Raw genomic sequence first — 57,671 nt, forward strand, 5'->3', positions numbered from 1 at the left:
GGTATCAACGTATTTTAATGTATCCACTTGCACTTATTTTAGGAGTGGCTGCATATCATAGTGATGTAAAGATCAAAAAATACGCCCTGCCTCTGTCCATCATTGGAGTGGGTACTTCGCTCTATCATTATTCTTTGCAAAAGTTTCCATCCCTTGCGACTGCTTCTCCATGTTCGGAGGGTGTACCTTGTAACATGCAATATATCAACTGGTTTGGATTTGTAACCATCCCATTTCTAGCTTTGGTGGCCTTTAGTTTTATTTCTGTTTTTCTTATGTTGGCGAGAAAAGGAGAGTAACCAATCTCGCCTTCTCCCCTAAACTTGACTTAAGGGGTAGCGTCCATTACTATTAACTGTAAATTCATATTGAATTCTATGACGAGAAAGAGTAGTTATGGTGATCTTATCTACAGAGAGTTGACGAACCGGTGCAAGTCAACGATAAGAGCGTAACGAAAATCCTCTCCGAGAAGCAAAGCTGAACTGCATTTAAGCTTTGACGGTTTTCTGCCGATACCCAGGACGCGTATGATAGTACGTAGTGAATGAACAAACATAAAACCACTACTAGGTTTTTTTATTTTGTTTATAAGGGCTTATATGCTTATATATATGAACTCGATCCTGCGTCTATGGGGTCGAGTTTTTTTATTATAAAAGAAGAGGTGAGGTATTTGAAGGAAACAGTAGCAGAAAGAGAAGCGAGAATTCGTGATTATTGGAATCAAGAAAATACGTTCCAACAATCCATTGATAATCGAGAAGGAAAAGAAACCTTTGTTTTCTATGAAGGACCGCCTACAGCAAACGGAATGCCACATGCAGGGCATGCATTGGGTAGAACGATGAAGGATTTTGTGGCCAGATACAAAACGATGTCAGGCTATCAAGTATTTAGAAAAGCAGGCTGGGATACGCACGGGTTGCCTGTAGAGTTAGAGGTCGAGAAGCAGCTAAATATTAGAGGCAAAGATCAAATTGAAGAGTACGGGATCGAGAATTTCATCCAAAAGTGTAAGGAGAGTGTGTTTGCTTACGAAAAAGAGTGGAAGCAATTTACGTATGCATTAGGTTACTGGGTAGATATGGACCAACCATATGTAACACTTAAAAATGATTACATTGAATCGGTCTGGAACATTCTCTCGAGTATTCATGATAAAGGATACTTATATAAAGGACATCGTGTGGTACCTTACTGTCCACATTGTGAGACGTCACTTAGTTCTCATGAAGTAGCTCAAGGATATAAGGACGTTACGGATCTTTCAGCTACTGCTAAATTCCGAGTAAAAGGTAGAGAGAATGAATTCTTATTAGGTTGGACTACAACTCCTTGGACTCTTCCTGGTAACGTTGCGATTGCTGTAAATCCGGAACTTAGCTATGTACGGGTGAGTCAAAATAATGAAGTATATATTCTAGCAGAATCACTTGTTTCAACTGTGATAAAAGGTGAATATGACATTTTAGACACGGTAAAAGGACATGATCTTGTCGGTCTAAAATATGAAGCACCATTCCATTATGTCTCTTTAACGAAAGGTCATGAGGTGCTAGCAGCTGATTTTGTTACAGATACAAGTGGAACAGGCCTTGTTCATATCAACCCAGCACATGGAGAGGATGACTACGCATTAATTAACGAGTCCCAATTAGATTATGTGAATCTTGTTGATTCGAAGGGCCGTTATAAAGAAGAAGTGACACCACTTGCGGGTAGATTTGTGAAGGAATGTGATGTTGAGATCGTGAAGATGCTGTCGAAGCAGAATCTCTTATTCGATAAGCAAAAATATGAGCATAGCTATCCTCATTGCTGGAGATGTGACAGTCCGCTTTTATATTACGCGATGGAAGGATGGTTCATTCGGACAACGGCTGTGAAGGAAAAAATGCAGGCGAATAATCAACAGGTGGAGTGGTTCCCTTCTCATATGAAAGAGGGAAGGTTCGGTAACTTTTTGGAAGGCATGGTTGATTGGAATATTGGACGTAATCGATATTGGGGTACCCCTCTAAATGTCTGGATTTGCAGAGAGTGTGAAGCAGAAAAGTCGCCTCGTTCGATTGAAGAATTAAGAGATCTATCGGTTGAGGATCTTCAGGATAACATTGAACTTCATAAGCCATACGTGGATCATATCCATCTTAATTGTTCTTGCGGAGGCACCATGGATCGTACGAGTGAGGTTATCGATGTATGGTTCGACAGTGGGGCGATGCCATTTGCACAATATCATCATCCATTTGAAAATGAAGAGATGTTTAAGAAACAATTCCCTGCCGATGTTGTGATTGAAGGAGTAGATCAGACAAGAGGTTGGTTTTATAGCTTGTTAGCTGTATCAACTCTATATACAGGTGAAGCACCATACAAACGTGTTCTATCATTAGGACATATTCTAGATGAAAATGGTCAGAAGATGTCTAAAAGTAAAGGGAATGCGCTGAATCCAGTTGAACTCATTCATGAATTTGGTGCCGACTCTCTTAGATGGGCGCTACTAGCCGACAGTGCACCATGGAATAATAAGCGATTCTCTAAGAAAACGGTTAGTCACGCAAAATCAAAGGTGATAGACACACTTGTAAATGTTCATTCCTTTTACACGATGTATGCGAGTATTGATCAATTTGATCCGACAAAGCATGCTGGGGGTGTCCAAACAACACTTGATAAATGGATTTTATCGAGGTTACATTCAGTGGTAAAAGAAGTGACCCAGAGCTTAGACGCATACGATATGACGAAAGGTGCAAGAACGATTGCTGTATTCTTAGATGAGCTTAGTAATTGGTATGTAAGACGCTCTAGACAGCGTTTCTGGAGTAGCGGGATGACCGATGATAAAAAAGCAGCCTTTCACACATTGTTTGAAGTATTAAAGAAGGTGTCACAGCTCATCGCACCGTTTGCGCCATTTATCTCTGAAGATATCTACCTTACATTAACGAATGAAAGTGTACATGTATCAGACTATCCTCAAGCAGATGAATCACTAATTAATTTGTCACTAGAACGGGATATGGATGCCGTTGTACAAATTGTAGAGCAAACACGATCCATCCGGAATGCAACAAGTATCAAAACGAAGCAGCCATTAGCTAGGTTAATGGTATCACCAATAGAAGCAATGGATCTCTCGTATTTACAGACGTATGTCTCCATCATCAAAGAAGAGACAAATGTAAAAGAAATTGAGTTCAAGCGAGATTCAGAGGATTCACTAGAAGTCGAGCTCAAATTAAACTTCTCAGTAGCTGGACCTAAATTAGGAAAAGCCGTAGGAGAAGTGAAAACAATCGTCTCAGCTTTAGATGAGACCCAAAAGAATAAACTATTAAAGGAAAATGAACTGCAAGTCACACTTCAGTCGGGAGAAGAGGTACGCCTAACAAAAGAAGACTTCTTAATGGAGAAGAAGCCAGCCAAAGGGTTTGAACTATCCGAAGGGCAAACGTTTCTAACGATGCTCGATACACGAGTCACTACCGAGCTAAAAGAAGAAGGGCTAGTCAGAGAAGTGATTCGAGCTGTGCAAACCTATAGAAAAGAATTAAATCTACCAGTGGACTTGAGGATTGATTTATACATCAAGGTTGATGCAGAATTTCAAGAAGTATTAATCAAATTTGATCACCTGCTGCAAAAAAATCTGATCTTACAATCTATCCAATTTGAAAGTCAGCCGGACATGAAAGCTGTTGATGTTGAAGGAATCGGCGTCTTATTATCTATTGAATTCGACCAATGATAACGATGTAATGAATATTGATGTGACCCCAAAAGATAACGTGAAAACGTAGCTTTTGGGGTTTTTTTGGAACGATTTTAGGCATCGTCTTAATCCATGCTTTCATTTATTGGCGTGTCGCCAGGGCGGCTCTTGGTGAATCCCAGTTCGTCTTGATTTGGTTTCGTTTCCTCTTGAATAGGTTCCAAACGATCAATAAGGTTGATAGGATCGGATGTTTTTTTCCTTATAATTCTATTGAAGTGGATCAAATTTGCTTGGTGTTCTTGCTAAAGCCAGTGGACCTCTAGATGATATCAGAGTAGCACTTGATAAACCTCTTCGGCTCTGGGTAAAACTCTTTACGTCTTGAATTCATGAGCATCGGTCTTGATAACGTCCCCTGGCGCTTGGTGAATCCTGGATCGTCTTGATTTCAAGCGTATCCCTCTTGGCAATGCTCTTGGCCTCTGGATAAAATCTAGTTCCATCTTTACTTAACAATCATTCTACTTGGTAAATGTTCTGGCCCAATTTTTTCGAGAAAAACGTTCATTTTATTACTTAGATTCATTATAAACGAGCTTGAACAGCAGCTGAGTTTTGTTAATGGCTTCACCTCTGAGTACATGACATGTCGATCCGGCTTGGTAAGTCGTTAGAAGAAGGGGAGTAAGAACATGAAAAAAGCCGGAGAAAAATTATATGATTTTTACCCGGCCTTTCTTCTATTATCCCCAAAGCTCCTTAGAAATCTCCACGATATACTTCAGTTTCTCCCACTGCTCTTCCTCTGTAAGGATATTTCCGTGGTGTGTGGAAGCAAAGCCACATTGAGGGCTAAGGCAAAGCTGCTCGGCAGGCACATATTGCGTGGCCTCATCGAAGCGGGCTTTGATCGTTTCTTTATCTTCCAGCTCACCATGTTTAGATGTGAAAAGACCGAGTACCACTTGCGGTCCGCCATTTGGAATGTGCTGTAATGGTTCGAAATCGCCTGAGCGATCATCATCATATTCTAAGAAAAACCCATCTACTTTTTCCTTTGCGAATAAAGTAGGAGCTATTTTTGCGTAGCTTCCTTCAAATGCCCATTTTGAGCGGTAGTTTCCTCGGCAAAGGTGAGTAGTGATAACTAAATCTTCTGGTTTATCTTCTAATACGCCATTTATTACACGTAAGGCTAATTCTATTAACTCCTCACGCGAATGCCCACTATCGTTAAATGGAATCTCGGGTGCATTGAGTCCAGCAATATAGACATCGTCTAATTGAAGGTAGCGGCAGCCTGCATCATAAAAGGCTTGAATGGTTTCGCGATAGATTTGAATGACATCTTTCGTAAATTCCTCAATGTCTGGATAGACCTCAAGATTACGGATACCTGCATTAAACAATTGATTGGGGCTTGGGATCGTTTGTTTAGCCACTGCTCGATCTCCCACAATCTCATTGAACTGGATAAACTCTTTTATTTGAGGGTGATCTGAATTAAATGAAATCTTTCCAGTCACTCGGACATCATACGCTTCAGTATCTTCACCTTTAAATTTAAAACCATGCTCAGGAATATAGCCTTCCACACCTGTTAGATGCTCAAGGAAATCAGTATGCCAGAACCTGCGGCGGAATTCACCATCTGTCACTGCTTGAAGACCTACTTCAATTTGCTTATCGACTACTCTAGTTATTTCAGTTGTTTCAATGTCGTATAACTCTTGTGCGGTAATCGTTCCCTCTTTAAAGTCTTTTCTCGCCTTATGAATGCTCTCTGGGCGTAATAGACTTCCTACGTGGTCTGCTCTAAATGGTGCTTTTCCTTTTGCGATTGTCATGATGTTCTCTCCTCTTTTTTTCAATTCTCCTATCAAAAAACCCCTCTTCCATAAGAAGAGGGGTTGATAATCTGCACGATAACCTGCTCTTCTTATCTTTGTAGTATCACAACTACAGGAATTGGCACAGTTCTTAAAAAGTCTGTTGCCGAGGTTTCAAAGGGCCAGTCCCTCCACCTCTCTGGATAAGAAAAAAGAATCTATTTAGTTAATAGATTCACTATAATGTTTTATATCGGAACTTGTCAATGATATCATTTTTTCTTTTATTTTTTCCCCAATGAAAATCCATCAAATAAAAATCCTCCGAGCGGCTTGTAAATATCAGTCACAAAGGCGATGAACGGTTCTTTATTTTGATGTTGATAGTATCCTCGTAAAGCATGGAAAAATGTTTGAGCTAACTCATGATCAAAAGCATATAATGCTCTGGATAATCCTTTTCCTCTGCCTGACCATTGATTATTTAGCCTCAAAATAAAATCAGGTAGTTGTAAAGACAGTTGGTTTAACGTGATAACTGCTTCATCATGATGTTTGGAATCAATAAAATCATCTAATAAATCTCCGATAAAGTATCTCGAAGCTTTAATATAGTCTTCTGTTAAGGGGGCGGGACCCTCTTGTACATGCTTAACGGCCCTTTCGGCTATGGCTTTATATGAAGCATGGTCTTTGAGAAGTAGCCCTTCTATCAACATATTTCCTAAAATTGGTCTACCAATCTCTTTCTCTTCCTCAAACTCTTTTCTGTACGAGATTGAATGATGAACAAATGCCTCGATTTTCCACCCTTCATAAACAAAACTTTCTCTATAGTGATCAGAATGCTCGTCAAAAATGACAATATCCAAATCAGAGGTTGGCGTTTCTTCACCACGAGCTGTACTCCCCGCAAGGACGGCAAAGCTACAGTTTGGAAAGTGATGAGTGATAAATTCGCTGGCTACCTCAAAGGCTGGTTTAGTCATTGGATGTCTCCTATCATTTGGAATGTTATTTCCTCTTTTTGTATATCGTAACAGAAATCTTACGTCGTTAAAGTGTATCTAATAGAAAATATCGTTTTATTGGGTATATCGCATTCAATCTACCTGTTTCAATGGGTACATGAGACCCTTACTAAGAGTCATTGTTCGTTCACCAAGCTGGATAGATATTTACCCAGAGATAGAGGTCGTTTTCAAGAACGACTAATGTAATATCAAGAAAGATCCTAATTTACTAAGAGGAGGAGGGGATTACTAAGAGGGACTAATGCTTTACCAATACGGATAATTTTTTATCAAGAGCTGTAAAGCGTAACCAACAAAAATGCTTACTTTAGCAAGCCACCCAAATCTGACTTCTAGCACCCAATGAATCAAAAAAACGGATCAGGGATTACCCCCATTCCGTCTTAACTACTGTGTTAGTAACGTCTTACTTCCCATACTCTCCACCTGTCGTAATACTATCTGTTTCAAAGTCATCTACCTGAAAGGTTTTTTCGTTAAAGTATATAGTATGGTTCAAGATACTTTCTTTTGAATAGAAGCGATCACCAGATTTGAGAGGTAAAGATACGGTTTTCTTTTCACTTGCTGATTTATAGATGGCAGTGATAAGCTCCAATGTTTGTCTTCCTTGTTTGCCATCAACAAGAACGGTTGTGCCGTCTTTGATAGCGTGTAGAACATTATGAATCTGACCCACATGTGCTTCGTATTCTTGAGGAGGCAGGCTATGATAGTAGCTCTCGATGGTTTGTTCTGTCTTTGTATCCTTGTTGGGAAATCCATTAGCTGAAGAGGTTGAAGCATGGATTTTCCATGGTACGGAGATACGTGCTTTTTCACCCTGAAATATTAACTGTTGTTCCTCTCCATGATGCACAACCGAGCTTGTAACTTGAGCGATGGAGCCATCCTCATATTTTAGAATAGCTACAGAGAGGTCCTCAACCTCAGCGTTAGGGTGAGCTGTATTACTCATAATAGCTGTTACTTCTGTAGGCATTCCATTCATCCATTGCAGGATATCAATGTGATGAACAGCATGGTTCAAGGTACAACCTCCACCTTCTTTTTCCCATGTTCCCCGCCACCAAAGATCATAATAACAATTCCCTCTCCACCAAAACGAGTCGACTTGACTATGCAGGACATGGCCAATTAGCTTTTGATCGAGTACTTTTTTTACTTTCATCATAGGTGTGAAAAAACGATTTTGGGCAATGACGGAGACGATTTTGTTATGTTCTTCGGCTGTTTTATTGATAAGGTCACATTCTTCTAGAGAGGCAGCCATTGGTTTTTCAATGATGACGTGTTTTCCAGATTTCAAAAGTTCTACTGCAATATGGGCGTGAGTGGATGGGGGCGTGCAAATGGATACAAGTTCTATGGTGGGGTCACTACATACCTCTTCAAACTGTTTAAAAATAGGCACCTTTTTTAACCCATAACTTTGAGCTTTTTCTCGTGCTTTGGTTAAATCTATGTCACAAAGTGTAGTGACTTCACAAAGATCATCAAAGACTTTGTAAGCTTCAATATGTGCAGGACTTATGGCTCCGATTCCAATAATGGCAACATTGATCATAGTAGCTCCCCCCTTTTTTTAAAAGCGTTTTCATTAATGAGATGATACGCCGCAAAGAAAATGAAGTCAACGGAAATACAGCCTCTGTCAGCACAAAGCCAGTGACGTATAAATAAAGATGTAATCAAGACAATGACAGTACATTGAAGTGAATGATAAAAATTTGACTACACTATATTCAGTTCTCGCTTTAGAAAAACGTCGGAACGTTCTATAATGGCTATATATCCTATTTCATTTGTAGCTTTGGAAAGACATTTTCTGAGATGTGAGGTGAATGCATGAAAGTATTGTACAGTGCATTAATTTTAGTTGGTCTCACTATGACGGTTTATTTTGGTTATCAGTGGGTGAGTGGTACACAGGCAGCTGAGGATATAAGCCAAGATGAATTGCAAGCATTCGCATCGAACATACCAGAAGAAAAAGATGAAGAAGAGGTTTCCATGGATGAGGACGTAGTAGACGCTGACCCCGAAGGTATGTCTCAGCCTGTTATGAGTGATGAGCTGGATTTATTTACGGTAGGTGCGGAAATGTCGAGGCTCATTATCCCAGAAATCGAAAAAACATATAAAACATATTGGGGAACAGACGATGCCACTTTAAAGCAAGGTGTTGGTATGTATGTTAGTAAATGGACAACCACACCTGATGAAAATCGTCACACGGTATTAAGTGGACATCGTGATACAGTTTTTTCTGAATTAGATGCTGTAGAGCGCGGTGATTTGCTTTATTTGGAATATGAAGGAAATCGGTATCAATACGAGGTAGATGATATCTGGATTACGGACGCGGAGGATCGGACGGTTATTGTTGATAAAGATGAGGCGACGTTAACCTTAACTACGTGCTATCCATTTGATTTTTTTGGTAGTGCTCCAGACCGCTATATTATTCAGTCCAAGCTCGTTGACGTTACCACATTGTAAACGGAATCCTAAGGGATTTCGTTTTTTTTGATTAATTTCCCAATAACAAGATTAGAAAAAGCAGGAAAGGGTATCTAATACTTTGTAAATAAAGTAAATAAATGATGCGTCGTGAAAACGCAAAAAAAGGAGAGACTGATATGAAAAAGTTTTTGGTAGGGTTTTTGGCAGTGAGCTTTTTAGTGGCTTGCAGCAGTGAAGATACCGGCGGTAATGAAGCAGAAGGAGAAGAACCAGCTGAAGAAGAACAAGAACCTGAAGAGGTTACAGCAGAATCTGTTCTTCAAAATGCGGAAGAAGCTCACAATGAGTTAACTACGGTAGAAGTGGCCGTTAAGGAAAGCAATCGTTTTGGAACAAATATAGAGGGTACTGTAGCTTATAATTTTACTGATAACATTACTTATTTTCAAAGTGAACGTGGAGATGAACAGTATTATAAAGATGCTGAAGATGTAATGTTAATTCGCGATTATTCACCATACACAACTAATGAGGAACAATTTCAAGAGAGATATATAGAGAATAAAACAAATGAACACAAAAATCCGTTTGCTTTCTACAAAGAATTTGATGAGGACTTTTTCGATAAGTTTGAACTAAGTGAACGAGAAGATATTTATGTGCTTACTTATATAGGTGATCAAGAAGGTCAAGATTTAATTGCCATGGGTTATGGCGACCCCTTTATTTCTTACGATGTTCGTTCGGGTGGGAACGAACTGGAAGACGTGGACACAGCTGATGTAACGGTAGAATCTTTACGGTTACATTTTGATATTGATAAAGAGACGTACCTTGTAAAAGGGTATGAGCTTAGATCTAACTTTGATGTCATGGTTAATAATTATAATCAGTCTTATGAAGCGGATAACTCCTACATCTACACAGGTGCAAATGAAGAATTTACAGCAGAAAAGCCCGACAATGATGAAATGGCAATTGGAAATTTAACGTACGATGAACAGCAACAATATGAGAAAGAGGCCTTTGATTATGTAGATGCTGTGATTCAAGCAAATATCTATCAAAATGTTGATGAGTATGTAGACCGAGCTCCAATTGGTTCTGAAGAAGAAAAAAGAGAAGAGGGAGAAAAAGAGCAGGAATCTTTCCTCATGGACTTTGCAATGGGTATGGGTATTGGTTTGGGAGCAGATGAGCTAGGGATCAGTGAAGATAAAATTATTGAAATTTCAGAAGCGATGATGAATGGTTATGCTCAATCAGAGTATATGATTGTAGATTCAAGTGCAATTGCTGAGGATACGTTTAATGTAACAATCAGTGTTCAAGGAATTAATCAGGCAGAAATCGAACGAGAGTTGGATTTGTTACTGACAGAGAAATTAGTGAATGGTGATATAACGGAAGAATCTTCAGGCGATGACATTGCAGATTTAGTCATTGATTCGTTGGACACATTGTTTAGCGAAAGTACAAATCTAAACGAAGCAAGAGATGTCACCGTTGAAGTGAACCGTGCAGGTGGTGGGTATATCATCCTAGATGAACTGCAATATTTAAATGGTTTCGTTAGTCCATATTAAATAAAAAAGGAAGAAAACAGCTTGCATGGCAGGCTGTTTTTTTATGATATTGCACTTCACATTAATTTCCAGTAAGATGGAGTGAATGAGAGGTTGAAACCTTTTTTTACCTTTAACGTACTTTGATAAAGGAGGTCATGAACATGAAGAAACTATTTATTTTTATGGGTAGCTTTTTGGTCCTGTATATTCTAGTTGAATGGGTTTCAGGATTTGTTTTGACGGCAATGTATACTCCATCTATTATCCAAGGTGTGCAAACTGGAGGGTCGACTGTCACTCAATTTGGTATGAGCAATGGGTCTATTATCTTGCCCCTACTCTCGGCTGTAGGCGCTTATGCTATAGCAAACAAATTAGGTAACAATATTCGTTTTTCTAAAGTCGCTTCTTAATGAATTTGAACTGGAGGAATGAATTAGTATGGAGTACATGAATATCATGATTTTGTTAGGGTCTGGTCTTGCTATTCTTGCTCTGGTATCTGCCATTATTGGTTTTGTACTATTTAAAAATAAATAAGCTGAAAACTGCCTGGCGATCGTGCTTGGCAGTTTTTATTTCATTAAATATTAAATGAACGATAACTCCCTTGAAAATAACTTGACTACTTGCATACAGGGCTGAAATTAGGGTACTGAGTTAGTAAGATTGTAGGTGTGGAGCATGAAACAGAAGTCTATCTATATTGAATTGCCGATCTATGCACCTCTAGAAGATGTCTGGAGAGCTACTCAAGATCCAAAGCTGCATCAGGCATGGGATCTAAGGTTTTCATCTATTACTTATCTACCTAGAATTGAAGGGCACCCACAATCTTTTTTGTACAAAACAAATATAGGTTTTGGGCTTAGTATCGCTGGATGGGGTGAAAGTATTGGATCTTTTCATTCAGAAGATGGCTCTAAGACTTCTTCCTTACGTTTTGGTACCGACCAAAAACGATCACTCATTCGAGAAGGTAGGGGCTACTGGAAGTATGACCAACAGGGAGAGGGCACTGTATTTTTGACGCAGTATGATTACGATGTTCGGTATGGTTCTGTTGGACGAGCAATAGATCGGGTATTCTTTCGTCCGATGATAGGTTGGGCTACAGCATTAAGCTTTGATGTATTGAAGAGGTCACTTGAAAAGGGTGAAGCACCGAAATCACAGTATTTTCGTTTTTTTAGTAGTGCGCTTATGTCTTTATTTTTTTGTTTTGTTTGGTTTTATCATGGCCTTATTCCAAAGTTAATTTTCCAGCATCCAGAAGAAGTATTTATGATAAAACGTGCTTTAGGTCTAAATGAAGAGTTAGCACGTAATGTTGTTCAACTAATTGGAGTAGGCGAATTATGTATTGCGGCAATCTGGTTGTTTTATCGAAAGAGAAGACATTTATATCTGATTCAATTAATTATGTTTCCGTTATTAACACTTTCATCGATTGTACTCATTCCAGAATTAATTTCTGCGCCGTTTAATCCAATAACTTTCAATGGGGCGCTTTTTATATTATCAATCATTGGGTACTATTGTTCAAAAGACCTTCCTACAGCTAGAAGCTGTAAGCGTCAAAGGAGTTGAATGATGTCATTATCATTATATAAGCAAATGCTCGGGGTGGATTTTGAGAAGTTACATCCTAAGCTTCAGGATCGCTATTCTTTTTCAGATAACAATGAATTTCTTGCTGATGGAGTCATGAGTGAGATTCAAAGCGGGAAAAAATGGCTGTATCCTCTCTTGTTATTAGGGACAAGACGGAAGTTTCTATTTCCCGAGAGTGGAAAGAACGTCCCTTTTGAAATAGTGAATCGATCTATTATTCGATCAGACGGTAAGGAAGAAGTGCAGTGGGAGCGATTATTTCACTTTCCAAATGCTACAAGACGTTTCCACGCACGAATGACAGCTGATATCGAACGAGGTGTAGTAAAAGACTATTTAGGTGAGCCTAGCTTATTTTATTCTGACCTCATTTTTAATGTAACAGAACAAGGTAGTTTAACCATCCGTTCGGCCGCTCAACGCATTGTTGTAGGAGCGAAGGAAATCCCACTACCAGGATTTTTGCAGGGTATGGTTTTTGTAGAAGAAGCGTTCGATGATTTTAATGAGGAATTTACAATCAATGTTATGATTCGTAACCCTGTGGTTGGGCGCTTGATGTACTATGATGGAGTATTTAAAAAGAATTAAAACGAAGGAGTGTGCGGATGTCTACTCAATCAGAAATCAAATTAACAATGAACCGTCATTTTAAGGCATCGCCAGAGAGTGTTTTTCAAACCTGGCTTAACTCTGATCTCTTCAAAAATTGGTTATTCACTTTAGCTGAAACAAACAAAGTTGCTGTGAATGAACCCATTGAAGGGGGAACTTGGGAGATTGTTGACCATAGGGATGGAGTAGATTATAGGGCAATTGGTAAGTATCTAGAGGTCAGTCCTCCCACGCGTCTAGTCTTCACATTTAAAATGCCTCAATTCAGTGAAGCAGAGGATGTCATTTCTGTAGAATTTGAATCTGAGAATGAAGGGTGCAAGATGACATTTATCCAAATGATTACGGTTCCTCATGAAGATGATTGGAATCATGAAGATATTGAGAAGGCAGTGAAAGAACATTATGATGGATCTGAGCATGGGTGGAATTTAATGTTTAAAGGATTACAACAAATAGTTGAGAAATAAGCCAGAGTTTTCGGTGCGTGAGACGTATCGAAAATTTTTTTGTTCAAAATCTCAATAATGAGAATAAAGTAACCGTTATAAAAGAAGAATGAATAAGAGTAAACAAATTATTTGATTTCATTTGGGTATTTAGTCATAATAAATATGAATCATAAAAAGAAAGAAGATGAAGAAAAATGAGTTCACGTTATGAAGGTAAGGTTGTTATTATTACAGGTGCAGGTTCTGGGTTAGGTCAATCTGCTGCACTAAAAATGGCTAAAGAAGGTGCAAAGCTTTCGTTAGTTGATTTGAATAGCGACTCTCTTGAAGCGACTAAAGCCTTAATTCTTGAAGTGACTCCACAAGCTGATGTTCTTTTAGTAACAGCTGATGTGTCAGATGAAGAGGCAGTAAAGAATTATGTTGATGGCACGGTAAAAACATTTGGTCGTATTGATGCGTTCTACAATAATGCTGGGATTGAAGGAAAGCAAGCTCCTTTAGCTGAGTATGATAGCAAAGTCTTTAATAAAGTAACAGATATAAATATTAACGGTGTATTCTATGGTATGAAGTATGTATTACCGATTATGAAAGAACAAGGCTCTGGTTCAGTATTGAATGTAGCCTCTGTTGGTGGAATTCGTGCCATTATAAATCAAGCAGCCTATGTTGCAAGTAAGCATGCAGTAACTGGTTTAACTAAATCAGCAGCTGTAGATTATGGACAATATGGCATTAGTGTCAATGCTATTGCGCCAGGTGTTATTCTAACGGCGATGGTAGAAGGCTCGTTCAAACAAATCGGTGGGGACAACTGGGAGCAAGCAATGGCTGACTTTGTCAGTGTGAACCCTAAGAAACGTTTTGGTAAGCCAGAAGAAGTAGCAAATGTCGTTGCCTTCCTACTTTCAGGAGAAGCAGAATTTGTGAATGGACAAGTCATTGCTATTGATGGCGGACAGTCTTCTAATTACTAAGTAAAAAAGTGATACCACGTAAAAACAATCCACCTCAATATTGAGGTGGATTGTTTTTTGTTTTAGACTCAAGCGGATATAAAATTGTTAGGAAATGTTATTCGTTAGAATGGGATTAACACATCTTGATTACGTTTTAGGATCAAGAAGTAAAGTGGACAACCATCTTATTTTATTTTAAAGCTCAAGAAACCATCATCAACAGGAATAGTCTGCCCATTCACGGCACTCGCTTCATCACTAAATAAAAAGGTTACGACACTGGCTACTTTTTCTGGCTTGATAAGTTCACCACGCATATGCTGTTCGGCAAGTGCGGCTTTCACCTCAGGTGCATCTCCAAGAATGGGGGTGTCAATAAATCCTGGTGCCACTCCCACGACTCGAATCCCATGTTCAGCTAGTTCAAGAGCAGCTGACTTTGACATCATCACAACGGCAGCTTTAGCGGCATTGTAATTAAAACTACCTGTTGCTGCAATGGATCCATAGATAGAAGCTGTATTCACGATTGTACCTTGGACACCCAGTTCAACCATTTTCTTGGCTCCATAATAAATGCCATAATAGACACTATGTTGATCGACATCAATTACTTTATGATAGGACTCAGGGTCCATTTCAAGCAGTGGCTTGACCAAGCCAATACCGGCATTGTTAAACAGGCCATTAAATGTTCCGAATGTATCAGCAGTCCAATCAATGAGGGTCTTCACATCATCTCCGTTGGATACGTCAATTTTGTAAGCTGCGGCTTTTCCAGAAATGCTTTCAACTTCTTCAAGCACGTGTTTCGCTGCTTCTTCGTTAAAGTCGGCAATAATTACAGTGGCACCTTTTCCTGATAATTGAAGAACCGTTTCTTTTCCAATCCCACTTGCTCCACCTTTCACAATAATGACCTTACCAGTTAAATCGGACATAACTCATCTCCTAAATATACGTATTTCTTCCCATCTAGGTATGTCCTATAATAAAAAATATATGCTTAACTTACTTTGAAAAGGATGGATAACCATGCTTATTAGGGAGCTTAAACAAAACGAGGAGATTCCATGGACATTGCTTTTGGCTGCAGATCCGTCGAGAGAATTGGTCAAAAAATACGTAGCTCAAGGAGACAGCTTTGTCGCTGAACGAGATGGAGAGATAGTAGGAGTGATTGTCTTACTTCCCATCACTCCAATGAAGCAAGAAATAATGAACATCGCTGTGGCGGAAGACGTTCAAGGTCAAGGGATAGGAAAACGACTCATTGAATATGTGTTAAAAGCAGCAGTGAAAAAGAATCTTCAAGTGGTTGAAGTAGGCACAGGTAATTCAAGCATGGCAGCCCTCAGTTTCTATCAAAAATGCGGCTTTCGTATGGATCGGATCGATCATAATTATTTTGTGCGAAACTATGATGAGAAAATTGAAGAGAATGGAATTTGGTGTAGGGATATGGTCAGGTTAGTGTATGAGGTGTAGGGTTTAAAACATCTTATCTTTTTTTTCCGAACTTCATAATTAACACAGAGAGAAGTCCAAAGAAAAGCCCTAGAGTGACGGACCGTTCTATAACCTGATCGAATTCTGTCATAAGTGGGTACTTATTCAGGACATTTCTTATGAATTTGACCGTGAAATTAGCGATAAATGAAAGAAGTAGACAACCAACAAAGAGAGTAACATATTTCAATGAAATCACTCCTTTAGATAAATAATAGGATGGTAACATTAATTTTCACATGTCTAACGGAAGCGAACAAGTCCAAATTCGCCTACAAGAGACTGAAACAACTCGTGTAAGATGAAATAACGAATAAATAAAGGTGAAGATGAACAATATGGCTGAATTATAATCGTCTGCCTAACACTAAACAAGCGGACGAAAATGGATGGCCGACACCTGCGGGATAAAAAGGTATATTGAACGAACCGGGCATGCCCGGTTCCTGGTTCGTTCAATGCCTGCCCGCGGTAAGCGTGCCCCATTTTCGGGAGCGATAACGGAGAACCCATATTCGGCTATTCTCTGAACCCTTTTTGTTTAGAATCTCTGTTAACTATATTTATATAAAAAGGCCTAACAATGCTGTGTCTAACGACGTCATTGTTAGGCCTTTATTCTGGTTATAAGTCGTCTGTCTCAGACACTTTTCTAATTACTTCTTATGTTGCTTATCCTCATACTCTGTTTCTGGCATCCCGTAATCCCCGTTCATTTCTTGTTCATCTTGATCAAGACCTATGGAGTCCGTTCTATCTGAACGTTGGTCGTATTTCTCTTGTTCTTCATTGCGTTCCTTTTTGTACTCTTTCATATTTATCACCACCTGAGTATAGGATAAACAGAGTAGAGCTTGATTATGTAATAAAGTAAGGTTTAATTTGAGAAAGGAGGGTATATATGGGATAGATATGGAGCGCTAAAATGGAAGAGTTACTGAGTTTTTGGCTGTATATATTTTAACGTGGAAGACTTTGTTATTATTTGTTATACTTGAAGTTATTGTCATTGGTCCGATATGGATTATGATAAATTGATTTTATCACACGGTTTTTTATTTAGAAGGAGGAGAAATGTATGGAGAATGAGCAACATAATCAAGAAAAGTTAAATCCCTGGCTACATATCTGGTTTAAGCCGCGGGCGGTTATTAGACAAGAACTGGATAAACCTAATCGAGAAAAGAATTTTATACTTATTGCAATTATTATTGGGATCCTATCAATTTTTACTGGATATACAACAGAAGGTACTGAAGTTAATATTGGTTTTATAGCTCTTATTGCTATATTAGTAGGACCTCCATTTGGTCTGATCATTCTGTACTTTAGTTCTTGGTTAACATCTGTAGTAGGTAGGTGGCTTGGTGGAACAGGTAAAGCGGCTGATCTTAGAGTTTCAACCGTTCGAGGGTCTTTAGTGACCTCGATTGCTACTATACTGCTAAGCTTTGTTGATATGTTAATGCGGGGTGAAGATTATTTCAAAGCTATATCATTGCAAGGTGAACCTGGGGAAATAAATGCCTCTGAAATTGCAGCTTCATCTACTAATCCTATTCTGACCTTATTAATGATTATTGTTATTATTTGGACGATGATTATTAGTCTAAAATCAATTGGAGAGGCACATGGATTTTCTGCATGGAAGGCTCTGCTAACTGGGCTGATAATAGCGGCAATGATTATCATTCCGATAGTTCTGCTTGTTTTCTTGTTTATAGGAATTGCAATGCTAATCTGATATGAAAATAAGACCCTCTACCTAATTCATAGGTAGAGGGTCTTACATTATTCACCAAGCATTTCTCTAGATATGTTCGCAGCTCGTTCTAGTGCTTCTTGAGCTGAAAGATCCCCTAAAAACATCAGTTCATAGATATCGCTTAGTTCTGTTGCAAGTCCTGGAGCTGTATTTTCATACTTAGCCACTCGGCCTACCTCTCTGGCATCAACAAGGTATTGAATATGTTCGGGTTCTTGTTGATCAAGGACTACGTCATCTATGCCTTCAACGGATGGTATAGCATTACCTTGAGCTGTCAGCCTAATTTCCTGTCCTTCTTTAGATGTGTAATAGGATTGGAATAACTTAGCTTCTTCGGGATGATCACTATTTGCATTTACCGCTAAGTAACCCATACCAACACCTGCTGTTTCTATCGGGTTCTCCGTGTTACTTGGCCATGGAATGTAGTCAAAGTCTAGGTCTGTATCTAAAAACATAGGAGTGAGCCATCTGCCTGCTCCAACCAATCCTACTTGATTAGACATAAACATGGCTTCCGTTCCTTGCCCTTCAGGTAAAGTCCCTGCAAAAACAAAATTATCGTCACGGACCATCCGTGTAATGAACTCATACGCCTCAAGAGTTTTTGGATCATTATCCGCTACGATCGAATCATCGTCAGCAAATAAACCGCCATTAGTCCATATCCAATTAAGAATGGATTCATGGGAATTCTCTTGGACAAATCCGTATTTACCGGCGTCGCGTAATAGATCTGTGATTTCTTCAACAGCATCCCAATTCCATTCGCCTCGATCGAAGTATTCTTGAGGAGATGTTGCCCCAACTTCATCCAACAACGTTTTATTGTAATAGAAGAGGTATGGGTTAGTATCCACGGGCAATGCATAGACTACATCATCTTGAATAGCGGGGCCCCAAATGTCACCGGTAGTGAATTCCTCTAGTTTTACATAGGATTCGTCAGACTCTAGAAAGTCTGAAATAGGTGCAATCGTTTCGTTCTGGATTAATGTAGACACATCACCTGCGGATAAATAGAATAAGTCGGGTGCCTGACCGCCCTGTAATCTAGTTGAAAGTGTTTGAAAATAATCGCCGCCTATTCCATTGAACTCAACATGAATGTCATCATGCTGTTCATTAAATGAATCAACAGCCCTTTCGTATACCTTCATTTCCTCTGGATTTCCCCATGCTGAAAAAGTCAGCTGTACGGCTTTGTCGTCTCCTGAACTGGATGAGCTACAAGCCCCCAAAGCTGATAGTAAACTAATAGCCAATACGAAACGAATTCCTTTTCTCATAAAGAAGTTCCCCCTAATTAACTATTTTAAAGCGCTTTCATTTAGATCCTGAGCAGTCGTTACTCATTTAAGTATAAAGAGTTTCTAGGCGACTACTCTTCTATTTTTATAACTATCTTCTGAGCAAGCATTCTAAAATCGTCACCGAAATCATGATGTTGTCTTTCTAGATATGATCGGTTTAAGCTGCACATAAGCGACGGCTATCGCGATACATAGTATGCCAATCACTTGTAAAGGACTTAGGTTGCGTCCAAGTAGAAGGACATCTAAAAAGGCGATTTCTACTAGCATGAGGTTATTGATCAGGCTACTTTCAAAAGCTTTAAGATGTTTCTGAGTCCAAGTCCATAGATAAAACGCAAGACCGCCATTGATCACTCCTAGCCAAAGTAAAATGAAGAGCAGTTTCATGTTAAAAGGTGGTATTCCTTCTACAGATAAACCGATGATGAGAAGACTCAATGCACCAATGAACATCGGCCGTATAACCAAATCCTCCGTACGAACGTGTTTTTGATGAATGAAGTGGCGGTTTATCGTTAGGTTTAGCGCATAGCCAATTGAAGAAAGGAGAACGAGTCCAATTCCAATTACATTAGTCTCACCGAAATCCCACGGGAAAAAGTAAAGAAGCACACCAGTCGCTAATCCGATAAAAGCGAGCAGGGACGTTTTGTTTTGACTTTCTCTCATCCAAATGAAGTCAACGAGCAAAACCATACATGTGTTACCTATACTTAATAGTAAAGAGGTTTGCGTAGGGTTCATAAAGAATTGTCCTGAATATTGCAATCCTTGTGCCATCGTAAATCCTGTGAGCCCGATAAGAATGAGAGTTCCCCAGGGAAGACGAGAGTGACGGGGAGATTCACTGGCTTTAAACATTCTCATGCCTTTGATAAAGACTGCGAGGAACGTAGCTGCGATCATGTAACGCATCCCTGCGAGTGTAAGGGGCTTGATCTCTTGATCAAAAGCCCATTCATTTAAAATGTAGGAGCTCGACCAAAGTAAAGTTACGATAATGCCAGCTAAAAAAGCGATCCATCTATTCATGATCCATCCACCTCTCTTTACATTTAGTATAGATTGTAAAAGGTGAATAAAAAGAGTAGTCTAACGATATATAAATTTCACCTTTTATACATGGAGGGTATACATGAACCACTGGGATCATTACAAGGTACTTAGTGAGCAGTTTGAGCACATCAATGATGGAGAACGAATTCCGGTATCGGTGAAAGAATTAGAAGAAATCTTATTTTGTACAAGAAGAAATGTCATTCTAATCTTAAAAAAGTTGAGTAGTCTTGAATGGATTGAATGGCAACCGGGTATTGGACGATCAAAGCAGTCTTATCTTATTATGCATAAAGACATGCAGGAGCTTTTGTTAGAGAGAATACAATGGCTTCTTGAACAAGGAAAAATAAAAGAAGCCCTCACTATACTTGAAGAGTTGGATTTGACGAGTGAATGGAGGAATAAGGTCTTAGGTTGGCTGCAGGAAAAACAAGGGTATCGACAGGAACTAAATAACGGAAGGAAGCAGGACGTCCTGCAATTTCCGTACTTTAGAAGAATGACTAGCTTTGACCCTATAAAAGCCATCCGGCAGACAGAACTTCACATGATCGAGCAAATATATGATGGTCTGTTGAAAAGAGATTGTGACAGTGGAGAAGCGGTTCCGCATATTGCTCATCATTGGCAGGTCAATCAAGGTATGACAGAATGGACCTTTTATTTGCGTAAGCATGTCCTATTTCACAATGGTCAGGAATTAACTTCTGATGACGTAAGGTTCACCTTGGAAAGATTAAAGAAAGCAGATAATTGGATGTATCGAGGGTTACGATCTGTAAACTGTATTGATGAATATACGATCGTTCTTACTTTCCATACACCATGTCCTCTTTTGCCACGTTATTTGGCCTATCCAAGTTCAGTAATCTTGCCAGCTTCTACGGAGGATCTTGTACGTCATCCTATTGGTACGGGGCCATATCGCCTTGTTTGCGATAGCCAAGACCTTGTGGAACTTCGTGCATTTGATTCTTATTTTAATGGGAGGCCATTGCTCGATATCATTCGGATGTGGATTTTGCCTACCTATTATGCAGGTGAGATGCAGCGGAGAGCAGATATTCAATTTTTCCCGTTTCTTCTAGATGAGAATAGGGAAGTGAGTGAATGGAACGAAATTTCCAAAGTGGATCTAGAACGCAAGGTATTAGTGTGTAATAGCAAGAAAGAGGGGGTTTTGCGAGATAGTCCTGTTAGAAAGGCGATTGCTCAGTTTATTGATTCAGAGAAGCTCATCCAGGAGTTGGGCCAGAATCGATACCAACCCTGCACAACTCTTTATGCAAAATCTAGACACAAGGTGGAGCTTAGTCGGTCGTCAACAGTGGAAGGTGAAACAACTCTTACGCTTTATACGAATGAAGAGTCGTTGAATGTACGTGATGCAGAGTGGCTTGCAGAATATCTTCGATTAGATGTACATGTTGAAGTAGTTACTGTCCCTATTCATAAGTTGATACAAGAGCATGTTCGGGAGAAAGCAGATCTTATTCTTTTCTCCATGGTGAACACAAGTGATCGTGAGCTTTCATTTCTTCACTTTTTACTAGGTAATGGTGGTGTAGTGGTGAACCTGCTTAAAGAGGAGCTCTCTACTAAAATAAATCAAATGGTGGAAAAAGCTACTACACAGCGTGAACCACGTGACGTACTAGAGCAAATAGAGAAGATGTTAACTGAAACATACTCCGTCATACCCTTATATAAAACCGTGCAGCATGCCTATATTCATCCAATGGCACAGGGCGCAAATCTTGATGATTTTGGATTCCTACAGTATAGAAAATTATGGTTTAAGTCTCCAAGTAAGTCTTATAAAATTGACCCGAATAGATAACCGTTCTTTTTCATATATATGATAAGAATTCTACTTGGACTCTTTGACAAGAGGTGGTGTGATATGACAAATCAAGCGTTATTAACAAAGGTTGAAATGAATGATGCATCGATTGTTCCAGATTGGCTTACTCAAGAATATCGTACCTTTCATGAGATTGTTACAGACAAAACCTTTCCATGTTATTTTGGTATGAAAGCAGAGAATAAAGGGGAACTGAGATATGCGTATCTCTTGCAGGAGGATTGGTCTAATCTTCCGAAAGCGGTAGACCAATTTTTAAAGTTGTTTACAAGCCCTCCCTTTATCCGGCATGGGCTGTTTGTGTTTGTTGAACCTGAAAAGGAAGAGAAAACATTAGAGTATTACCGTGATTACTTTTGGCGTATCCTTCAGTATCTACATGAGAACGATACAGTCCCATGGCCTGAGGAGAGTCCAAAGGATCCGGAGCACTATTTGTGGGATTTCCACTTTGGTGGGGAACCAATCTTTGCGTTTGGCAATGCACCTGCTTATAAGCAGAGAAAAACACGGGATCTGGGCAATAGCCTAATTCTTGGCTTTCAACCGCGTAAAATCTTTCAAGGATTAGAAGGGACAGAAAAAGGAGGAATTATGTCTCGTGAAAAGGTACGAGAGCGTGTAGAGGTTTGGGATCAGCTCCCTACACATCCGGACATTAGTCACTTTGGTGACCCAGATCATAATGAATGGAAGCAATTTTTTATTGGCGATGATAGTAAACCTATTAAAGGGAAGTGTCCTTTTTTTCATAAGTAATGGTCTTGAGTGATTGGCTCAAGATCTTTTTTCTGTATAGAAAGTGTAAATAAATTGTAAGTGAATACTTATCCTAGCTTTGCTACTGTACAATGTGAGGAGGAGGTGTATTCTGTGAGACGATTCAGTAAAGCAGAAAACGGTTGGATGTTATATGATTGGGCCAATTCAGCGTATTCCGTTATTATATCTACAGCAATTTTTCCTCTGTTTTTCAAAGCGGGTGCCGATGCAGCAGGTATTTCAAGTGTGAATTCGACCGCCTATCTAGGATATACCATTGCAATCGCTACCTTCATTCTGGCGATGCTCAGTCCGATCCTTGGAACGATTGCTGATTATGAGGGCTTAAAGAAAAAATTCTTCGCCTTCTTTTTTGTGATTGGTGTGGTTTCAACTGCGATGTTGGCTGTTGTTCCATATGATAGTTGGCTTGCATTATTGATATTATATACGATTACATCTATTGGTTTTGCGGGAGCAAATGTCTTTTATGATGCATTTTTGGTTGATGTAACAACGGAAGAGAAAATGGATGATTTGTCAGCCCGGGGATATGGCTGGGGTTATATCGGGAGTGCAATCCCTTTTCTTGTTTGTATTGTCATCATCGTTTTGTCACAGCTCGAAATCCTGCCATTATCTATGACTGGAGCAAGTCAACTTTCATTTATTATTACGGCTATTTGGTGGGCTGTGTTCACGATTCCGATGCTTCGGCATGTAACCCAAATTCATTTCATTAAGCGTGAGGCAAAACCAATTGTGAAAAGTTTTAAACGCTTAGGTAGAACAATCAAGGACATCCGTCATTACAAACCCCTTGTGCTGTTTTTGCTGGCATACTTTTTTTACATTGACGGTGTGGGCACTATTATTAAAATGTCTACAGCTTATGGAAGTGACCTTGGAATTTCGGCTACTAGTCTATTATTAATCTTATTTTTAACACAGGTGGTTGCAGCTCCTTTCGCTATTCTGTATGGTAGGTTAGCTATACGGTTTACCGGAAAAAAGATGTTATATGTAGGAATTGGTGTGTATATTATCGTTTGTATTTATGCTTATTTCCTAAAAACAGCCGTTGATTTTTGGATCCTGGCGATGCTTGTTGCCACTTCACAGGGGGGAATTCAAGCTCTCAGCCGATCTTACTTTGCTAAGTTGATTCCAAAGGATCGAGCAAATGAGTTCTTTGGCTTCTACAATATATTTGGGAAATTCGCTGCCGTCATGGGGCCATTGCTTTTAGCGGTCACTGCACAAATAACAGGTAGTACAAATATCGGAGTCTTCAGCCTTGTTCTCTTGTTTATCATTGGAGGCGTAATTCTTGCTTTTGTGCCTGAATCGAAGGAAGAGGCAGGGTTGCAAGGATAAAAAAAGGGACCGACCCCAGAATGAAAAATTCTACTCAAACATCTAGAGGGCGGTCCCGACTTTTCGATTATGTTACGTGATCTCGCTAGTTTCTTAGTAAAATAGATTGTATTCTTGATGATTAGAGCTTCCCTCTTGATAAGGTGGTTTGGCTCTTAATGAATGTTCGCCTGTCTTGATGAACTATTATTCGGTCTTGGCATTAGAGCTCGGAGATTGGTTATTCCTCATTCATCTTGATATTCTGTCATAGGATCTTGGTAATGGCTGCTCACACTTGATGTATCCCAGCCAGTCTTGATTAAACGGCAATCCTTCTTAACAACATCCTTATTAATGCAATGTTTTAAGCAATGTGTACAATTTTTCTTTGGCTTCAAATCCTACTCCTGGGATATCGGGTAGGCCAACGTGTCCGTTTTCTACTTTGTAGTTGTCAGCAAATCCACCAAATGGTTGGAAGATGCCTGGGTAGGATTCGTTTCCTCCTAATCCAAGTCCGGCAGCGATGTTGAGAGACATCTGATGACCGCCATGCGGGATGCAGTTTCTTGGCGACCAACCATATTCTTTAAGCATATCTAAGATTCTCATATACTCTGTGAGTCCATAGCTTAAGGCACAGTCAAACTGTAGAAAATCTGTTTCAGGGTTCATGCCACCGTGTCTAATTAAGTTGGTTGCATCTTGAAGGGAGAAGAGATTCTCCCCAGTAGCCATCGCATGAGGGTACACCTCAGATAATTTGGCTTGTAGTTCGTAATCAAGTGGGTCTCCAGCTTCTTCGTACCAATAAAGCTTATAATCCTTCACTGCATCACCAAAGGCTATGGCTTCTTGTAAGTTGAAGCGTCCATTTGCATCTACTAAAAGGTTATCTCCGGAACCAACGACTTTAAGAACCGCTTCGATTCTTTTAATATCTTCTGCGATGGAGTCCCCACCAACCTTCATTTTCACTTTAGTGTAGCCAGAATCAAGATACCCCTTCATCTCATCCTGTAATTCTGTCAGTCCTTTGTCAGGCATGTAGTAGCCCCCAGCTGCGTACACAAATACTTTATCGTCAATGTTCCCATCTCCGTACTGCTCAGCCAGTAGTCTGTACAACGGGACACCCTCGATTTTTGCAACAGCATCCCAAACAGCCATATCAAGTGTTCCGATGGCTACGGTTCGTTCTCCATGTCCGCCTGGTTTTTCGTTTGTCATTAAGACCTTAAAAATCTTCTCTGGATCTAGATTTGTTCCTTCTGCATTAGTGATGTCTGTTGGACTGGCTTCAAGCAATCGAGGAATAAAACGCTCGCGCAATAGACCAGATGGTGCATAACGTCCGTTCGAATTAAATCCATATCCAATGACAGGTTTCCCGTCCCTTATGACATCTGTCTGAATGGCGACAATGGAGGCCGTCATTTTGCTGAAATCAATGAATGAATTACGAATACTGCTACTAATAGGTACGGCTTTCTCTTGAATACTGACAATTTTCATGGTCATCACCTCATCATAAATTTCGTTCATTAATAGATATGCAAAAAGTGTGCCAACCTGATGAGGTGTAACAATAGGCTATTGTCAAAAAGAATCATTTCAAATATGAAACGCTTATTTCAAATTCGAAAGTTTTCTCCATAGAGTCGTAGGGCTAATTTGATAGTGGTCACAAAACTCTTGTTTTGAGCCCTGAAATTGTTGATATAGGCTCGTCCAAAGGGAATTCTCCATTTCTTTAAAGGAATCTGATATGGGAATCGTTACCGTATTGTCTGGTCTGCTATTGCTTTCGAGATATGAGGCGATTCCATCAGATGTTAACTCGTGATCTGGGTATGTAATAACAAGTCGTTGGATGATGTTCTGTAGCTCGCGCGCGTTCCCATACCAGCTTTTCGATGTAAAAGGTTCAAGTGTCTCGCTCCCGTTGCGTAGGCGCAAAAATCGATTTTCTCTTTTCATTTCTGTATCTAAAAAATGCATTGCTAAAGGAAGGATGTCTTCCTTTCGCTCCCTTAATGGGGGCAGGTCAATGGTCAAGGTTGAGATACGGTAGTACAAATCCTCTTTAAATTGTTGCTCTTGAATCAACCTGTCCATAGGCTGATTAGTGGCACAAATAATGCGGACATTGACAGGGATATAACGCATTCCTCCAACTCTGCGAACTTCTTTTTCTTGTAGAACACGGAGTAGTTTTGTCTGGAAGCTGCGTGACATTTCATTGATTTCGTCTAAGAAAAGAGTGCCTTCATGAGCAAGTTCGAATAACCCTGCTCGACCACCTTTCATGGCGCCAGTAAATGCTCCTTCTTCGTAGCCGAATAGCTCGCTTTCCAATAGGTTTTCATTTAATGATCCACAATTAATAGAGACAAATGGTTTAATTTGGCGATGACTAGCATGATGAATGCTTTGGGCAAATAATTCTTTACCTGTACCGGTTTCCCCATAAATGAGAACCGTACCCTCAGATCGGGCAAATGCGGCAGCGTCATTCACCAGCTTCTTCATGCCTAGATTCTCACATATAATATCTTCGAAGGTGTGCTTTGCTGTTAGTCCTTTTTGATAGACCTCTTTGCGTATTTTTAACTCAAGCTTCTGAATATCGGCTAAGCGTTCAAATATTTGGATGGCGCCTGTGTAGAGTCCATCAGAAAAAATGGGCGTTGTTGTCACAAGCATTTGCTGATCTCCGACGTTGGTTAATATATTACGTTTAGGTGTTTGTGCGTTGAGCTGGTCTTGTAATTGCTGACTGGTAAATACATCGGAGTACGGTAAAGTTTCAAATGAAGGAGCGAGCTTAGGGAACAGGACTCTTGCTTGTTCGTTACACATCTTAATTTCATTTTGTGCATTAAGATTTACTACAGCCTGCGGGACCACCTGCAAAATTGATTCTACTTCTTGTCTCTTAGCTTCTTGTTCTATTTGATGATTCAGAGTTTCAACTGCCTGTTCAATGGCAAAAACTAGCGCTTCCTCACCTGACTTAACGAGAAAAGAAGGGATGCCTACATCTCTAGCTGAGTCAGTGGCTAATCGATCACCAATGATTGCATCTACAGACTGTTGTTCGGCTAACAGCTTAATTTGTTTCTTTGCATAGTTTGGATCGTGATAGGTTTCCACTTCTATGTGTGAGGAACCGAATTCACTAATAATGGATTCTGTGTCATGAAAGATTCCTGCGTAGAACATGACTCTTATTTTTTGGAACCCTTGATTATTTACGTGAATAATTGACCGCAACAGATCAAAAGGGGTGATGGGAATCTGAATATAGGGAATGGAGCTTTTATTTCTAAGTAATTCTCCCAAGCCCCCTCTTGAAACAATAGCTCCCGTATTAGAGTGTATGGCCTCGAGGTTTTGGCTGTAAGGGGTTTGGGTTTCTGAGAATCGGACACGGTAGGGAAGATTGTTAAATGATTCTTCTAAGTTACGGATTTGGCTTTTCGTTAAGTCAAATGGAGCAATCACTAGGATATCTTTCATGATAAACCTCCTACATCTACTTTTCGGATAGATTAAACAAAGAATATGCTATGATGAGTTTCAAAAGGGGGCTGTTCTTATGGAGATGGGTTTATTTCAACAGCAGACCACCAGTTTAGTGATGACACATGAGTTAAAGCAGGCTATACAGCTACTTTCCTATTCAACGATTGACGTTAGAGATTTTATAAAAGAACAAGCACTTGAAAATCCATTAATCGAACTAAGTGAAACCTATATATCCAATCCATTATTTCATCAAACATCAAAAATCTCCAGTGATGCTAAACATCGAGCTCTTGAAAATCATAGTGCAAATAGAAGTCTACGTGATGTATTAATTGAGCAAGCTTCTTATATGGAGAATGAAGAAAAGGATCGGAGTCATCTCATCTATCTAATAGACTCAATAAATGAAGATGGGTATTTGACGATACCTATGGAGGAATTCTGTCGCGAGCGAGAACTTTCAATGAATCAAGGGCTCACATACTTGCAGATGCTTCAGGACATGGAGCCAGCGGGGGTGGGGGCACAGGATTCAAAAGAATGCCTGCTTCTTCAACTAAGAAGAGCAACGAATAGATGTGAGCTAACTGAGCAGATGGTGGCGAATCATATGGAGTGGTTAGCATCAAAGAATTGGAAAGCGCTAGCCACTCATTACGAAGTGGAAGCAAGTGAAATCCAGAGGGTCCATGATCTGATTTTGAGGCTTGATCCATACCCAGGAAGGATGTATTCTCAAGAACTCCCTCACTATGTTGTTCCCGATGTCTCCATTACGGTGAATGAAGAGGGTGAGCTGATTGTCCATGTAATCGATGAATTGCTTGGAGGCATAAAAGTGAATCAGGTATACAAACAACAGTTGCTGAAAAGCGGTGGAGATCATGCAACCTATGCCAAGCAAAAAATACAAGAAACTGAGTGGTTAATCCAGAGCCTTGCACAAAGACAACGAACGATTAAACAAGCGGCCGAGGTGATCGCGAATCACCAATATGCTTTTCTAGTGGAAAAACGAGGGATCTTGAATCCGCTTACGTTAAGAGAGGTTGCGCTTGTCATGGGAGTACATGAGTCTACAGTAAGTCGTGCGACCGCTTATAAATATGCGCAGACACCAAAAGGACTACTGGAACTTAAATCATTGTTTTCAGCAGGGCTTGCGACGAGTGGAAACGACTCTTCAGTCTCCAAGCAAACATTAAAGACATGGTTACAGGAATTCGTAGCATCAGAGGAGAAACTTCGCCCATTATCAGATCAAGAACTAGTTCAGTTATACAAAAACAAGGGAGTGGATTTATCAAGACGTGTCATTGCTAAATATCGCGGTGAGCTCGGAATCCATTCATCAATGAAAAGAAAAAGATATGAAAATTGAAGTCTCTGTTTACAAATAAGAATCATTCCGATATACTAACTTTTATACACAGATCGTAATTGTTACGAAAGAGGAGTCGAATGATGAAAAAGCAATTAGTAATGGCCGGAGCGGCGTTGCTCTTTTTAAACGCATGCTCGTCTGGATCAGGCGAACAAGTAGAAGAGAATGATACATTAGAAATCTATACGACCATTTTCCCTATTGAGGATTGGACAAAAAAAATTGGTGGAGAATATGTGGATGTAACAAACATGGTGCCGGTTGGTTCAGATGCTCATACATATGAACCTACTCCAACAGAAATGGTTAAAGTAGCGAGTGCCGATGCCTTTTTCTATAACGGGGCAGGAATAGAAGCCTTTGCCGATAAAGTCGTTAGCGCTGTAGATGGAGAAGATGTAGCGACACTTGAAGCAGTAACTGGAGTCGATTTGATTCCTGATAACCATGATCATGACCACGAACATGAAGAAGATGGACACGATGATCACAGTGCAGAAGATCATGAGCATGGTGAGGATGCACCGGAAACTGTTGAAGTTGAAGGTCTATCTGATCATTATCACTCTGGAGACCACGTTCATTTAACGGCTGTTGCTCCAAGTGAGGCAGATTCTGATCATTGGCATTGGTATACATTAGCTCCTGGCGCGGATGCTGAAGATGAGGAAGCCTGGGAAGTGGTTCCTGATAATGGAACAGCAGTATATGAAGGCGAAGCTGTAGATGGGCAACAGATCAAAGCCAAGCTTTTTGGAGATGATCACGATGTGCTTGCACAGTCATCCCCACTTGCTATCAATGTAGATGATCATGATGATGATCATGGACATTCACATGGTGAATTTGATCCGCATGTGTGGCTAGATCCGGTCTTATCTATTGAACTCGCTGAAAATATTAAGGACCAATTAATTGAGCTAAAACCAGAGCAAGAGGCTTATTTCACAGAGAACTTTGAAAACCTTGTTGAGCAATTCGAAGAGCTAGATGGTCAGTTCCAAGAGGTTGCGGAGAGTGCAGATATCAATACATTTATTGTGTCCCATGCAGGCTATGGTTACTGGGAGAACCGCTACGGTTTTGAACAGATTGGCATTGCGGGAATCTCACCAACAAATGAGCCTTCACAGAGTCAGCTTGTTCAAACGGTAGATTATGCTGAAGAGCTGGGACTTCAATACGTGTTATTCGAACCGAATATTACACCAGCTGTAGCGGAAGTTGTGCAAAAGGAAATCGGAGCAGAAGCCCTGACGATTTATCCGCTCGAAAGCTTAACAGATGAAGATGTAGCAAATGAAGAAGACTACTTCTCTCTTATGCGAAAAAATATCGACACACTCAAAACGGCATTATCAGCAGAATAATGGAAAAAAGCCCTCCGGCAATTTGGAGGGCTTTTTATGTTCATCCCTTTTTTAAAAATTTATTTCACCCATTTATTCAATCTATGATTATTTTCTAGTAACCTGTCAAAACTGTGAATGAGGAAATGAGAGTTTAGCAGGGGATGGAAGGGAGTTAGAATAATGGGTAAGAAAATCTATGTTTTGTTTTCACTTGTATTCATGTTGCTTTTCGTACTTGGCTTAAGCAAGGATACATTAGCAGCAGAAATGGGAGAGGTGGATACGCAGGTTTCACTAAACGTGAGAGCAGCACCGAATGAGCAGGCGACGATTATAGGCAGCCTTCCTCCAGGTGAACGAATTGAATTTATACATGTGGGGAATGGCTGGGGGCAGATGACGTATGAGGGACAGTTAGGTTTTGTGAGCACGTCTTATTTGATTAAGGCGCCAAGAACGCCAGATAAACAGGAAGACGAACCACACCAGCCTGAACCCGAGTCGGAACAAATGGATTTTTCGCGTATTGTTATTGATGCAGGCCATGGGGGAAAGGACCCTGGCGCAGTCGGCAATGATTTATATGAGAAAACGGTGGCATTGGCCATTTCGCATAAAGTGAAAAATAGATTAGAGGACGAAGGTTACGAAGTAGTTATGACTAGAGAGGTAGATACCTTTGTCTCGTTAGAAAATCGGGCATTGAAGTCGAATGAATGGCCAGCAGATTTGTTTGTCAGCATTCATGCAAATGGATATGCAGATGCCGCGGCTAATGGAATTGAAACGTTTTATTATCATGGAAGCGCACAAGGGAAACAGGTGGCCAGATCGATTCAGCATCAGCTTGTTGAGATGACCGGGAACAGAAGTCGAGGTGTTTTCGCTGCAGATTTCTATGTATTAAAGCATACGAATATGCCATCCGTACTAGTCGAAACAGGATTTGTCTCAAATGAAAAGGATGCGACCTTATTAAAAACAGAAGAGTACCAGGAGAAAGCGGCAATAGCCATTGTAAGTGGGATTACACAGTCTTAAAAAGTTGAATAATTTGTTCATCTACTAGCTCCTATCTATCATATACTTAGTATATTCAATAGATGAGAGGGTGGATACGTATGTTTCGAAAACGTACTTTTAGTCTGCTTCTACTTGTTGGCTTGATCATATTAGTTGAATTGAGTCATTCGAAGACTTCATTTGCATTAGATTGCGCAGAAACCTCAGCGGATGAATCGTATGAGCGTGCGAATGTGGTGTTTAGTGGAAACGTGACAAAAGTACAAGAATACACGTATACATTCGCAGTTGAAGATGTGTATAAAGGATCGGTAGAAGAGACTGTAGAGGTAATGGGATCTGAATGGGATGGTGATTTTTTTAAATCACAGGAGAAGATGCTTGTCTATACCGATCGAATGCCCTTTGGCCAATACACAATGGAACTTTGTAGTCGAACGGGTTTCTTCAACGACCTGCAAGAGGATGTCCAAGGAATACCTCCAACAGAACCTACTCCTAAGGGCTTCCTCTCTACACCTATATTGGTAGGAAGCATCACGGGGTTAGTAGGCCTTTCTATATTGGTCATTAGAAGATGTCGAAATCGATCATGACCCTTGTGAGCGAACGTATATTCTCATATAATAAAGAGAGTGAAATCATTCTGTCTTTAAAAGGAGAATCGTATGGAACCGTTAAAGAATATTTATAACGAAGCTTATGTCGATAGATTAACTTCTGATCTACAAACTACTTTTCCTGATTTTGTGGCTGAAGATTTTAGAACATTAATCCTGCAGCCGGATTGGTCGTCTCTTGAATTGATGGAGAGAAAGCGTCGGATTACTGAGGCTTTATGCAAGACGTTACCTGACCCTTACACAAAAGCCCTTGAGATTCTTGTTCAAGTTGCCCCTCCTTATAATGGGTTGGGGGGCATCGTTTTCCCTGATTTTGTTCAATGCTATGGGCTCGATTATTGGAACGAATCCATGGATGCTCTGGAAGTATTAACGCAGTATTCTACAGCTGAATTTGCGGTTCGTCCCTATTTTATAAAGGACACTGAAAGTATGATCAAGCAATGTCTAGTGTGGGCAGATAGCTCCAATGAGCATGTGAGAAGGCTAGCTAGTGAGGGGAGTCGTCCGCGGTTACCATGGGGAATCTCTGTACCGAGTTTTAAGCAGGATCCAACACCACTTTTGCCTATTCTAGAAAAGCTAAAGCAGGACGAGTCTCTCTATGTACGCAGAAGTGTTGCGAATAGTTTAAATGATATCACGAAGACTCATCCGGACTTGTTTATTCAAATAGCGATGGATTGGTATGGGGGGAACGAAGACACCAATTGGATTATCAAACATGCCAGTCGCAGCTTACTAAAAAAAGGAGACAAACAAATCCTTTCTCTTTTTGGTTATGAAAATAGTCAGAACTTACATATTAAAGAGTTCCAATTTGAAACAGCATCGATCAAAATCGGTGAGCGGGTTGATTTCTCATTTGATCTGTTCTCTGAAGTGGATACGAAGCTTCGAGTAGAATATGCCATTGATTATGTTAAGGCGAGAGGTCATCGGACGCGTAAAGTATTTAAGCTCTCAGAAACGTCAATTAAAGAAAAAGAAACAAAGCCCTACTCAAGAACCCATGCCTTTGAAGATCTATCGACACGTACACATCACCCTGGTTTGCATCAGTTAACGTTGATTGTAAATGGGGAAGAGAAGGTGTCGGTGGAGTTTGAGGTTGGGTAAATAGAAGAAAGATCGAACTGCCTTATCTCTCCTTAGATCTTTTCAACCTTTTAATCTAAATCCCTTTCAATAAGAGATACAGAAATGGTTAGTGCGTCTATACGCCTTTTAGCTAAGGTGATCTGGGATTTATATCTATGTGGATTTTCTTTAGATTCAAGAGTTTTTACTGTTTCTTTAAGCTTGTGTAAAATGGAATCAATTTGCCGTTTGGCTTCAACTAATTCAGATTGTTTATAGTCCATGTACATTCTTCCTCCTTATCAAATTAGAGCAATTAATCTTTCGGTCAATCAACCATTGTTATATACACAGAATTAAGGTATAGTATCTTAAAGTTAATTGAAGGAGGGTTGTTAAAAATGATGCTTTCAGGTAGATTACGCCAACAAACGTTGAACAATAAGTAATTTAATATGTTCAAAGGCTCTGTTTTAATAAAGCAGAGTAAACGGGAGTAGTCTGCACATTTTTAATAATCTTCAGCGGGAAAAGTATATACTTTTTATGTGAAGAAAGGCAGATAAATCTGTCTTTTTTTCGTATGTTCTTTTCATACAATGGGAGACGTCTGTTTGTAGTATTCTCGTTTACTCTTAACCACAAACATATGGAGGAACTAGATATGAAAACATCAGAAATTAAACAATTAACCAATCGCAATGGATTAGATATCTTAGAAGAAACAATGAGGATAAATGAGTCTGGCGTTGACTTTAGAGTAGTGCACGCCACGGACCAAAAAGGTGATAAATGGATTCTTAGATTGCCTCGCAGGCCGCAGTCTATGAGACATAGCCTACAAGAGAAAAGAGCGTTAGACCTTCTCAATAAACATGCAGACTTCCACGTTCCGAATTGGTCTGTTTTCTCAAAAGACATCATTGCCTATAAGCAGTTACAGGGTATTCCAGTAGCGACGATTGACATTGAAAAACAAAACTATGTTTGGAGCTTCGATCAAACGAAAGTACCTTCTTCATATTATGACTCATTAGGAAAGTCACTAGCAAATTTACACTCGTTACCTCAAGAAGAATTCAAAAAGATTGGAGTTGAAGTTCTTGATGCTAGTGAGTTAAGGACTTCTATGAAGGAACGAATGAAACGCGTGAAAGAAACATACCATGTGAACGAGAATCTATGGAATCGCTGGCAAGCCTGGCTAGCAGAGGATTCTATTTGGCCATCTTTTGTAGGTGTAAAACATGGAGACTTACATCCGGGACATATTCTTATGAATAAGAACAATCATGTTACGGGGTTTATTGATTGGACAGAAGTCGGGGTCGCAGATGTGTCTGTAGATTTCATGTCGCATCTTCTCCTATTTGGAAAAGACGGACTTATGAAGTTAATAGATGCCTATGACAATGCCGGAGGAAGAACATGGACGAGAATGGAAGATCATATTGCTGAACGTTTAACAACAAGTGGTATTACCGTTGCTGAATTTGCTAAAGTATCAGGTATGGAAGATATGCAAAACGCAGCTGTACACATGCTGGAAAGTGATAGCTAAGTAACATGACTAGTTAGATTAGTAGGATTAGTAGAGAAGCCATGCAAACTTAAAAACCCCCAGTAAGACTCCATGTCTCACTGGGGGTTTCTCTTATTTCTCTTATTTCTCTTATTTCTCTTATTTCTCTTACTCTTCTACATTCACATTCAACTTCGCCGGAGCGACTTCACGTGTTTCATTGCCATAGTCGTCTCGGACAATGACTTCGATCTGGGCACCTTCTACTTCTACATTAGAGGTAGCGGTCCAGTAGCCAACATATACGCCATCGCTTTCTTCACGAATTGGCAGCTCCGTTGCATTGGAGGTAGTGTTGGTTAGTGGCATGCGGATGATGAAAGTGGCATCCAGGTCTTCCTCACTAGTGAATTCAATTTTAACGGATTCACCAGATTTGAGGTCTTTGTCCTCATCTGGTTTAAGATTCTCGATGACTGGTTTATCAAACTTCACATCGATGGTGATATGCTCGGAAGTTTCGTTTCCTGCCTTATCTGTTGCAATGACTTCAATGTCATTGCTTCCGTTATCAAGTAAGATACGCTTGCTGAAGGTTCCATCATCCTTCAGATCTGCGCCTTGACCATTAACGGTCACTGTATCTAAGTGGTCATCAGTCGCGGTTCCTTTGACGGTCACAGTTTCGCGGTTCGACTTTGACCCATCGACAGGTTCAGTGATCTCTAGCTCGACGCTAGTCTGATCAAGAATGATGGTGACGGGTTCAGATGAATCGCTCTCTCCTGAATCCGTAACGGCAGTGGCCGTTAACTCGTTATTCCCTTCAGAAAGCTCAATGTCTGTGGTGAAACCGCCTGCTTCATCGGTCGTTGTTGATCCTGCTTCTTCACCGTTATTGTAAATCGTGATGTCTGTTGCTGCTGAAGAAGTACCTTCGACTGTAGCAATCTCGTCACTTGTGAAAGAACCATCCTCAGGGGAAGTAATGGTTGGTGCACTTAATTCATAATTTACTTTTGCGCGAATCATATAGTTTCCTTCAATCGCAGGTGTTTGTGACCAACTTCCACCTACAAACTCCCAGCTTCTCTCAGCTAGTGGTCCATCTTCATCTGTGGCTAAGCCAGGTGCATTCGGGTTGGCGACAGATTGAATGTAGACTAAATAGAAGTCTCCTTCTACTAAAATTCCTTCACCTGAAAGGTCGACTTCTGTCCAGCTTCCATCACGCTCTGCTGTAGCATCAATAGGACCTGCAATTTGGTTTCCAGGTGCCCCATTTGATCCACTTGCGTCATAGACAGCTACCTTAAAGGCTGTTCCACCAGGTACCGGCCATTCTTCATCCCAGAATCGGAATAGACCTCCTGTAACGAGTGCACGATCTTCGCCTTCAGCCAGTGACATTCTGACTGCCCAGCCATTGCCAGCTTCAAAGAAGACACGCGCATTTTCAGCTGTTCCGTCGTCATACCCAATTTCTCCTTCGTACCCGATAAAAGGTTCTAATGATACATCGTGTGAAACTGTATCATTTCCTTCAATTGTTACTTCTATCGTTTGGCTGTAGTAACCAGGAGCAGTGAACTGTAATGTGTAGCTTCCTTCATACGCTGATAGTTCATATTCACCTTGTTCGTTTGATTGAACAGGAGCGATATGACCATCCTCAAGCAATGTGATTGTTGCTCCGGCAATTGGTTCTCCCGTTGCATCATTACTGACGACACCATTTACAGTGCCTTCCGCAATCTCTGTTAAAGTGAAATGAGCTGTCGTTGTCGCATCAGCTTCAACAGTTATGGTCTGTTCTTCTGATTGGAATCCATAAGCATCAGCACGTAGCGTGAAATCACCAGGCGCATGTTTTAGCTGGTAGCTTCCGTCAGCCGGATTCGTTTGAACAGAGCGTCCGCTTTCCAAAACATTTACTGTAGCTTGTACAGGCAGCGCTGCAAGTTCAATGGCTGGGTCATTCTTAGATACGGCTGGTTTTTTGACACTAGACTGTGCCGGTTGAATCTTAGATGGATCTACTTCTTCTTTTGCCATGTTGTGGTTAAAGTACGTATGGTTTGGAGGCTCAACTCCAGGTGTGAACGAAGGAGAAGTGGATTCATCACTCAATGTGACCTGATCCAGGAACCATCCTTCATTTGTAATAGAGAAATCAGATGTAACATTAAATCCTAGATAGATGCGTTGTTCAGCATAATCTGAAAGATCAATTTCTGTTTCAATCCAGTCAGCTGTTGCACCATTAAAGCGTTCAAGTGCTTCCCATTGTTGTCCGTCTGTTGAGATGAAGACATGGGCAAAGTCGTAGTTGTTCTCTAGTTCATGCCAATGTGTGAATTGTAAATAAGCGGCTCCATCTTCTAAATCGATTGGAGGCATCACAAGAGTCATGTTTGCATTATTCGGGTGATCGCCTGCTAGGTTTGTAGCATAGACATGATCGCCAGTCAGAGCCTCACCAGGTCCTGATTGTGGTTCGCCCCATTCCCAAACATCATTAGATCCGAATGAATACCAACCATGTGGTTTAGTGGCAAAGTCTTCTTCATAGCCTACACCAATAGCAGCTAAAATCGAGATTTCATAAGTGTCTGATTCAGTGACATTGTCCCCGAAATCAGTGATCGTCCATTTGTATTCAATGGATTCTCCTTCAACTACTTCGCTAGGGATAGTCGCAGCGTATGAACCAGATAAATGGTTTCCATCTACAAGGCTCGCCTCAACGGATGTCCAATCATCTGTTGTGCGGAAGCTTAACTCAACCCCCGTTACGCCAATATCATCCGTTGCCGTAATAGCTAGAGGAATGTCCACTCCAGCATACCCTTCTGTAACTGGCTCATGCTCATAAGCGGGAGGTTCTGTGTCTTCGCCATCTTTTGTGACACTTCCTGCTACTGTACCAATTCCATTTAGAACAGATGCTACAGCATCATAAGCATTAACCAAACCATGACCAAACCCATGGTTCGGGGTTTCTGGATACTCATCGTCTGTTAACGGAATCGCAGTAGAGGTGAGGACCTCTTCTAGATCATCTACCGTTAGAGAGGCATTAGCCTGTAAAAGTAAGGCAGCCACCGCAGCGACGTGTGGACCTGCCATGGAGGTCCCGTTCCATCCACCTTCATATCCACTGCCTGGAACGGTTGAACGAATGTTCACGCCCGGTGCTGCAATTTCTGGTTTAATCTCTTCGTATGGAGAAGGACCTCTAAGGGAGAATCCAGCTAAGTTATCATTGATATCCGTTGCACCTGTTGCAAAGGATTCTGGATAGTTTGCTGGGTTTGCAACAGATCCAGGTCCACCTGGATTAAAGAAATTCGTATTACCAGCCGAAAATTCTGGAAAGATATTTGCTGCTCTCCAGTTTTGGACCATAGGGCGATACCATTCATCTATGCCCGGTCCGCCACCCCAAGAGTTATTCACAATATCAGGTGCTTTTTCTGGCTGTGGATTGCCGTCTGCATCAGTTGGAGCAATAATCCACTCCCCGGCAGCAAGCAAGTCAGCATCTGTACCGCCGATATCAGTGAATGCTTTTACCCCAATCCACTTGGCTCCAGGTGCTACACCGACTGCGTTTGATCCATCTGGTTCAACCCCAACCATTGTTCCAGTGACATGTGTACCGTGACCATCATCGTCATAAGGCACATTCTCCCCTGCGGTAGCATCAAACCAGTTGAAATCGTGGGTAGGACTTTCTGGGTTAGCTGGATCATACCCGCGATATTGTTCGACTAGACCCGGATGATCCCACTGAACACCTGTATCAATAGATGCAACAACAATTCCGCTTCCATCAATACCTTGTTCCCACACTGCTGGTGCTCCAATGTGACCAATATTCCACTCGATATCAGAATCAGCTGCTGCTTCAGGTGTTTCTGATGATGTTTGTTCTGTTGGATTCAGCTGCCTAACCTCGTTCGGAAGTACTTTCTCTACTTCAGATCGAGTGGCTAGTTTCTCCATAACTTCTTTTGTTCCAGTTACAGCCATACCATTTACAATAAAAAAGGATTCGAAGTCTTTAACCCTATCTTCCTCGAGCTCCTTCTCTAGAAAAGCAGTAACCTCCTTTTGTGTATCAATACTTGTCGCACGTAAGCTTGAAACAATAGCCGACCGCTCAAGTAATTTCATTTGCGAGGCTGAAGCATTTTGCGCCTGCTGAGTTCCAGCCACACTCGCTGCTACCTCGGCAGTATCTACTTGTTCTTTAAATTTTAATAGAAACGTAACGTATTCCTCTTTTTCAAATTCTTCATAGAGGCGATCACTAATCTTCTCGGAGCTTGTCTGCGCAGAATCAAAAACAGACGTACTAGCCGATTGTGCTAACGTCTGGTGAGGTAGTAATAAAGTGAAAATGAACAGCATCGTTAATGAAATTGAAACAAATTGTCTAATTCTCATTTTATTTGGCATGCATTTTCCCCTTTCAGTCATTTTTTTCTTGCTTAATCGTCACCTCTTCCTACTAATTTTCTTTTTTATGTAAATCTCGTTGATAGTAAGTATCATAGCTAATATATATGTAGAAAACAGCACTATTTTGAAAATTAAGAATAAAGTAATATTGAATTAGGCAGGTAGCCGTAAGTCCCATTAAATAAGGATTTACCGGATTGATTCAATATAGAAATAACACTTAAACACTAGACTGGACTGGTTTAGAAGGAAGAATGGACGTAGAAGAATAACAGTTAATAAACGATGAAAATAAAAATTTGAAGGGGAAATGGGAGGTGAAATAGATTGATGCGTAACCTGAGGCTATAGACTTATGTTACTGGGCAGTCAAAGTTAGTTCCGGACGATTGAACGATCAAAAAAAGTACAGGAGCTTGAACTCCTGTACTTTCCCTATTTCCCTAGTTCGTGTATTACATGGGCTGTGCAACTGATACCGTTTAGAAAGTTCTCAACGGCAATATTTTCATTTGGAGAGTGATTGTGTTGATCAAAGTTAGCATAAGGCATAAGCATGGATGGGGCTTCAAGGATATTTGTCCATACATAATCAGGAAGAGATCCACCTAAGCTTGGTTGAATAAGAGGATCCTGATTGTACGCTTCCTTAATACCACGAATCGCTTTTTGTACGATTTTTGTGCTGACTGGCGTTCTAGAAGGATCCATTGACCCAAGGAAGTTTACCTTAGCCTGTGGAAGATGGGCTTTTATGTGTCGCTCAATTTTATCAAAGACATCCTTGGGGTTCTGGTCTACCACAAGTCGTGTATCAATCTTTACGCTTGCTTTAGATGGAGTGATGGTTTTGACACCTTCATCCAGATAGCCGCTCTTTAGACCAAAGATATTAAAGGTTGGTTCCATAGTTAATTTTCGATGGTAGCTATCACCATCCAAATCTAAGGAAGGGAAGCCGATTTTTTCGCCTACTTCTTTTGCGTTAAAAGGCAGCTCTTTAAGAAGTTTGTCTTCCTCAGGAGTGGACGGACGAATATGGTCGTAAAAGCCATCAACCAGAACACGTCCATCTGGACCGCGCATGGTTTGAAGCAATTCCATGAGCTCCCAGGCAGGGTTAGGCACGATATTGCCTGTGTTACCCGAGTGGTTATCAAACGTTGCGCCTTCAACTTCAATTTCTAGCGCGAGCATACCGCGTACACCGAGTAATACTAGAGGCAGGCCACTATTATGCGAAGGCCCATCAGCTGTGTAAACCAGATCAGCCTGCAGCATGTCCTTATGTTCTTGTACAAACTCTGGCAAATGTACGCTACCCATTTCTTCTTCGCCTTCAATAACAAACTTTAGGTTAACTGGAAGAGACTCATAGACTTCTAGGTAAGCCTTAACGCCCAAAAGTTGAGCTACAATTTGTCCTTTGTTATCGCCGGCCCCTCGTGCATAGATACGTCCATCACGAATAGTAGGCTCAAATGGCGGGCTTATCCAGTGGTCGAGTGGATCTGGTGGCTGAACATCGTAATGACCATAGAGTAGAATGGTAGGAGCTGATTCATTTGGAGATGCCAGCTCACCATAAAGAATAGGATGGCCTTTTGTTTCATGCAACTCTGGTATGATGCCAACTTCTCTCATCAGTTCTTGCATAAGTGACGCGCACTCTCGCATCCCTTTGTTCTGAGTACTAATGCTTTCCTGCTTAAGAAGCGTAAACAACGTTTCAATCGATTGCTGTTTTTGCTCTTGAACAAGAGTATCAATGGCTTTAATGCTCATTATGAATAACCTCCTACGAATAAATTATGGCAAGAAAATGTCTACATCAGGTCCAATAGGGATACCTATCAAATAAAATACGACAAATAATAATGTTAATCCGATAAGTATAGCAATGGAATAAGGCAGTGTATAGGAAATCAAGGTTCCAAGCGCCATCTTCTTATCCCATCTGCGTAAGAATTCTAAGATGACAACCATATAAGGAAGTAAAGGTGAAATCATGCTGGTTGATGAATCACCAATCCGATATGCCATCTGAATAAAACCTGGGTGGTAGCCAAGCTGCATGAACATTGGAATAAAGATAGGAGCGAAGATCGCCCAGAGTCCAGATCCACTTGAGATAACCATATTTATAATCGATGTGAAAATTATAAAGCATACAATGGCACCAATACCGGTAAAGCCGAGTGAGGTCAATGTTTCCGCTCCTGTAACTGAGAGCCATAATCCAATGCCTGTCCACTGAAAGAAAGCAGTGAATTGTGCAATGAAAAACACAAGCACAATAAAGTTTTTCATACTGCTAACAGATTCGCCCATGTATCGGCCGATATCGTTCATGCTGCGAATACGTTTCATCTTCATTCCATACGTTAATCCAATAATAAAGAAGAATAGTAGTAAGAATGTAACAAGTCCATCTAGCAATGGTGAAGGAAGTAGTCCACCAGCTTCATTTCGAAGTGGGCTGTTTGGAATGAAAATTAAAACGGCTAGGATAGCAAGGTAGATAGCTGCTACGATACCAGTAACCCTTAAGGCAGCTGTTTCTTCTTTTGTTACGGGTTTAACTTCTTCTGATTGGTCCCCATGATAGACACCAAGTCTAGGCTCTGTAATTTTACGAGTAATCGTTCCGCCAATAAGGGTACAAATGATGACACCTGCAACCATGAAATAATAGTTACTGATCGGACTAACTGTGACATCACTGCCTAGTATAGCAATCGCTTCATTAGTAATGCCCGCGAGCAAAGGCTCGTTCGCGGTAATCAAGATGCCTGTAGCGTACCCACTGGATACACCAGCGAAGCCAGTGATAATCCCTGCAAGTGGGTTCATTTTAAGTGAATAGTAGATAATTCCTGCAAGAGGAGGCACAATTAAAAAGGCTGAATCTGTTGCAACTGTGGCAAAATTACCAGCAAAAAAGATCATATATGGGATCATCCATACTGGAGCTGACAGCATCATTTTTTTAATGAAAGTCTCAAGTAATCCAACTCGTTCAGCTAACCCAATCCCGAGCATCATCGTTATAACGATTCCTAGGGGGGTAAATTGTACAAAGTTCGAAACAAGAGAAGTAGCAATGTATTCAATGCCTTCTCGGCTTAACAGTCCTTTTATGGCTGTTTCCTCCATAGTGCTGGGGTGGCTTACGGTAACGCCAAATAGTTGGAAAGCAGTGGAGGATAAAAATAATAGTCCAATTAAAAGTAAGAAAATAGTTAAAGGCTCAGGAAGTTTGTTCCCTATTTTTTCGATGACTAGTAAAGATTTTTGACCAATGTTTTTCATGAATAGGGATCCCTTCTTTTCTTGCAGATATACAAGAAGTTTGTCGATTAGTGTCTAGTAAGCATCCCAATATATTATCTGTAAATACATAGAATTGCAAGACAAATAAGATAATTCATTTTAATACTCTATGGAATATCGACGGTTCCACTGTTCATGATGCATTCATATCAATGCTTGTTTAAAGTAGAAGGAAAAGAGGTAAATAAATGAAAAAGATAAAAGGTTCATTACTAGATGAGCAGACACGCTGTGTTCACTATCATTCGGAAAAAGACATTATTGCGATCAAATTCAAATGCTGCGGACATTATTATCCTTGTTATCAATGTCATCAAGAACATGAAGATCACCCAATAAAAGTTTGGTCTAAAGAGAATTACAATGAGAAAGCAATCCTATGCGGAGTATGTCAATCTGAACTTCGGATAGATGACTACTTAAGAGGTGGGTATTTTTGTCCGAACTGCGGCTCATTGTTTAATGAGGGATGTAAACATCATTCATCCATTTATTTTGAAGAATAAATCCTTATTTATAATAATTATCACTTGATATTATGTATTAAAAGATATATAATATAATTATAAGTTAACCAAAGGAGCGTGTTATGATTATGACAAATCAAACAGTAGTAAAAGAATTGAACCAACAACTAGCCGACTGGAATGTGCTCTATACAAAGCTTCATAATTTCCATTGGAATGTAAAGGGAGCAGATTTCTTTACGTTACATGCTAAATTTGAAGAGTTTTATACCGAAGCAGGAGCCCACGTTGATGAGATTGCTGAGCGTATTTTGGCAATTAAAGGACAACCCATTGCAACAATGAAGGAGTTCTTAGCTACTTCTAACGTAGAAGAGGCAACTGGACAAGAAACCGCACGAGATATGGTCGCTTCGATTGAAAAAGACTTTACCTCAGTATCCAAACATGCAGAAGCTGTCATTCAAGCTGCTGAAGAAGCGCAAGATGAATCAACAGCAGATATGTTTATTGCTTTGAAGGCAGAGCTAGACAAGCACACATGGATGCTCGCAGCTTATTTGGGATAATCGTTAAATCTGAAGTGGCTGGGACATAACAACTCATATGAGATAAAATGATGAACAATATCGTTACACCTCTGAAGTAGGTGCACTGGTATCATCAGTGTCCACAGAAATCGAGTATTTTTCTGAAGGATTTCATTCAATTAATATAAAAGGGCCAAACAATGATGTGCAAAGACGACATCGTTGTTCGGTCCTTTTTTGATTTCAAGTTTCATTTACTCTGTTATTTACGAAGAGCCTCTGCGCGGTTTAATAACTTTTTGTTTAGTTCAGCTGCTTTTTGAAGAGCCGTGTGGTCCTCTAGAACTTCTCCAGGTTTATTCCCCTTACCAATGATCACCTCAACAAGTTCCAACCCAATAAAGTTACAGATAAGGTCAAACTGTTGAACGAGAGGTGCTGTGATCTGTTCAAGTGGCTCATCATTGGCAGTTACAACGAGATATACTTTCTTTCCTGTCAGCTGATCTTTTAAACGTAGTTGTGGGTCTCGCATATATTGTGACCAACGATCAATGAAGATCTTTAATTGAGCCGGCATGCTAAACCAATAAACGGGGATAGCAAATAGATAGGTATCGTACTGTAAGAATGTTTCAAGCACATCTCTATATCCATCATGAATTGGATCAAATGTCTGTCTCGAATGGCGCTGATCCTTAATCGGTTGAAACGAAAAGTCGGATAGAAATAATTCAGCTGTGTTGATAGTTGCTGTCACGTGTTTTGCTAGTTGCTCTGAATTTCCATTTCTACGACTGCTTGTGTAGATCGTGAGTAAGTTCATTCCTACACTCCTTTAATGGTTGGGGTAGTTTTAGTTTACGTCTGATCTCTCTATCAGTAAAATGAATAATATAGATAGAACAATTCGATAAAATGAATAATGGAGGGCTTACATAATGGAGTTACGACACTTGGTCACATTCATCATGATCGTTCAAAAAATGGGCTTTAAGAAAGCAGCCGATGAATTGGGTTACGCTCAATCTTCTGTAACAAATCATATAAAAGAACTAGAAAGGGAATTAGAAAAGAAGTTGTTTGATCGCTTAGGGAGCAAAATCGTACTGACGGAGCATGGCCGTAAATTCTTACCCTATGCAAAAGAAATTGTCGAGAAGTATGTGCAAGCCAAAGCGGTTTTGCAGGATGATGATCAACTGACGGGAGAGTTGAGGATCGGAGCGTCTGAATCCCTGATCATTTCAAGAATGCCAGAGGTTTTAGCCCACTTCAAAAAAATGCATCCGAAAGTGAAGTTGATCTTGCGTTCAATTAATTACCAGAATCTAACGAGCCAGTTTCAAAGTGGTGAACTAGACCTAGCGTTAATCATTGAGAAGGATGACTGGATACATCATGACCTTTATTTAGAAAAAATGAAGCTAGAGAGAATGATGATAGCTGGAGCTAATCTAGAAAAAGAAGATGATGCACTTCTATATACGGAGGGCGAGTGTAGTTACAGAAGCCTTATGGATGAACTAGTAATAAGTCGCGGATGGCAAGGGAAAGACAAACTAGAATTTTGGAGCACGGAAGCGATTAAACAATGTGCGATTAGTGGAATTGGGAAAGCGCTTCTACCATACTTTTATATCAAAAATGAGGTAGAAGCAGGAACAATAAAGGCGGAAGAAATTCATAGTGTTACACGCATTTCTTCATTTGCGGTCTGCCATAAGAATAAACAGAGAACTGGTGCAATCGAAGAAATGATGAAGGTGATGCGAGAAGCAGCGATTGTTTGGAAATAAAGTATTTGAGTGTTGCAATGAAGGGGAGAGGGGAGTATACTCCAATCGTGGACATTTTTTATCTATTATGTACAATTTAAGTCTCTAATGAAAGGGTTGATTTATAGATGAAGGTTAAAGGTGGAGTTGAGCAAGCAGCTTGTATTTTGGTTATTCTTGCGACTCAAGTGGAGGATAGGCCGGTTAAAAGCGACGTTATTAGTAGTCGTTTGAATGTTTCTTCTTCGTATTTAAAAAAAGTGATGAGAAAACTAGTGGTTCATAAATTGATACAGTCTGTCTCTGGTACAAACGGAGGATTCACAATGGCTCGTCCGATTGATGAGCTGACTGCGCTTGATTTATTTAATGCGATTGAGGGATCAGGAGATTTCTTACAACTAGACGGGTTATTTCAGCGGACATTCCCAGAATCGGATATCACAGATAAAGGGGAGCAAATCTTTAAGGATGGTTTTCTCAAAGCACAGATTAGCTACAGAGAGACATTAGGGCAGTTGTCGCTAAAAGAAATGCTTTTGCAGATTACTGGGTTTGAAACGTTGAGATTTTATGATTGGAATCAAGAGAACCCTGCAGATGCTGAGGCTACTGAAGAGAAAGGTGGAGGCGTTGCAAAGTGAGCATAATCAAAGCAGAGTGGGCTAAACTCTTAAAAAACAGGAAGCTGTTAGTCGTCGTATTGGCGCTACTTATTATTCCAAGCTTGTACGCGGGAATTTTCCTCGCAAGTTCATGGGACCCATATGGGAAGGCAGATAAGCTACCTGTTGCCGTGGTGAATGAGGATCAGCCGGTGGAGTATGAGGGTGAAACCTTGCAAGTTGGACAAGATTTGGTAGAGAACCTTGAAGACAACGACAGTTTAGATTGGCATATGGTTGATCGAGAAGCTGCTATGGATGGAATTGATGCGGGTGACTATTATATGGTGGTGGTCATTCCTGAGAATTTTTCGGAGCATGCTTCGACGGTACTAGACGATCAACCACAGAAGATGAACTTTGAATATTATACAAGTGGTGGTCAAAATTATATTGCACAGAAGATTAGTGAATCGGCCGCGAAAGAGCTTAATCAGGAAATTGCTGAAACCGTCACGAAGGAATACGCGGAGACCATGTTCGCGAAGCTGGATGACGTTGGTGAAGGTTTTCAGGATGGATCTGATGGAGCAACGGAACTAAAAGATGGCAATCAAGAGTTAGAAGATAATCTTCAGGTCATGGCAGATAGTACTGTGACGTTCCAAGAAGGAGCGAAGTCAGCTGAAGAGGGTGGAGAAGAACTTGAAGTAAACGTAGGAGATGCGGCAAGTGGAGCATCTGAGCTCGCAAAAGGCGTAAACGACTATACGCAGGGTGTAGGTAGTTTGAATTCAGGTGTGCAGAATTTCACAGCCGGAGCAGTTGACGTAAACAACGGGGTTCAGCAATATGTATCGGGAGTTGGCTCGTTATATAACGGAGTCGAACAGTTTGCGTCTGGCATTGGTACATTGAATGAGGGTGTCCAGCAGTATACGTCAAGTGCAGGGCAACTGAACGAGGGTGTGCAGCAATACACAGAAGGCGTAGATCAATTAAAAAATGGATTAACCGAGCAAAAAGACGGTGTTGGTGAACTTGCTAAAAACAGCGAAGGCCTAGTGACAGGGAGTACTCAACTATCAGAAGGTCTAGAGAGTTTGACTCCTGGAATTAACCAGTTGAATGAAGGGGCTCAATCTATCTCTGAAAAAGGTTCTGAGCTCACAGATGGACTGGCTTTACTTGATGAAGGGTCGTCCACTCTTCAAGAAAAAGTGGATGAATTTGCGGAGAGTCTTGATGGATCAGCAGGTCAAGCCGAAAGCTTAGTCCAAGGTCTACAAGAAATACAGGATGCATTAAGCCAAATAAGTGAACATGTAAGTGGTCAAAAGATCGATTCTTCGATTAGTTCAGCACTTGAATCTCTTTCAGGGGACATCGCTGCTCTAGATGAACAAATACAAGAGAAAAAGAGTTCAAACGATGCTGAAATACGTGATGTAATCGCTCGAAGCGATGCAGAGTTAACGGATGAACAAAAAGAAACTCTATTGAACGAGGTTGAGACAGCTCAAACGAATCAGTCAGTTGAAACAGATACAACTGTATTAAATGAGAGTTTAGAAGTAGTAAAAGGCTCAGCTGCTGAGTTAAATGAGAACGTCCAATCACTGAATGAAGCAATGACAACAGTTCCTGACGCATTGGGTCGCTTTGATCAATTAGTTCAAGGGGCAGAGAAACTTCAAAATGGCTATGCTAATCTTGAGGCCGGAATCATTGGAGATGGATCAGACACACTTCAAGGCGGGTTGACCCAGCTTTCAGACAGATTGAGTGCAGTCCATGAAGGAAGTGGACAGCTAACGGATGGGTTAGCGACCTTTGCAGAACGCTCACAAGAAGCGGCAGATGGAGCTTCTAGTCTGAATGAGGGAGCAGAAGTACTAACAGAAGGAATCACTCAGTACACAGCAGGAGTAGACCAGCTTTCAGGTGGAGCTGAGAAGCTTTATTCAGGTGCTGATGAATTAAGTACAAGGTCAAGTGAATTAACCACTGGAACACAGCAGCTTGCTGATAAGGGAACAGAGCTTGCTAATGGATCAAACGAGTTAAATGACAATTCTACTGATCTATCGAGCGGTGCTGGAGAATTGGTTGATAGAGGGGAAGAGCTTTCAGCTGGTTCGAATGAGCTCGCGAAGAATGGACCTGAATTAACCGAAGGCGCACAGCAACTCGATGAAAACGGAGAAGCTCTAGTAGAAGGAGCAAATTCTCTAGCACAAGGTCTACCGCAGATCCAAAATGGAATTCATTCTTTAAATAGTGGGTTACATGATCTATCTGACGGTGCAGGAGAATTAAATGATGGCGCTCATGAATTAAAGGATGGATCGGTTAAACTCGTTGATGGATCACAAGAGCTTGCAGATTCATTGGCTGAAGGAGCTGATGAGGTTCAATCCATTCATTCAGAGGATGATAATGCAGGGATGTTTTCTGCTCCAACAGAGCTTTCTGAAACTCAAATATCCGAACTTCCGAATTATGGATATGGAATGGCCCCATATATGATGTCAGTCGCTTTATTTATAGGAGCGGTAATTTATTGCTTACTGTTCCCAATTAAGGAACCAGCTGAGTATCCTGAGTCAGGGGTAAAATGGTGGTTGAGTAAATTCTCAGTTCATTTTACTGTTTCACTTATACAAGCGGGAGTACTTGTAGGCGTGATGATTTGGATTGTAGGCTTGGAACCTCAAAGCATTGGTGCAACCTTAGTTGTAGCAGTCGTGACTTCGATTGCCTTTATGGCTTTGGTTCAATTCTTTAATATTCTTCTCGGCCCTCCAGGAAGCTTTATGATGTTAATACTGATGATTTTTCAGCTTGGAGCGGCAGGAGGCACTTTCCCTATCCAACTATCAAATGGATTCTTCCAAGCGATTCATCCGTTCCTACCAATGACGTATTCAGTTAATGCATATCGTGAGGCGATTACACTCGGTGGTTCGATGACAGGTGATTTGCTTGTATTAGCTGGAATCTTTGTAGTCTTCACAGCTGGAGCTATTAGTTACTTTGTTATTAAATCAAAACGAATGGACAGTGATAGTCCAGCAGAAGCATAGGATCAAAAAAGCCCGGTGGTAGTGCCATCGGGCTTATTTTTGTTACATAAGAGTTCTCAATTCATAAAAATTTAACTAGCTATAAGGAGGCTTGTCTGCTATTTTCAAATTAGTATAGGAATTTACGTTTGGAAAGGAAGTCATGCAGTGGAAGAGTGGATTATGAGCTTTATGGAGGAGTTCGGTTATTTCGGCGTGTTCGTAATGATTGCACTGGAAAATCTATTCCCTCCCATCCCATCCGAAGTTATTTTGACGTTTGGTGGCTTTATGACAACCACCACCAATCTATCAGTGACGGGTGTCATTATTGCCTCAACGCTGGGTTCTGTAATCGGAGCTGCGCTTTTATATGGAGTGGGGTTACTTCTTGATGTAGCTAGGCTGGAAAAAATCATCGATCGATTTGGACCAATCCTTCGACTCAAACGGGAGGACCTCTATAAGGCAGATGCTTGGTTTGATCGCTACGGAATCTGGACGGTGTTTTTCTGTAGAATGGTTCCTTTGATCCGAAGCTTGATTTCTATTCCAGCGGGTATGTCCAACATGCCGTTTCTACTCTTTTTGTTGTTTACAACACTCGGGACAATTATCTGGAATACAATACTGGTCTTGCTAGGAGCAAGGCTTGGCGAATCGTGGGAAGACGTACTAGGTTATATGGCTGTCTATTCAGATGTAGCGTATGTGGCGATTGCTGTCATCGCAATTGTCGTAGTGGTTTGGTATATTCGTCGCCGTAGACGTGCTTAGAGGAACGCTTGAACATTTCTTGTAAACCAAGAAGGCACAACTTGATCAAATGAATGATGGTCCCGCAGCACAGTGTGAAGTCGGTCGAGCATCTCATCAAATTGCTCTGGTGCAACACGTAATGACCAAACGATTGAAGAAAAAACGGTCATAGCTGTGTAAATGGAATATAGAGTCCAAAACAATTCTGGGATCTGATGATTAAAGTATCCATGAATTTGTCCAATTGAAAAAGGGATACTTGTATGTCTTGAGAAAAGGGCAATTTTTACAAAGTCATGATATGGATCTCCCCAATCATACCCATTAAAATCAATCGCTCCAGAGTAATGGCTGTCCTTTATCATGATATTATTCAAGTGAAAATCATCATGCTGAAATCGGTTAGGACGGCCTTTTAGATATTGTTTATTTGCTTCAATAAAATCAATCAACTTATGATCATTTTGCAGTTTCACTCCGATCGAGTGATAGCTAGTTAGATAGTTAGTATGTTTGATTAGCGCTCTTTCCTCCCATGAGGCAATGGATATTGGAGCTGGTACCTCATGCATTAAAGCGAGTTCTCTACCAGCTACTAAACCGATTTTATACTGGTCGTTTTTGGATAACTGAGGTAATGCGGTCTCTGCATCATCTCCATCTATATACGAATAGAGCTGGTAAAAATGGTCTAACGAAAGAAGGTGTCCACTGTCGATTGGTTTAGGACAACGCACGCCCTTAGCATGAAGGGAAAGCAAGAGATCCGCTTCTTTTCTCCGGTCATTAATAGTGCCTGAGCTACCAACCTTTAAAATAAGTGATGGTTGATGATTAAAACGAACGATGTATTTGTGATCAGGTGAAAATCCTTTGGTTATTTTTTCTAATGTAGTAGCATGCTGTATAGCTGGAATAGAGTTCTGTAACAAAGTTAAATCTATCATATATGGTTGGTTCCTCCTTTTAGCATGAGAATAGGGCGGAGAGGTACATAGTGCTACCTTCTCCGCAATAAGCTACTGGCTCACTGAATAGTCTTTTAGAAGAGGCGTGATCTGTTTGGAATAGAACATATCTAGTCGGTGAAGTGCTCTAGTTGCTCCAACGTAGAGCAATTTTACGTGCTCAGGGATATGCTGATAGCTTTGCTCGTCGACCTGTAGTAAAAGAACCGCATCAAACTCCAGTCCTTTCGAAAGGTAAACGGGTAAAATAGAGGTTCCTCCTTTATAGGTGTCATCCTCTGCCTGGATAAAGGTGAGCTCCTTATTGACTCCTATTAAGTCCTCATACAGCCCAGAACAGTGATCATGAGTTCTTCCGATCACGGCAATCGTCTGAAATCCCTTCTCACGCATAGAGGTTATCCAATTCTGCACTTCCTGCACCATATTCTGCTGGGCAACATGATGAATCGACACCGGCTCCCCACTACGAAAAACAGGCTCTGCCAAAACCCTACGCTGTGGAAACTGCTTTAAAATATGATTGGCACATTCAATAATCTCATACGTCGATCGGTAACTTTTGTTCATCTCAAAATAAGCTGTTTTCCTTTCGCCGAATAGATGTTCAAAGGAAGACCATTGATCGATCCCTTGAACGCTATGGATGCCCTGAGATAAGTCACCTAGGATCGTGAAGGATTGTCCTCTCGTCTGTTCTTGAAGAACGGCTATTTGATAAGGAGAGAAATCCTGTGCCTCGTCGATCACAACGTGGTCAAAGCGCTGATCCTTTTCGAGACCAATCCATTTATGATGAATGTGAAGAAGAGGTGCGAGATCTTCTGGTTCAACTAGGTTATCCTGTAGAGGCATCTTCTTACTTTTAAGAATGTGGTTATATAGCTGAAATGCAGTCCTTTTTTTGATCCTTGCTAAGAACTTTCTGAGATTCGCCATCGCATGTTTTCGCAGTTCTTCTTGTTCTTTTTTATCTAAAAATAATTGTTTAACTTCGATTTCAATCCAACGTTTCATTCGTGCTTTGATTCTCTCATGTTTCACTCTAAAGGGAGAGTCTTGGAAGTCGATGGTCCTCCAAGTTACTAACGTTTCATTTGAGATCACAGCTCCTTCCCAGGCTTCAAAGTCTTCAGTAGGAAACGAGGAATCTTCCAAGTGTCTTAACTCCTGTTCAACATCTGTCTGAAATTCAACGGAACCTTTGTATTGAGTCGCATGATCGACGGAAGGTTGGTCTAGCTCAAATCGATTTTGTAATTTATTGGTCTGGTTAGCTAACTGGATAGCAGGATCATTTAGCTTCTCTAGGGCCCACTCATTAAAAGTAGTTTGTTGGATATGTCCAACTCCTAGCTCAGGCAGAACCTGTGAAATATAATCTAGAAACATGGCGTTGGGAGCAAAGATGATCATGTTTTCTGCTTGCATTTGTTCACGATACTCATATAGTAGATAGGCAAGCCTATGGAGTGCAACCGTCGTTTTTCCACTCCCGGCTACACCTTGAATAATGACTGCTTTATTTTGTGGATGGCGAATGATCTCATTCTGCTCACCTTGAATCGTAGAAACAATATCCTGCAGACGATTATCCTTTTGTTCGCCAAGCTTATACAGTAAAAATTCATCTCCACCGCTACTCGTTGACTCACCTTGCTTATAGCTATCAACGACACGTTGCAGCTCTTGCTCCCGAATCATAATGTTCCGTTTTAATTCAATGGTTCCGTCAATCATTCCTTCTGGGGCCACATAGTAGACATCTTCTTCACTTCCTGAGAAGGCGTAGAAGAGACTAGATACTGGCGCGCGCCAATCAACTACTAATACCTCTCCTGTTTTTTCTTCATGAACACCCGCCTTTCCAATGTATAAGGGTATAGGCTCAGTTTGAGAGTATTCTTTAAAGTCTAATCGGCCGAAATAAGGCTCTTGCGTCGCTTTTTTGATGATCTGTCGCTGGCGTTCTCGACTGTCTTCCAAAACCTGTTCATTAAAATCATCACCTCGATATCTGGGCATTTCTTCGAGTACTTCACCGTACGAATGAATCTGACGCAGCTTCTGTTCTAACGTTTGCTTTTCTTCATGGAATGAATCGCTCATTGTATCGCCTCCTATGTATAGATTTATTTTGAGTTAAAATCAGAAAAAAATATAGACTTATATTTAAAACTTTGCTAAGCTACATACTATACAACTGCCAAAAATAACACATACATATAATGGAAAAGAGATGCCTGTAGAGGTGTCTCTTTTTTGTCGTTTTATGGAGGATAATCTAGGTCATTATGCAAAAACTATGGAAAAGGGAGTGGTGAGTAATGAGAAAACATCGTATCTGGATAGTGGGTTTGCTATCGGTCCTCATGACGTTTGGTATTCTAACGATTAAAACGCAAGCTCTAACCTTTGATGAACTTCCACAGGTTCAAGAATCTGACCATTGGATAATCTCAATTAAAGAAGCCACAAACGATACTCGAATAGAAAAACCAGATCCGAAAAAATTTGATACCTATGAATTAGACATTCAAAATAAGGCAGGCCAGCTTGGTTCAGTCATTGTTCGTGCCTATCGGGATGAAGCTCAAACAAATGTGAGGTATGGGCTAGCTGTGTTAGACGAGCAAAGATCAGAAGAGCTTACAAAGTTGGATGGAAAGGCTGTTTATTCTGCTATGTCCGTAACTGAAAAAGCAAAAAAAATCGAAGTGGACGTTTTGTGGACATCGGGTGAGGAAGGTGATCGTCCTTATAAAGAAACCTTTGTCTTCACTCATTGAACGAATCTTTAGTTATGATACACTAAGAAAAAAGTGGAAGGAGGTCCCGTAGGTGGATATTCTTCGCGCGTTAAAGGAAATCTCTAAGACACTTAACGAGGGAACCGATGTTGCTTCTATGCTCACTCCCGTTCTAACCAAACTTCTACACATCACAGGTTTTTCAAGTAGCTGGATTTTTTTAGTGGATGAAAAAGGAAGACATACACTTGCCGCAAAGGCGGGGGTTCCTCCAGCTCTTTCCCGAGAGGACTGCGGTCCTTTAAAAAAGGGTGGCTGCTGGTGCAAAAGTCAGTTTATGAAGGGTGAGCTCTCAAACGCGGTGAATATGCTAGAATGCCAACGACTGGAGCGAGCTGTTGAACAGGATTGGGGAGACACAAATCATATTACTCACCATGCAACCATTCCCATCCTAGCTGGTGATAAGCCGCTGGGCATCTTAAATGTAGCCTCGCCTGGAAAGCTACATTTTCAAGATGACGAGTTACACCTGTTAGAAACGATAGGCTATCAGATTGGAACGGCGATTAATCGTGTCCAGCTCTATGAGCGTGAATCAAGGCGAGCATTCGAATTTAGCCAACTTAGTGGGTTTCTTCAGCGTTTACATACGATCTCTGCTCAAAGCTCCAATCAAGAGCTTATCCAGGAGATGAAAAGTGCTTTTCAATTTGATGAAGCGGAATTGGAGACAGCTTTTGCTAAGAAGCCCATCGTAAGGGTTCAAGGTCAGACTATTATTAGTGAAGAGATGATGACACAATTAATGGATCATCTACACCTTTTTAAAGAAAGACAACGCTTGCTTGAGTTAGAAGATACATTAACTCGCAGGGAAGAGCGACAGCAGCTAGCGAATGACTTACATGATTCCGTTAATCAATTACTATTTTCGTTGCAGCTTCGTTTAAAAGGAATGTCTCTTAGACTAACTGATGAGAAGACGAAAAATGAGCTTAGTCATTTAACTGATATCGTAAAAGAAGCCCTTAAGGAATTAAAAGAAGTCATTCAAGTGCGTAGAAATGATGGGGATGATCGTAGCCTGTCCACATCCATACGTCGGTATGGAGATTTAGTAGGAATAGAGGTACATTTAACTGTAAGTGGTCGCATGACATTCAGTGAATCACAACAAGAAGAGGTATACAGAATTGTGCAAGAAGCTATAAATAACACAAAAAAATATGCCGGTACGTCTGCTATACATATTTCTTTCCAAACTGTGAATCAACATAGGCAGCTTATTATTGCGGATGATGGGATAGGATTTGATGAACAGGCTAGTATTTACCCTGGATCATTAGGTCTTAAAAGTATTCGTTCTAGAGTGCATAAGCTCCAAGGTAAGGCGGTTTTATTAGCTAAAAAAGGTGAAGGAACTCGGTGGGAGATTACCTTTCCATTAGAAAGGGGAGGCGTATCATGAAGCTCTTAATTGTAGATGATCATCAAATGGTACGAAAGGGATTAGTCTATTTTCTTGAGATGACACCAAACATCAAAATCGTAGGAGAGGCAGCAAATGGACAAGAAGCGGTGACTCTGTATGAGCGACTTTTGCCTGATGTGGTTTTAATGGATATTGATATGCCAGTCATGAACGGAATTGATGCAACAAGGTATTTGGTGAAAAAGTGGCCTCGTGCACGTATTTTAATTGTAACTAGTTTTGCAGATCAAGATTATGTTATTCCTGCCTTGCAAGCAGGAGCTTCTGGCTATCAGCTTAAAGATGTAGAGCCGGAAGAGCTTGTAGAAACCATTAAAGCAGTGCACCAAGGAGAAAGTAAACTCCATCCGCATGTGATGAAGCATGTTCTGTCTCATGTATCTGAGGATTCTACGAAAAAAAGACTCGGAACATTAACGGAACGAGAAGTAGACGTACTGAAGGAAATTAGTACAGGCAAAAGCAACAAGGAGATAGCAGAAGCCTTGATTATCTCTGAAAAAACAGTCAAAACGCATGTATCCAACTTACTATCCAAATTAGAGTTGCAGGATCGAACACAAGCTGCCTTGTTTGCAATACAAGCAGGTGTTGCGAAACCAACCATGTTATAACTATAAAAAGGAGATTAGTTCACATGAAAAAATATCGCTGGTTAATCGGTGTATTTATAAGTGTAGTCCTTGTGATCTTAGGTTTTATTATCCCTATAGAAATAGATTCTCCAGATGATCAAACCGTTATTATCGATTATACATTGAATGAATATAGTGCTCCTGCTTGTTTTGATCAGGCTGGTTTTACAAATAATCTGGATGATGCCATATATAGTGAAATGGAAGACTCGAATTTTTCTCCGGAGTCTTCGTGTACAACGGATGAGTTTACGGGAACGACTGTACCTTTGTGGTTTTCGTTATTTAAGTAATAAATACATAGCAATCTAGTGCAAAGTAAATAAAAAGAGGCTGAGACAGAACTGCTTTAGTAAGCTAAAAACCCGAATCATTAATGCGAGTTAAACCGCATGATGATTCGGGTTTTTGTCATTTAGAAATAAGAGAGTGAGGACGCCGCGCCGGATATACATTTCGCATCTGCGGGCTGGCTGGTGAGCTTTTGTATGGTTATGTCCTAGCCTGTTTTTATTTACCTCCCTACATCAAAAGGCTGAGAAAACATACATCTTAGGAGTCTTCTGGACCGTATTAGCCGAGTGCTAAAGTGAAGGAGCACTAGAAAGACAGGGGAGGAACTTAACGATGAATGCTAGTCAAATACGTGTTGCAAGACCAACAGATCAATTGGACCGTGTCATAGATTTTTATGAAAGAGGTCTTGAATTAAAACGAATCGGAGAGTTCCAGGGTCATGCCGGATACGATGGGGTGATGTATGGATTACCTGATACTTCATACCACTTAGAATTCACACAGCATATGGATGGAAGTCCTTGTCCCGCACCAACTAAGGATAATTTACTTGTATTTTATGTGCGAGATCAAGTGGAGATAAGAGACGTTGCAGCACGGCTTCATAAGATGGGATACCCGGAGGTTAAACCTGAGAATCCATATTGGGAGGAACAGGGGATAACCATTGAAGATCCAGATGGTTGGCGAGTTGTCCTGATGAATACAGAAGGGCTCGAGTAGCTGTGGATCTTGTACGGAAAGATCGCAAAATAGTCCTGCTAATTGCAGCAAACTTATTTGCTTCGATCGGTATGGGTATTCTAAGCCTGGGGGTCGCTTGGTTAATTGTAGATCGTCATCAGGGCGAAAAAATACTTGGTATGGTGATGATTGCTACAACCGTCTTACTGTTTATTAGCTCACCTTACATTGGTGTGATGATTGATCGATTATCTAGAAAGCTGATTTTCCAATGTAATCAGTGGTTGGTATTAGTTGTAGTGACGCCCATTGCGCTTTTCGGCTTGATGAATCAAGGGCTGCATACATGGCAGTTAGTGATCTTATATGTTACGTCGATTGCTTACTACGGGATTCATTATCCTAATCTAATGGCCTTTGTCCAACAGTTATTTGATAGAGGCAGGCATAACCGATTAAACAGTCTATTAGAGGTGCAATCACAGTCAGCGAGCATGATTGCAGGAGGTGTTGCTGGTTTTCTTTTTCAACTCATTGAACCGTCTCAGGTTCTTTTGCTCATTGTGGTCAGTACCATCATTAGTTTAGGGCTTATTTCGAAACTACCTGATGGAGATCAATTTAAAAATGGAGTTCGCTCAGTACATCGAATAAAAGAGGGGAAGGCTGGATTGGCCTTCATAAAAGGGAATCTAAAGGTATGCGTGAGTATCTTTGCATTAATGATCCCTTTTTTAACACTTATGGTAGGGAATTATCTGAGGCCTGTTTATATAAATAGTACTTTACAAGCAGATGCTTCAATCTATGGATTTACGAACATGTTTTATTCTGTCGGTGCGATTTGTGCAGGATTGATTATTTCAATGATTTTTGCCCGGTTTGGTCCATGGATTGCAGCCATAGTGTCAGTTGGAATGTATACGGCCTCTTTATTCTTAGTAGCGTTTATACCAGTCGTTCAGATCTTTCTTATCTTGCAAGTCTTTCATGGACTTGGGAATGCAGGAAGCAGAATCTGCAAACAAAATATGATGATGGCCACAATTCCAAATGATCGAATTGGACGTGTAAATGGCATCTTTGAAGCAGTTGGAATGGGTATCAGGGTAATCTTGCTTCTGACCTTCACCTATACAATGGATTGGATTCATGTTGAATTCGCCTTTTTGATTACCGCTCTTCTGTCCCTTTGCGCATTCCTAATGGTTTTAAAAAATCGAACGCAGCTCTCTTCCTATGAAAAGACCATTCCATTAGTCAAAACATCTGGAGGTGCATGATGTTCCACCTTTATAAGCAGATTTCACAGGATAAACTAAGGACCTATCGTAGACAGGCTGAGCAAGAACGGTTATCTAAGCTCTATGGAACTCAAAAGAAATGGATTCCTACATGGTTATTTCTTTTGTAGACATA

Annotated in this window: 49 protein-coding genes and 1 riboswitch (1 of these 50 running past the window's edge); of the genes, 32 read left to right on the plus strand and 17 right to left on the minus strand. The window is 40.6% G+C overall.

Annotation, left to right across the window (positions count from 1 at the left end; all coding sequences use genetic code 11):
- Both J2S05_RS11710 and ileS read left to right on the plus strand, forming a co-directional pair.
- On the plus strand, window positions 1-299 hold the 3' portion of the coding sequence (locus J2S05_RS11710) for a disulfide oxidoreductase (RefSeq protein WP_306982996.1). The gene continues 121 nt to the left of window position 1, outside the view; the window shows 299 of its 420 coding nt (coding positions 122-420); its start codon lies off the left edge, out of view; its stop codon occupies window positions 297-299.
- Window positions 300-676: 377 nt separating this feature from the next.
- The gene (gene ileS, locus J2S05_RS11715) at window positions 677-3,760 is read left to right on the plus strand and encodes an isoleucine--tRNA ligase (protein WP_370873641.1); all 3,084 of its coding nucleotides are present in this window, start codon (window positions 677-679) and stop codon (window positions 3,758-3,760) included.
- 710 nt (window positions 3,761-4,470) lie between these two features.
- Here the strand turns inward: ileS and J2S05_RS11720 are convergent.
- The 3 genes from J2S05_RS11720 to J2S05_RS11730 form a co-directional block, all read right to left on the minus strand.
- Entirely contained in the window at window positions 4,471-5,574 is a 1,104-nt protein-coding gene (locus tag J2S05_RS11720) for a 5-methyltetrahydropteroyltriglutamate--homocysteine S-methyltransferase (RefSeq protein WP_306982998.1), read from the minus strand.
- 89 nt (window positions 5,575-5,663) lie between these two features.
- Window positions 5,664-5,766: riboswitch (SAM riboswitch) on the minus strand.
- 74 nt (window positions 5,767-5,840) lie between these two features.
- Window positions 5,841-6,545, minus strand: a complete 705-nt coding sequence (locus J2S05_RS11725) for a nucleotidyltransferase domain-containing protein (protein ID WP_306983000.1) — start codon at window positions 6,543-6,545, stop codon at window positions 5,841-5,843.
- Window positions 6,546-6,996: 451 nt separating this feature from the next.
- Window positions 6,997-8,157 (minus strand): Gfo/Idh/MocA family protein, encoded by a 1,161-nt coding sequence (locus J2S05_RS11730; RefSeq protein WP_306983003.1) that lies wholly within the window; start codon window positions 8,155-8,157, stop codon window positions 6,997-6,999.
- A gap of 281 nt (window positions 8,158-8,438) precedes the next feature.
- Between J2S05_RS11730 and J2S05_RS11735 the strand changes: the two genes are divergently transcribed.
- From J2S05_RS11735 to J2S05_RS11765, 7 genes are all read left to right on the plus strand, one after another.
- Entirely contained in the window at window positions 8,439-9,092 is a 654-nt protein-coding gene (locus tag J2S05_RS11735; RefSeq protein WP_306983006.1) for a class D sortase, read from the plus strand.
- Window positions 9,093-9,232: 140 nt separating this feature from the next.
- Window positions 9,233-10,642, plus strand: coding sequence for a hypothetical protein (locus J2S05_RS11740; protein ID WP_306983007.1), 1,410 nt, complete (start codon window positions 9,233-9,235; stop codon window positions 10,640-10,642).
- A 143-nt stretch (window positions 10,643-10,785) separates the two neighbouring features.
- The gene (locus tag J2S05_RS11745) at window positions 10,786-11,037 is read left to right on the plus strand and encodes a hypothetical protein (protein ID WP_306983009.1); all 252 of its coding nucleotides are present in this window, start codon (window positions 10,786-10,788) and stop codon (window positions 11,035-11,037) included.
- Between the two features lie 271 nt (window positions 11,038-11,308).
- Window positions 11,309-12,214: a DoxX-like family protein gene (locus tag J2S05_RS11750; RefSeq protein ID WP_306983011.1), complete on the plus strand. Its 906-nt coding sequence runs from the start codon at window positions 11,309-11,311 to the stop codon at window positions 12,212-12,214.
- Between the two features lie 3 nt (window positions 12,215-12,217).
- Window positions 12,218-12,829 carry a DUF4166 domain-containing protein gene (locus J2S05_RS11755; protein WP_306983013.1) on the plus strand — a complete coding sequence of 204 codons (612 nt, stop codon included), beginning with the start codon at window positions 12,218-12,220 and terminating at the stop codon, window positions 12,827-12,829.
- 17 nt (window positions 12,830-12,846) lie between these two features.
- Window positions 12,847-13,323, plus strand: a complete 477-nt coding sequence (locus J2S05_RS11760; protein ID WP_306983014.1) for an SRPBCC family protein — start codon at window positions 12,847-12,849, stop codon at window positions 13,321-13,323.
- A 176-nt stretch (window positions 13,324-13,499) separates the two neighbouring features.
- Window positions 13,500-14,285: a glucose 1-dehydrogenase gene (locus tag J2S05_RS11765; RefSeq protein ID WP_306983016.1), complete on the plus strand. Its 786-nt coding sequence runs from the start codon at window positions 13,500-13,502 to the stop codon at window positions 14,283-14,285.
- A gap of 167 nt (window positions 14,286-14,452) precedes the next feature.
- Here J2S05_RS11765 and J2S05_RS11770 read toward each other — a convergent pair whose 3' ends face one another.
- On the minus strand, window positions 14,453-15,208 hold the full coding sequence (locus tag J2S05_RS11770) for an SDR family NAD(P)-dependent oxidoreductase (protein WP_306983018.1): 756 nt from the start codon (window positions 15,206-15,208) through the stop codon (window positions 14,453-14,455).
- A gap of 94 nt (window positions 15,209-15,302) precedes the next feature.
- Here J2S05_RS11770 and J2S05_RS11775 point away from each other — a divergent pair, with 94 nt between their 5' ends.
- Window positions 15,303-15,755 (plus strand): GNAT family N-acetyltransferase, encoded by a 453-nt coding sequence (locus J2S05_RS11775; RefSeq protein ID WP_306983020.1) that lies wholly within the window; start codon window positions 15,303-15,305, stop codon window positions 15,753-15,755.
- 13 nt (window positions 15,756-15,768) lie between these two features.
- On the opposite strand, the gene J2S05_RS11780 is transcribed toward J2S05_RS11775, so the two are convergent.
- Together J2S05_RS11780 and J2S05_RS11785 are read right to left on the minus strand one after the other, a co-directional pair.
- Complete coding sequence (locus J2S05_RS11780) at window positions 15,769-15,966, minus strand: hypothetical protein (protein WP_306983022.1); 198 nt, start codon at window positions 15,964-15,966, stop codon at window positions 15,769-15,771.
- Window positions 15,967-16,432: 466 nt separating this feature from the next.
- Entirely contained in the window at window positions 16,433-16,591 is a 159-nt protein-coding gene (locus J2S05_RS11785; RefSeq protein WP_306983024.1) for a DUF4021 domain-containing protein, read from the minus strand.
- A 263-nt stretch (window positions 16,592-16,854) separates the two neighbouring features.
- Here J2S05_RS11785 and J2S05_RS11790 point away from each other — a divergent pair, with 263 nt between their 5' ends.
- Window positions 16,855-17,520: a YIP1 family protein gene (locus J2S05_RS11790; RefSeq protein WP_306983026.1), complete on the plus strand. Its 666-nt coding sequence runs from the start codon at window positions 16,855-16,857 to the stop codon at window positions 17,518-17,520.
- Between the two features lie 47 nt (window positions 17,521-17,567).
- On the opposite strand, the gene J2S05_RS11795 is transcribed toward J2S05_RS11790, so the two are convergent.
- Together J2S05_RS11795 and J2S05_RS11800 are read right to left on the minus strand one after the other, a co-directional pair.
- On the minus strand, window positions 17,568-18,833 hold the full coding sequence (locus tag J2S05_RS11795) for an ABC transporter substrate-binding protein (protein WP_306983028.1): 1,266 nt from the start codon (window positions 18,831-18,833) through the stop codon (window positions 17,568-17,570).
- A gap of 150 nt (window positions 18,834-18,983) precedes the next feature.
- Window positions 18,984-19,892, minus strand: a complete 909-nt coding sequence (locus J2S05_RS11800) for a DMT family transporter (protein WP_306983030.1) — start codon at window positions 19,890-19,892, stop codon at window positions 18,984-18,986.
- A gap of 103 nt (window positions 19,893-19,995) precedes the next feature.
- Here J2S05_RS11800 and J2S05_RS11805 point away from each other — a divergent pair, with 103 nt between their 5' ends.
- The 3 genes from J2S05_RS11805 (at window position 19,996) to J2S05_RS11815 (ending at window position 23,922) form a co-directional block, all read left to right on the plus strand.
- On the plus strand, window positions 19,996-21,759 hold the full coding sequence (locus J2S05_RS11805; RefSeq protein ID WP_306983032.1) for an ABC transporter substrate-binding protein: 1,764 nt from the start codon (window positions 19,996-19,998) through the stop codon (window positions 21,757-21,759).
- A gap of 63 nt (window positions 21,760-21,822) precedes the next feature.
- Window positions 21,823-22,542 carry a YqcI/YcgG family protein gene (locus J2S05_RS11810; RefSeq protein ID WP_306983034.1) on the plus strand — a complete coding sequence of 240 codons (720 nt, stop codon included), beginning with the start codon at window positions 21,823-21,825 and terminating at the stop codon, window positions 22,540-22,542.
- 147 nt (window positions 22,543-22,689) lie between these two features.
- On the plus strand, window positions 22,690-23,922 hold the full coding sequence (locus J2S05_RS11815) for an MFS transporter (RefSeq protein ID WP_306983472.1): 1,233 nt from the start codon (window positions 22,690-22,692) through the stop codon (window positions 23,920-23,922).
- A 333-nt stretch (window positions 23,923-24,255) separates the two neighbouring features.
- On the opposite strand, the gene J2S05_RS11820 is transcribed toward J2S05_RS11815, so the two are convergent.
- Window positions 24,256-25,419: a mandelate racemase/muconate lactonizing enzyme family protein gene (locus J2S05_RS11820; protein WP_306983035.1), complete on the minus strand. Its 1,164-nt coding sequence runs from the start codon at window positions 25,417-25,419 to the stop codon at window positions 24,256-24,258.
- A gap of 114 nt (window positions 25,420-25,533) precedes the next feature.
- A complete protein-coding gene (locus J2S05_RS11825; protein WP_306983037.1) occupies window positions 25,534-27,426 on the minus strand; it encodes a sigma 54-interacting transcriptional regulator in 1,893 nt (630 codons plus the stop codon).
- Between the two features lie 79 nt (window positions 27,427-27,505).
- On the opposite strand from J2S05_RS11825, the gene rpoN reads away from it, so the two are divergent.
- The 5 genes from rpoN (at window position 27,506) to J2S05_RS11850 (ending at window position 32,936) form a co-directional block, all read left to right on the plus strand.
- On the plus strand, window positions 27,506-28,816 hold the full coding sequence (gene rpoN, locus J2S05_RS11830) for an RNA polymerase factor sigma-54 (protein ID WP_306983039.1): 1,311 nt from the start codon (window positions 27,506-27,508) through the stop codon (window positions 28,814-28,816).
- Window positions 28,817-28,899: 83 nt separating this feature from the next.
- Window positions 28,900-30,189 (plus strand): metal ABC transporter solute-binding protein, Zn/Mn family, encoded by a 1,290-nt coding sequence (locus tag J2S05_RS11835; RefSeq protein WP_306983041.1) that lies wholly within the window; start codon window positions 28,900-28,902, stop codon window positions 30,187-30,189.
- A gap of 162 nt (window positions 30,190-30,351) precedes the next feature.
- Window positions 30,352-31,212 (plus strand): N-acetylmuramoyl-L-alanine amidase, encoded by an 861-nt coding sequence (locus J2S05_RS11840; protein WP_306983042.1) that lies wholly within the window; start codon window positions 30,352-30,354, stop codon window positions 31,210-31,212.
- A gap of 80 nt (window positions 31,213-31,292) precedes the next feature.
- Window positions 31,293-31,790, plus strand: a complete 498-nt coding sequence (locus J2S05_RS11845) for a hypothetical protein (RefSeq protein WP_306983044.1) — start codon at window positions 31,293-31,295, stop codon at window positions 31,788-31,790.
- Window positions 31,791-31,862: 72 nt separating this feature from the next.
- Window positions 31,863-32,936, plus strand: coding sequence for a DNA alkylation repair protein (locus tag J2S05_RS11850; protein ID WP_306983046.1), 1,074 nt, complete (start codon window positions 31,863-31,865; stop codon window positions 32,934-32,936).
- 50 nt (window positions 32,937-32,986) lie between these two features.
- On the opposite strand, the gene J2S05_RS11855 is transcribed toward J2S05_RS11850, so the two are convergent.
- Window positions 32,987-33,181 carry a hypothetical protein gene (locus J2S05_RS11855; protein WP_306983047.1) on the minus strand — a complete coding sequence of 65 codons (195 nt, stop codon included), beginning with the start codon at window positions 33,179-33,181 and terminating at the stop codon, window positions 32,987-32,989.
- Window positions 33,182-33,561: 380 nt separating this feature from the next.
- Here J2S05_RS11855 and J2S05_RS11860 point away from each other — a divergent pair, with 380 nt between their 5' ends.
- Entirely contained in the window at window positions 33,562-34,458 is an 897-nt protein-coding gene (locus J2S05_RS11860) for a macrolide 2'-phosphotransferase (protein WP_306983049.1), read from the plus strand.
- 129 nt (window positions 34,459-34,587) lie between these two features.
- Here J2S05_RS11860 and J2S05_RS11865 read toward each other — a convergent pair whose 3' ends face one another.
- The 3 genes from J2S05_RS11865 to J2S05_RS11875 form a co-directional block, all read right to left on the minus strand.
- Window positions 34,588-38,883, minus strand: a complete 4,296-nt coding sequence (locus J2S05_RS11865; protein ID WP_306983051.1) for a S8 family serine peptidase — start codon at window positions 38,881-38,883, stop codon at window positions 34,588-34,590.
- Window positions 38,884-39,321: 438 nt separating this feature from the next.
- On the minus strand, window positions 39,322-40,671 hold the full coding sequence (locus tag J2S05_RS11870; protein WP_306983052.1) for a M20/M25/M40 family metallo-hydrolase: 1,350 nt from the start codon (window positions 40,669-40,671) through the stop codon (window positions 39,322-39,324).
- 24 nt (window positions 40,672-40,695) lie between these two features.
- On the minus strand, window positions 40,696-42,198 hold the full coding sequence (locus J2S05_RS11875; protein ID WP_306983054.1) for an AbgT family transporter: 1,503 nt from the start codon (window positions 42,196-42,198) through the stop codon (window positions 40,696-40,698).
- Window positions 42,199-42,407: 209 nt separating this feature from the next.
- Between J2S05_RS11875 and J2S05_RS11880 the strand changes: the two genes are divergently transcribed.
- Both J2S05_RS11880 and J2S05_RS11885 read left to right on the plus strand, forming a co-directional pair.
- Window positions 42,408-42,725 carry a CHY zinc finger protein gene (locus tag J2S05_RS11880; RefSeq protein ID WP_306983056.1) on the plus strand — a complete coding sequence of 106 codons (318 nt, stop codon included), beginning with the start codon at window positions 42,408-42,410 and terminating at the stop codon, window positions 42,723-42,725.
- An 83-nt stretch (window positions 42,726-42,808) separates the two neighbouring features.
- The gene (locus tag J2S05_RS11885; RefSeq protein WP_306983058.1) at window positions 42,809-43,255 is read left to right on the plus strand and encodes a Dps family protein; all 447 of its coding nucleotides are present in this window, start codon (window positions 42,809-42,811) and stop codon (window positions 43,253-43,255) included.
- 223 nt (window positions 43,256-43,478) lie between these two features.
- On the opposite strand, the gene J2S05_RS11890 is transcribed toward J2S05_RS11885, so the two are convergent.
- Entirely contained in the window at window positions 43,479-44,042 is a 564-nt protein-coding gene (locus J2S05_RS11890) for a flavodoxin family protein (protein WP_306983060.1), read from the minus strand.
- Between the two features lie 115 nt (window positions 44,043-44,157).
- Here J2S05_RS11890 and J2S05_RS11895 point away from each other — a divergent pair, with 115 nt between their 5' ends.
- The 4 genes from J2S05_RS11895 (at window position 44,158) to J2S05_RS11910 (ending at window position 49,441) form a co-directional block, all read left to right on the plus strand.
- Window positions 44,158-45,015, plus strand: coding sequence for a LysR family transcriptional regulator (locus J2S05_RS11895; RefSeq protein ID WP_306983061.1), 858 nt, complete (start codon window positions 44,158-44,160; stop codon window positions 45,013-45,015).
- A 107-nt stretch (window positions 45,016-45,122) separates the two neighbouring features.
- Window positions 45,123-45,638 carry an Rrf2 family transcriptional regulator gene (locus tag J2S05_RS11900; RefSeq protein WP_306983063.1) on the plus strand — a complete coding sequence of 172 codons (516 nt, stop codon included), beginning with the start codon at window positions 45,123-45,125 and terminating at the stop codon, window positions 45,636-45,638.
- Window positions 45,635-48,685: a YhgE/Pip domain-containing protein gene (locus tag J2S05_RS11905; protein WP_306983065.1), complete on the plus strand. Its 3,051-nt coding sequence runs from the start codon at window positions 45,635-45,637 to the stop codon at window positions 48,683-48,685. The genes J2S05_RS11900 and J2S05_RS11905 overlap by 4 nt, the downstream gene beginning before the upstream one ends.
- A 147-nt stretch (window positions 48,686-48,832) precedes the next feature.
- On the plus strand, window positions 48,833-49,441 hold the full coding sequence (locus tag J2S05_RS11910) for a DedA family protein (RefSeq protein WP_306983067.1): 609 nt from the start codon (window positions 48,833-48,835) through the stop codon (window positions 49,439-49,441).
- On the opposite strand, the gene J2S05_RS11915 is transcribed toward J2S05_RS11910, so the two are convergent.
- Both J2S05_RS11915 and J2S05_RS11920 read right to left on the minus strand, forming a co-directional pair.
- A complete protein-coding gene (locus J2S05_RS11915; RefSeq protein ID WP_306983069.1) occupies window positions 49,438-50,370 on the minus strand; it encodes an aminoglycoside phosphotransferase family protein in 933 nt (310 codons plus the stop codon). The two genes, J2S05_RS11910 and J2S05_RS11915, sit on opposite strands and share 4 nt — an antisense overlap.
- 72 nt (window positions 50,371-50,442) lie before the next feature.
- On the minus strand, window positions 50,443-52,500 hold the full coding sequence (locus J2S05_RS11920) for a HelD family protein (RefSeq protein WP_306983071.1): 2,058 nt from the start codon (window positions 52,498-52,500) through the stop codon (window positions 50,443-50,445).
- Window positions 52,501-52,718: 218 nt separating this feature from the next.
- Here J2S05_RS11920 and J2S05_RS11925 point away from each other — a divergent pair, with 218 nt between their 5' ends.
- From J2S05_RS11925 to J2S05_RS11950, 6 genes are all read left to right on the plus strand, one after another.
- A complete protein-coding gene (locus J2S05_RS11925; RefSeq protein ID WP_306983073.1) occupies window positions 52,719-53,180 on the plus strand; it encodes a hypothetical protein in 462 nt (153 codons plus the stop codon).
- Between the two features lie 52 nt (window positions 53,181-53,232).
- Window positions 53,233-54,612 carry a GAF domain-containing sensor histidine kinase gene (locus J2S05_RS11930; RefSeq protein ID WP_306983074.1) on the plus strand — a complete coding sequence of 460 codons (1,380 nt, stop codon included), beginning with the start codon at window positions 53,233-53,235 and terminating at the stop codon, window positions 54,610-54,612.
- Window positions 54,609-55,250: a response regulator gene (locus tag J2S05_RS11935; RefSeq protein WP_306983076.1), complete on the plus strand. Its 642-nt coding sequence runs from the start codon at window positions 54,609-54,611 to the stop codon at window positions 55,248-55,250. Before J2S05_RS11930 ends, J2S05_RS11935 begins: the two co-directional genes overlap by 4 nt.
- Window positions 55,251-55,273: 23 nt before the next feature.
- Entirely contained in the window at window positions 55,274-55,564 is a 291-nt protein-coding gene (locus J2S05_RS11940) for a hypothetical protein (RefSeq protein WP_306983078.1), read from the plus strand.
- Window positions 55,565-55,898: 334 nt separating this feature from the next.
- The gene (locus tag J2S05_RS11945; RefSeq protein WP_306983080.1) at window positions 55,899-56,291 is read left to right on the plus strand and encodes a VOC family protein; all 393 of its coding nucleotides are present in this window, start codon (window positions 55,899-55,901) and stop codon (window positions 56,289-56,291) included.
- Window positions 56,292-56,293: 2 nt separating this feature from the next.
- The gene (locus J2S05_RS11950) at window positions 56,294-57,535 is read left to right on the plus strand and encodes an MFS transporter (protein ID WP_306983081.1); all 1,242 of its coding nucleotides are present in this window, start codon (window positions 56,294-56,296) and stop codon (window positions 57,533-57,535) included.
- Window positions 57,536-57,671 lie beyond the last annotated feature (136 nt).

The sequence above is a fragment of the Alkalicoccobacillus murimartini genome (assembly GCF_030813245.1).
Taxonomy (GTDB): domain Bacteria; phylum Bacillota; class Bacilli; order Bacillales; family Bacillaceae_D; genus Alkalicoccobacillus; species Alkalicoccobacillus murimartini.

Bases quoted from the DNA above. Each gene is read 5' to 3' on its own strand.
- J2S05_RS11900 (WP_306983063.1), top strand. From the start codon at position 45,123: ATGAAGGTTAAAGGTGGAGTTGAGCAAGCAGCTTGTATTTTGGTTATT.
- J2S05_RS11865 (WP_306983051.1), bottom strand. From the start codon at position 38,883: ATGCCAAATAAAATGAGAATTAGACAATTTGTTTCAATTTCATTAACG.
- J2S05_RS11815 (WP_306983472.1), top strand. From the start codon at position 22,690: ATGTTATATGATTGGGCCAATTCAGCGTATTCCGTTATTATATCTACA.
- J2S05_RS11935 (WP_306983076.1), top strand. From the start codon at position 54,609: ATGAAGCTCTTAATTGTAGATGATCATCAAATGGTACGAAAGGGATTA.
- J2S05_RS11765 (WP_306983016.1), top strand. From the start codon at position 13,500: ATGAGTTCACGTTATGAAGGTAAGGTTGTTATTATTACAGGTGCAGGT.
- J2S05_RS11855 (WP_306983047.1), bottom strand. From the start codon at position 33,181: ATGGACTATAAACAATCTGAATTAGTTGAAGCCAAACGGCAAATTGAT.
- J2S05_RS11860 (WP_306983049.1), top strand. From the start codon at position 33,562: ATGAAAACATCAGAAATTAAACAATTAACCAATCGCAATGGATTAGAT.
- J2S05_RS11760 (WP_306983014.1), top strand. From the start codon at position 12,847: ATGTCTACTCAATCAGAAATCAAATTAACAATGAACCGTCATTTTAAG.
- J2S05_RS11785 (WP_306983024.1), bottom strand. From the start codon at position 16,591: ATGAAAGAGTACAAAAAGGAACGCAATGAAGAACAAGAGAAATACGAC.
- J2S05_RS11925 (WP_306983073.1), top strand. From the start codon at position 52,719: ATGAGAAAACATCGTATCTGGATAGTGGGTTTGCTATCGGTCCTCATG.
- J2S05_RS11845 (WP_306983044.1), top strand. From the start codon at position 31,293: ATGTTTCGAAAACGTACTTTTAGTCTGCTTCTACTTGTTGGCTTGATC.
- J2S05_RS11755 (WP_306983013.1), top strand. From the start codon at position 12,218: ATGTCATTATCATTATATAAGCAAATGCTCGGGGTGGATTTTGAGAAG.
- J2S05_RS11720 (WP_306982998.1), bottom strand. From the start codon at position 5,574: ATGACAATCGCAAAAGGAAAAGCACCATTTAGAGCAGACCACGTAGGA.
- J2S05_RS11775 (WP_306983020.1), top strand. From the start codon at position 15,303: ATGCTTATTAGGGAGCTTAAACAAAACGAGGAGATTCCATGGACATTG.
- J2S05_RS11805 (WP_306983032.1), top strand. From the start codon at position 19,996: ATGAACCACTGGGATCATTACAAGGTACTTAGTGAGCAGTTTGAGCAC.
- J2S05_RS11915 (WP_306983069.1), bottom strand. From the start codon at position 50,370: ATGATAGATTTAACTTTGTTACAGAACTCTATTCCAGCTATACAGCAT.
- J2S05_RS11880 (WP_306983056.1), top strand. From the start codon at position 42,408: ATGAAAAAGATAAAAGGTTCATTACTAGATGAGCAGACACGCTGTGTT.
- J2S05_RS11735 (WP_306983006.1), top strand. From the start codon at position 8,439: ATGAAAGTATTGTACAGTGCATTAATTTTAGTTGGTCTCACTATGACG.
- J2S05_RS11835 (WP_306983041.1), top strand. From the start codon at position 28,900: ATGAAAAAGCAATTAGTAATGGCCGGAGCGGCGTTGCTCTTTTTAAAC.
- J2S05_RS11825 (WP_306983037.1), bottom strand. From the start codon at position 27,426: ATGAAAGATATCCTAGTGATTGCTCCATTTGACTTAACGAAAAGCCAA.
- J2S05_RS11875 (WP_306983054.1), bottom strand. From the start codon at position 42,198: ATGAAAAACATTGGTCAAAAATCTTTACTAGTCATCGAAAAAATAGGG.
- J2S05_RS11840 (WP_306983042.1), top strand. From the start codon at position 30,352: ATGGGTAAGAAAATCTATGTTTTGTTTTCACTTGTATTCATGTTGCTT.
- J2S05_RS11810 (WP_306983034.1), top strand. From the start codon at position 21,823: ATGACAAATCAAGCGTTATTAACAAAGGTTGAAATGAATGATGCATCG.
- J2S05_RS11790 (WP_306983026.1), top strand. From the start codon at position 16,855: ATGGAGAATGAGCAACATAATCAAGAAAAGTTAAATCCCTGGCTACAT.
- J2S05_RS11920 (WP_306983071.1), bottom strand. From the start codon at position 52,500: ATGAGCGATTCATTCCATGAAGAAAAGCAAACGTTAGAACAGAAGCTG.
- rpoN (WP_306983039.1), top strand. From the start codon at position 27,506: ATGGAGATGGGTTTATTTCAACAGCAGACCACCAGTTTAGTGATGACA.
- J2S05_RS11750 (WP_306983011.1), top strand. From the start codon at position 11,309: ATGAAACAGAAGTCTATCTATATTGAATTGCCGATCTATGCACCTCTA.
- J2S05_RS11770 (WP_306983018.1), bottom strand. From the start codon at position 15,208: ATGTCCGATTTAACTGGTAAGGTCATTATTGTGAAAGGTGGAGCAAGT.
- J2S05_RS11730 (WP_306983003.1), bottom strand. From the start codon at position 8,157: ATGATCAATGTTGCCATTATTGGAATCGGAGCCATAAGTCCTGCACAT.
- J2S05_RS11740 (WP_306983007.1), top strand. From the start codon at position 9,233: ATGAAAAAGTTTTTGGTAGGGTTTTTGGCAGTGAGCTTTTTAGTGGCT.
- J2S05_RS11945 (WP_306983080.1), top strand. From the start codon at position 55,899: ATGAATGCTAGTCAAATACGTGTTGCAAGACCAACAGATCAATTGGAC.
- J2S05_RS11820 (WP_306983035.1), bottom strand. From the start codon at position 25,419: ATGAAAATTGTCAGTATTCAAGAGAAAGCCGTACCTATTAGTAGCAGT.
- J2S05_RS11870 (WP_306983052.1), bottom strand. From the start codon at position 40,671: ATGAGCATTAAAGCCATTGATACTCTTGTTCAAGAGCAAAAACAGCAA.
- J2S05_RS11725 (WP_306983000.1), bottom strand. From the start codon at position 6,545: ATGACTAAACCAGCCTTTGAGGTAGCCAGCGAATTTATCACTCATCAC.
- J2S05_RS11885 (WP_306983058.1), top strand. From the start codon at position 42,809: ATGATTATGACAAATCAAACAGTAGTAAAAGAATTGAACCAACAACTA.
- J2S05_RS11890 (WP_306983060.1), bottom strand. From the start codon at position 44,042: ATGAACTTACTCACGATCTACACAAGCAGTCGTAGAAATGGAAATTCA.
- J2S05_RS11940 (WP_306983078.1), top strand. From the start codon at position 55,274: ATGAAAAAATATCGCTGGTTAATCGGTGTATTTATAAGTGTAGTCCTT.
- J2S05_RS11745 (WP_306983009.1), top strand. From the start codon at position 10,786: ATGAAGAAACTATTTATTTTTATGGGTAGCTTTTTGGTCCTGTATATT.
- J2S05_RS11895 (WP_306983061.1), top strand. From the start codon at position 44,158: ATGGAGTTACGACACTTGGTCACATTCATCATGATCGTTCAAAAAATG.
- J2S05_RS11795 (WP_306983028.1), bottom strand. From the start codon at position 18,833: ATGAGAAAAGGAATTCGTTTCGTATTGGCTATTAGTTTACTATCAGCT.
- J2S05_RS11800 (WP_306983030.1), bottom strand. From the start codon at position 19,892: ATGAATAGATGGATCGCTTTTTTAGCTGGCATTATCGTAACTTTACTT.
- J2S05_RS11850 (WP_306983046.1), top strand. From the start codon at position 31,863: ATGGAACCGTTAAAGAATATTTATAACGAAGCTTATGTCGATAGATTA.